Source organism: Kitasatospora sp. NPDC098663 (genome assembly GCF_044760075.1).
GTDB lineage: Bacteria > Actinomycetota > Actinomycetes > Streptomycetales > Streptomycetaceae > Kitasatospora.
In genome coordinates, this window is the sequence record NZ_JBIWAP010000017.1 from 114,396 (window position 1) to 172,066 (window position 57,671).

The window sequence follows — 57,671 nt, forward strand, 5'->3', positions numbered from 1 at the left end:
TGCGGTATCCCATGTTCTGCTCCCACACCTGCTCGATCAGGTCCTCGCCGCAGACGACGGCGCCCTCGGCCTGCATCAGCACCTCCAGTACGCCGAACTCCTTGCGGGACAGGGCGAGGTAGCGGCCCTCCCGGAAGGCCTGGCGGCGGGCGGTGTCGAGGGTGATGCCCGCACGTTCGATGACCGGCGGGAGGGCGGGGTGGGTGCGGCGGCCGAGCGCCAGGACCCGGGCCAGCAGTTCCTCGTAGGCGAACGGCTTGGTGAGGTAGTCGTCCGCGCCCAGGTCCAGGCCGTCGACGCGGTCGCGGACGGTACCGGAGGCGGTGAGCATCAGCACCCGGGTCAGCAGCCGCTGCTCGACGACGCTCTGGCACACCTCGTCGCCGTGCGCCCCGGGCAGATCGCGGTCGAGCACGAGCACGGCGTAGTCGGTGAGCCTCAGCCGCTCCAGCGCGTCGGCGCCGTTGTACACGACGTCGACGGCCAGGGCGTCGCGCCGCAATCCCTCGGCGATCATGTCCGCCAGGAATTCCTCGTCCTCCACGATCAGTACACGCATGACACCAGGTGTACCTGAAACCCACCTTTCGTCGCCGTAAAGGTCTCGGCTGACAGCGGCGAAATGCGGGTGCGTGCCAGCCTCTGCGTGGTCGAAGTGGTCGAAGTGCTCGGCCACTCGTCATCGGACACGGAGGAATTCCATGCGGAACCACATGCGGAACCACAGGTACGGCGCGGCGGCCGCGCTGGTGGCGGGGATCGCGCTGTTCGCCACGGCCTGTGGCGCGGGCGGCACGGGCTCCGGCGGGGGCGGCGGCTCGGACTCGTCGGGCAAGGGCGCGGCGGCGGACCAGGCCTACGAGCACCGTAAGTGCCTGCGCGAACACGGCGCCCAGGTGAAGGAGCCCGAGCCGGGCCAGGACCCGCGGGCCATGGTCCTGGAGGGCGGCCAGGACAAGATGGCGGAAGCCCTCAAGGCCTGCGGGGGAGCCGGTGGCTCGGGCGGCGCGAAGATGTCCCAGGCCGACAAGGACAAGGCCCTCGAATTCGCCCGGTGCATGCGCGGTAACGGTGTGGACATGCCGGATCCGAAGTTCGACGGCGACTCGGTGATGTCGGGATCGGCGATGAAGGTCCCGGAGGGCGCCGAGAAGGACAGGTTCGACCAGGCGAACAAGGCGTGCAGTGGTCAGAATGCGCAGTGAGCGCGGGCGCAGCCGCCGTACGTACCTGATCGCCGTGCTGGCCACCTCGGTCACGCTGGCGGGCGGGGTCACGGCCCTCTCGCAGGCCGGAGGCAGCGGCAACGCCGGCGTGGCACGCACGGACGGGCTGCCGCCGAGCACGGGCTCGGTGGAACGGCAGGACCTGAGCAGCCGGACCCGGGTGGACGGGGTCCTCGGCTACGCGGAGGAGCGCCGGATCAACGCCGGTGTACCGGGCACCCTCACCTGGCTCCCGGAGGCCGGCGCGGTGGTGAAACGCGACGGGGTCCTCTACGAGGTCGACGGCCGGAAGGTCCGGCTCATGTACGGCGAGCGCCCGATGTACCGGACGCTGAAGGCCGGAGACGAGGGTCCGGACGTCAGACAGCTGAAGGAGAACCTCCGCGACCTGGGCTACGGCAAGGGGCTGGCCGCGGACGAGAAGTTCACCGCCGGTACGGCGGACGCGGTCAAGCGCTGGCAGAAGGCCCACGGCCTGGCCCAGAGCGGGGAGATCGGCCCCGAGCAGATCGCCTTCTCGCCCGCTGCGGTGCGGATCAAGAAGAACGACGCGGCCGTCGGCGACCAGGCCGCTCCCGGCAAGCCGGTCCTCACCGCCACCGGCTCCGAACGGCAGGTTCAGATCAAGATCGAGGTCTCCCAGGCCGACCTCGCCAAGCCCGGCACCCGGGTCGAGGTCGACCTGCCCGGCGGCGGCAGGGCCAAGGGCAAGGTCGCCTCCGTCGACCGCACCATCGGTGAGGACGGCAAGGAGCAGGGCTCCCCGGACAAGCCCGCCAAGATCACCGCCCGGGTGGTCTTCGACGACCCGGGGCAGGCGGACGGCTTCGACCAGGCGCCCGTCACCGTCGAGCTCGAAGGAGAGGTCCACAAGGACGTGCTGACCGTACCGGTCAACGCACTGCTCGCGCTGTCCGGCGGCGGCTTCGGCATCCAGATCGTGGAGAACGGGAAGGTGCGCGAAGTCCCGGTCGAGCTCGGCATGTTCGGACAGGGCCGGGTCGAGGTCAGCGGGAGCGGCCTGTCCGAGGGAATGAAGGTCGGGGTGCCCAAGTCATGAGCGCGGTGGTCGAGCTGAACCAGGTCACCAAGGAGTACCCGGGAGGGGTCACGGCGCTGCACGGGGTGGACCTGCGCGTCGAACGCGGCGAACTGCTCGCCATCGTCGGCCCCTCGGGGTCGGGCAAGTCCACCCTGCTGCACATCGTCGGCACCCTGGACCGGCCCAGCGCCGGATCCGTCACCCTGGCGGGCCACGACGTCGCCGCCCTCTCCGACCGCCGGCTCTCCGCCCTGCGCGCCCGGCACATCGGCTTCGTCTTCCAGTCCTTCCACCTGGTGGCCGGGGTCAGCGCCCGGGACAACGTCGCCGAGGGCCTGCTCTACTCGGGCCTGCCGCGCGCCCAGCGCCGCAGGCGCGCGGCCCTGGCCCTGGAGCGGGTCGGGCTCGCGGACCGCATGCACCACCGGCCGCACGAGCTGTCGGGCGGCCAGCGCCAGCGGGTGGCCATCGCCCGGGCGGTGGTCGGCGAGCCGGACCTGCTGCTGGCCGACGAACCGACCGGTGCACTGGACTCCGCGTCGAGCGAAGCGGTGATGGAGCTGCTGTACGACCTCAACGCCGAGGGTGCCACCATCGCGGTGATCACCCACGACGGCGAGATCGCCGACAGCCTGCCACGCCAGGTCCGCATCCGCGACGGCCGCGTCGTGGCGGATCTGCGCACCGGCGCCGGCGCCCCGGCCGATCGGGGTGGGGAGCGATGAGCCGCACACGGCTGGCCCCGGCCCGGCTCGGCCCCCGGGACGTCCTCCACGTCGGCTCGGCCGGCCTGCGCACCCGGCCGCTGCGGGTGGTGCTGTCCGCGCTGGGCATCGCCATCGGCATCGCCACCATGATCGCGGTGGTCGGCATCTCCTCCTCCAGCAAGGCGCAACTCCTGAGGCAGCTCGACCAGCTGGGCACCAACCTGCTGGTGGCATCCCCCGGGCAGGGGCTGTTCGGAGAGAAGGTGAAGCTGCCCGAGGAGTCGACCGGCATGCTGAGCCGCGTCCCCGGGGTCGAGCAGGTCGGCGCGACCGGGGACCTGTCGCAGTCCGTCAGACGCAGTGAGAAGATCCCCAAGGAGGAAACCGGCGGCATCACCGCGAAGGCCGCCACCGAAGGACTGCTGGACGTCGTGCGCGGCGCGGTCGGCTCGGGCACCTGGCTCAGCGAGGCCAACGGGCGCTACCCGTCGACGGTGCTCGGACACGTCGCGGCCCAGCGCCTGGGCATCACCGCCCCCGGCCAGCAGGTCTACATCGGCGGCCAGTACTTCACCGTCATCGGCATCCTCGACCCGCTGCCGCTGGCTCCCGAGATCGAACGGGCCGCCCTGGTCGGCTGGGACGGCGCCGGCGCGCTGCTGGGCTTCGACGGCCACCCGACCCAGATCTACGAACGGTCGACGGACCAGACGGTCGGTGCGGTCCGCGCACTGATCCCCCGCACCGTCGACCCGCAGAACCCGCACAACGTGCAGGTCACCGACCCCTCCTCGGCACTCCAGGCCAAGGCCGCCACCGAGGGGGCGTTCACCGACCTCCTGCTCGGACTGGGCGGGGTGGCACTCCTGGTCGGCGGCGTCGGGGTCGCCAACACGATGATCATCTCAGTGCTGGAGAGACGCCACGAGATCGGACTGCGCCGCTCCCTGGGCGCCACCAGGGGCCAGATCCGCCTCCAGTTCGTGACGGAGTCCCTCCTGCTCTCCGGACTGGGCGGGCTGGCCGGCGTGGCCCTGGGCGCGGCCGCCACCTACGCCTTCGCCGCCTCGGGCGGCCTGCCCTGGGTGGTCCCCTTGTGGGCCGTCACCGGAGGCTTCGCCGCCACCCTGCTCATCGGCACGGTCGCAGGCCTCTACCCGGCCGTCCGGGCCTCCCGGCTCTCCCCGACCCTCGCCCTCCACGCGGGCTAGCAGTCGGCACGGCGTGGGGCGCTCCCTGGAGCGCCCCACCCGCCAGGCCGCAGCGGGCGCGAACGGGGTGGAAGACATCTCACGTGGCTGACGAGTCAAGCTGCGGCCACCAGTTCGGAGGAGGCGAAAGCACCGGGATGGCAACAGGACGCCTTCACCCGGCTGGCGGACCAGTTCGGGCTCGCCGACCACGTCCACCTCAGCCTGATTGTTGTGGGCCATCCTGATCAGCGGAGCCGGTGCGGAAACGGCTTTCGCGCGGGCGCCGTGGCCGGATGTCACGAAGCCCGGAGCCGAAAAGCCCGTACCGTTCGCCCCTTGGATAGAGCAGCATGGCCCCTGTGTCCGATACCTCAGTACTCACTCGCGCCGAGGCCGTCGAGCGCCACCGGCTGCTCGACGTCCACACCGTCCACGTCGACCTCGACCTGACCCACGGACAGGAGCTGTTCGGCTCCACCACGGTGATCCGCTTCGGCTGTGCCGCCCCGGGCGCCGGGACGTTCCTGGACGTCAAGCCGGCCGCCCTGCACCGGGTGGCGCTGAACGGCCGCGAACTGGACGTCGCCGCCCTGCGGGCCGGGCGCTTCCCGCTGACCGGCCTGGCGGCCGACAACGAGCTCACCGTCGAGGCCGACATGGCCTATTCGCACACCGGCGAGGGCATGCACCGCTTCACGGACCCCGCCGACGGCGAGGACTACGTCTACACCCAGTCCTTCCTCGACGACGGCCCGCGGGTGTTCGCGTCCTTCGACCAGCCCGACCTCAAGGCGCGGTACACGGTGTCCGTCACCGCGCCGCAGCAGTGGACCGTGGTCGGCAACAGCCTGGGCCGCCAGGTCTCGCCCGGCCGCTGGGAGTTCGCGCCCACCCCGGCGATCAGCAGCTACCTGGTCTCCGTGGTGGCCGGCCCGCTGCACTCGGTGCATGCCGAGCACGACGGGATCCCGCTCGGCCTGCACTGCCGCCGCTCGCTCGCCGCCCACCTGGACGCCGACGTCGACGAGCTGCTGGAGATCACCCGGCAGGGCTTCGACCACTACCACCGGGTCTTCCGGCACCGGTACCCCTTCGACAGCTACGACCAGTGCTTCGTACCGGAGTTCAACGCCGGCGCGATGGAGAACCCGGGCTGCGTCACCCTGCGCGACGAGTTCGTCTTCCGGTCCGCCGTGCCCGACACCAAGCGCGAGGAACGCGCCATGGTGGTCATCCACGAGATGGCGCACATGTGGTTCGGCGACCTGGTCACCATGAAGTGGTGGGACGACCTGTGGCTGAACGAGTCCTTCGCCGAGTACATGGCCTACAGCGTCACCGCCTCCTCCACCCGCTTCACCAGCGCCTGGACCGGCTTCGCCGCCGACCGCAAGACCTGGGGCTACGACGCCGACCAGCGCCCCTCCACCCACCCGGTGGCGCCCGGCACGGTGGACGACACCGCCCAGGCGCTGCAGAACTTCGACGGCATCTCCTACGCCAAGGGCGCCGCCGCACTGCGCCAGCTGGTCGCCTGGCTCGGCGAGGAGGCCTTCCTGGCCGGCGTCAACGACTACTTCGACGAGCACGCCTTCGGCAACGCCACCCTCGACGACCTGCTCCGGGCCCTGGCGGCGACGAGCGGCCGCGACGTCCACGGCTGGGCCGACCGCTGGCTGCGCACCACCGGCGTGGACACCCTGCGGCTGACCGACGGCCGGATCGAGCAGACCTCGGCCGACGGCACGCTGCGCCCGCACCGACTGACCGTGGCCCACTACCGGCGCACCGCCGAGGGAGCCCTGGAGCAGGCCGGCCGCGTGCCGGTCGACCTGGCGGCCGATGCCACGGTCACGCGGCCGGCCGGTGCCGAGCTGACCCTGCTCAACGACACCGACCTCACCTTCGCCAAGATCCGCCTCGACCCCGGATCCTGGCAGGCCGTGCGCTCCTCGCTCGGTGCCGTACCCGAGGAGTTGGCCCGCGCGGTGCTCTGGAGCGCCGGCCGCGACCAGGTGCGCGACGGGGAGTTGGCGCCCGGCGAGTACCTGCGGCTGGTCGCCGACCACCTGCCCGGCGAGACCTCGGTGCACCTGGTGGACGCGGTGCTCGCCTTCGCCCGCGAGTTCGTGGTGGACTGCGCGGTGCCGCCGTCCGGGCGCCCGGAGGCACTGGCCGGACTGGCGCAGGTCTGCCGCACCCTGCTGCGGCGCACCGAGGGCGAGCCGGGCCGCACCGGTCTGCGCCTGGTGGCCGTGCGCGGCGTGATCGCCACCGCCGACGGCGAGGAGCAGGCCGCCGAGCTGCGCGACTGGCTGGCGGCCGGCACGGTACCCGGCGGTCCGGTGCTCGACCCGGACCTGCGCTGGCAGTTGCTGCTGCGGCTGTGCGTGCTCGGCGCGGCGGGTGAGCCGGAGATCGCCGCCGAACTCGCCGCGGACCCCAGCAGCACCAGCCAGGAGGGCGCAGCCCGCTGCCGCGCCGCGCTGCCCGCCCCCGCGGCCAAGGAGACCGCCTGGCAGGCGCTGTTCCACGGCGAGCTCTCCAACTACCTGGCCATCGCCACCGCCCGGGGCCTGTGGCAGCCCGAGCAGGCCGAGCTGCTGGAGGAGCTGACCGCGCGCTACTTCAAGGAGCTGGGGCCGGCCGCCGGCCGCCGCGGCCCCGCACTGGCCCGGGTGCTCGCCACGGCGGGCTTCCCGGCCTTCGCCGCCACCGAGCAGACGGTGCGGGCGGCCGAGGCCTGCCTGGCCGACCCGGACCTCACCGCGGCGACCCGGCGCGGACTGGTGGACCAGCTGGACACACTGCGCCGCGCCGTCCGGGCGCGGGCGCTGACCGAGCGGTAGCAGCGGGGCGACGGCCGCCGTCGGAGTCGGAGTCGGAGTCGGAGCTGGAGTTGGAGTCGGAGCCGGGTCGGGAACCGAACCCGATCCGGCGCCGGCTCCGGCCCCTCCCGGCCACCGGAGGCCTCAGCAGCTCTCCTCGATGTAGAGGAGGGTCAGGAGGCCGTCCGCGGAGGCGAACTCGTAGGGGTGGTAGCTCGGCGCTTCGTCCCCGTGCAGCCTGTCCTTGATCTCGTGCCAGGCCGCGAGCCGGTCGGCCGGCGGGACGTGGCGGAAGTGTCCGCCGGCGCCCTCTCCCACGATCAGCTCGTCCGCCTGGGTCGCCAGACGCCTGGCCAGGTTGCGGTGGAGCGGACCGCGGACCTTCTGCCACAGCCGGCCGTCGTCGTCGGTGAACTCCGCACGGCCGGCCGGGGACGGGATGCCCTCGCCGTACCAGTACTCGACCGGCGGCAGCGCGGCCGTGATCTCGGCCAGGGTCGCGGCACGGTGGCGTTTCTTGGGCATGGCCCAACTCTCCCAAGTCTTCGAGATCCGGACAACGCGCTGAGTGAGAGGCCCCGGGCAGGCCGGCGGGACCCCAGCAGGAAGCCGTACGCCAGCGCGCCGATCAGTGCCCGTCCCGACAGGTGGATGTCCACCAGCGAGCTCGGGTTCCCGGCCCCGACCTCGATGCGCCGGTGGGCGGGGACGAACGCGTCGATGTCGTATCGGTCCGACGATCTTACTGGCGGCGACCTTCACCGGCCGAGGGCGGACGGTCAACGGTCATGGAGACGGCCGGGTCGGCGGTCGCAGACGGTGCCGACCCGGCCGAGGTGCGGGCGGTCGGCCGTCACGCGCTGTCGAAGACCCCGTAGGCGTCCTTCGCGCTCACTTTGCCCTTCTGGACCAGCAACGCGGCCAGTTTGACGGCGAGTTGCTCCACCGCGAACGGGCTCTGCTCCAGGAGCTGCCAGTCTCCCGTCACCGCGTAGCCGTCGTGCGCCTCGGCCCAGCCCAGGTCCAGCTTGACGTCCCCGAAGCGCGTCAGCGGGGGCGGGTCCTGGCTGGCGAAATCGCCGGTGCAGACCGCCATCATGCGGTAGCCGTCCCCGGGGAAGGCGCAGACGACGTCGGCCTTCCGGGCCGCGTCGAGCAGGGACTTCGCCGTCTGGTCGCTCACCGCCGCCCGGGTCAGACCCTCGGCGATGCCGAACAGCGAGGCGGCGGCCGGCGCCTCGCCGATGAACGCCCACCCGGAGGTCTGCGGCCGGCCCGTGCGATAGGCATCGGTGCGCCGCTCCATCGAGATCTGCTCGTGCACCGCCGCGAAGGGCACGCTCGCACCGTCGAGCGTGCAGCTTCCGCCGGGCGGAGCGCCCAGGCACGCGGCGGTGTACGGCCCGGAGCCGGCGCTGTCGGCGACGGTCTCGTCCTGGCCGATACTGCTGAAGACGGCCTGGAAGTCGGGTGCCAGGGTGGGGTCCTGGACCCGGAGCTGGTTCGCGAGCAGCGTGAACAGTGACAGCGCCCTGGCGAGGTCCGGCGGAACGAGGCCGACTGTCACGGTGTCGGACCACGCACCGGGGTGCGGGGTCCGGACCCGGACCCTGGCCTGGTAGGCGTCGCGGTAGGACTGGGCGAAGAAATCCTTCTGCTCGTACCCGTCGCTGTCGTCACTCTGCTCGGGCTCCCCGTTCTTGAGCAGCTGGACCTCGTACGTCTGGGCGTCCTCCACGCGGTCCCAGGACAGGCGGACCACACCGGGAATGACGGTGAACTTCACGGTGGGCGGCGGCACGGGCTGGGGCGGCACCGGCACGGCCGTCGTGGGTTCGGCCGCGATGCCGTCGACGAGGACGGCCACGGTCACCGTCCAGGGAGTGTGCGGGGCGAGCCCGTCCGTGCCGGCCACCGTGCTGGTGACCGGCCCCTGGGTGTCGGTGGCGGCCCGGTGGCCCGCCTGGTCGATGACGGTGACGCGGTAGCCGGCGCCGCCGCCGGTGCTGCCGCCGGCGGCCTGCCAGGCGACCTCCAGCCGTCCGTCGGCGTTCCAGGTCGGCGTCACGCCGGTCACCGGGTCGGCGGCGGCGATGCGCAGCGGCGGGCTGGACGGCCCCGAGGACGGGTCGATCACGACCGTGACCAGGAACCGCAGGACGACGCCGGCGGCCGGCGGCTGCACGGCGAAAGTCGTCGTGGTGGCCGCCGGCCGCTGCCCTTGGGGGCGGAGCGTGTCGCTGCTGGTGTTTCCGCTGTGCTCGTCCGTCATGTCGACCTGGTATCCGGCGTCCGCCAGGGGCGACGTGGCCCAGGTGACGGTGGCCCGCCCGTCGGCGTACCGGGCCTCGATGAGCGTCACGGCTCCGGGGTACCTGGTGGTGGCCTCCACCCACGCGCTGGTGTCACCGTCCCGCGTGCGCCGTACCCGCAGCGTGCACTCCTGGCCGTCGGGGAGCGGCTGGGCGGGTGTGAAGGTGTACGCCCGGTCGTCGACGGTGAGCGGTCCGGCCAGGTGGTCGGCACCGGCGCTGAGGGCCAACTCGTAGGAGCTCCTGCCGCCCTGCGGGTCTTCGGCGTCCTGCCAGGAGGCGTCGAGCCGCGCCCCGGAGAACGCCAGCTTCGGGGAGCCGGGGGCCGGGAGGGCCCGGAAGGTCCGCGTGACGGGCTGGGACCACGGCCCGGTGTCGCGGCCCACCCGGGCGCGCACCCGGATGCCGTACTCGGTGCCGTCCGCCAGGTGGCCGCCGCCGGACGGGACGAGCGTGACGGGCGGCGCCGCGACGGCGTCGGCGGTGGCGACCGGCTGGTCCGGGGTGGCCGTCGCGAAGAGGCGGATGTCGTAGCTGACGGCGCCCGTGGCGGTGTCGGAGGCGAGCGGCTCCCAGCGGACGACGATCCGGTCGGCGTCGACGGTCCAGGGCGGCACGGTCGGCGGCTGGATCGCCGGCACGGTGAAGTCCTGTCCGGCCCAGGCGCTGTCGCCGCCGTCCGTGTGGACGCGGACCTGGACCCGGTAGCGCGTGCCGGGCGCGAAGGTCCCGCGCTGGGGGCTGAGAGCCGCCTCCCGGGCCGATCCGTCGGTGTCGCAGGAGGCGACGACGGTGGAGTCCTTGAGCACCTGGGCCTGGTAGCGGGTGGCTCCCTCGCCGCCGTTCCACCGCACGTGGATGCGGTCGTCCTCGTACCAGACCTCCTGGATGACGGGCGTCGGCTTGTCGATGATGTCGCGGGTGCCCGGCTTGCCCGGGTCCGCGGGGATCGTACCGGCCCGTTCGACCCGGACGGTGGCGGCGTACCGGCCCGGGACGGGGGTGGTCACCGGCTGGACCGCGGTGTACGGCGCCGCCTTCACGGTCTGTTCCTGGCCGAGTTGCTTGCCGGCGGGGTCGGTGAAGCGCACGTGGTAGCTGTCCGGTGCCGTGCCGGTCCACTGCGCCCGGAGCTGCGCCTCGGTGTCCTCCCACGTCAGGTCCGGTACGGGGGAGACCGGTTTCTCGATGGTCAGCTGCGCCCAGTCGCTGGTCCTGCCGCCGCGCCGGGAGCGGACCCGGTAGCTGTACGTGCCGGGGGCGAGCGTGGCGGCATCGACGGCCACACTCTTGGTGATGACGTTGTCCACCGTGTCCGAGGCGAGCTTCTGGCCCGAGGGGCGGACGACCTCGAACTCGTAGCCGGTCGCGTAGGGGGCGGTGTCCCAGCAGGCGGTGAGCTGTCCTTTGGCGTAGGTGAGCGAGGTCATCGTGGGCCGTCCGGGGGTGGGGTCCGGACCGCCGTGGCTGCCGTCGTTGCCGTTGCCCTGCTTCTTCTTGTGGTCGTTCGAGTCCTGGCGTGACGTGGTGATCGCCGCCACGGCCGCCGCCACGGCCCCGGCGCCGCCGTAGCCGCCGGGTGCACTCCCCGCCGCACCGGCCCCGGCCTCGCCCGCGGCGGGTGCGTCACTGTTCGCCAGGCCCCGGCAGACCAGGCCCGCCAGGTAGGCGGCGGCCCGCTTCCCGAAGACGAAGGCCGCGATCAAGGCGATCTTGTCGGTGTCCTGGAGCAGCTTCTTCACGTAGTCCCGGGCGCCGTCGGCCAGGCCCTTGCCCAGCACGGCGGGCAGGTCCGGCCACGTGGTACCGGCCGGCACGTCGACGGTCAGCGCGGGCAGGTCCTGCGAGAAGAAGGGCTTTTCGGCGTCCTTGAGGGTCAGGGAGAAGGCGGGCGTCAGCGCGAAGCGCAGCGTCCCGGCGTCGGACAGCGACACCTTGGGGTGGAGCGAGAGGTTCTCGGTGTACGCGTTCTGGACGGCGATGTCGGCGAGCGTGCCGCAGCCCGAGCCGCTGCCGGAGGAGTCCGCGATCTGCTGGATCTGCTTGAGCAGGTCGATGACCTTCCCCGGCCAGTCGAACCCCGGCCAGTCGATGGTGAGTTCGGGCTTACGGGGGGAGGCGTGGGTGGTGTAGGTGAAGCCGCAGTCCAGGGCGCCGAAGGGGGGCAGTTCCTTGGCGGCCTTCAGGGTGCCGGTGAAGCACCGCCCGCCGTCCGCTCGCGCAGCGGCCGAGACCTCGACCGTGGTGAAGGCGGCCTGGAGGAAGTTGACGCCGGTGCTGAGGGCGAACTTCTTCGTCCCGCCGTCCCGGGTGAGGCTCAGCTCGGGGCCGCCGGTGTAGCGGCCGTTTTCCGCGGTGGTGCCGGCGAGCTCCACGACGGCGAGGTCGACGGGCTTCTCCAGTGCGAGGGTGCCGGTGATCCCGGTGGTCCGGCCGTTCTCGCGGCGGAAGGAGAGCAGCCCGCGGACGTCGACCTGGACGTCGAGGGTGAGCCGGATCCGGGCGTCGAGGTGGAACTGGTCGAGGTACGGGGTGGTGGCGCCGCCGAACTTCTCCAGGGTCTTGCCCGGGTCCTTCTTCGCGTCGTAGTAGTAGACCGTCGAGTCCTTGCGGACCGTCAGCTCGACGAAGTCCGAGGGCCAGGTGCTCGCGTCGCCGGTGACGCACTGCGCGAGGAAGGACCCGATGGCCACGTCGGCGTCCAGCGTCGCGAGCAGCAGCGCCGGGTGCCCGTCGACCAGGGCCAGCGCGGCGGTGGCCGCCAGCCGCTGGTCCGGTTTCCCGCTCCCCGGCGCCGGTCCGATCTTCGCCGAGCCCTTCACCGTGAACTGCGAGTGTCTCGGCTGCGCCGCCTGCCCGTCCTTGGCCGGGACGGCCCAGGTGCAGTCCACCGACAGCTCCAGCCCGGACACGACGAGGCCGGGCAGGCCGAACGGCTGGTCCAGCTCCTGGGCGGACGGCGTCGCCTTCGAGGTGAGTTTCAGCGTGTCGGCGTACAGCGTCAGGTCGAAGGCGTACTCGGTCTCGAAGAGCTTCAGCCGGGCCGGCCCGGCCAGGGTGAAGGCGCGGTGCTTGTTGGGCTGGAAGGTGAGCCGGACGCCGGAGGCGCCCGTGGCCTTGCCGAGGCTCAGGGTGTCCAGGACGGTGATGCACGGCAGGTCCGCGGTGAACGACGTCTGCGTCGGCGCCTTCCGGTCGACCACGGCGGTGACCGTGACGGCGGGCGCCTTTCCTCCGTCACCGGTGACGTCCACCAGGTGGGTGAGGACGGGGGAGGAGCCGAGGGCGGTCCGGGCGGCCAGGTACACGCCCTTGGCGAGTGGCAGGGCGGTGTCGGGGAGGTCCTTCAGCGGGGGAGCGGCCTCCGAGTCCAGCCGCTGCAGCAGGGAGTTGGTGGTCTCTGCGAGGCCCTTCAGGTCCCCGCTCCCCAGATCGCAGACCACCAGCCGGACGTCGTCGCACCGGAGCACGTCGTCGAGCCCGGACAGGGCCGGGCTCAGCGCGCTGAGGCGGAAGTCCTGACCGAGGCGGGCCGCCGCGGCGTAGACCCAGGCGCTGTCCTGCGCCGACCGCCGGGCGCAGTACAGCAGGGCGTCGGCGGTCAGGGCCGGGCCGAACGACGCCCGTCCGTACAGGAGAAACAGGGGGCGGCTCGGGTCGAGGTACAGCGAGGCTGCCGCGCTGAGCTCCAGCTTGTTCATCCCGCTCGGGACGACCTGTGCCCAGGTGCTGTCCTGGGCGGGCTTCGTCACCGCGTCCGCGGTCGTGTCCAGGGCCAGCGGCTGCTTCGGGCCGTACTGCGCGGTGCCGGTGAACTCCCAGGTGCCGGTGGCCTCCTCCGGCTTGTGCGCCGTCATCAGGACGGCCAGGCCGCCCAGGGTGAGACTCCCCCGGACCGTGCCGGTGATCCCGTCGGCCTTCACCGGGTACGGCATGCTCAGCTCGGCCCACACGTCGTTCAGGGACAGCGATCCGGGCACGATCGTCCACGGTTCGGGGGTGCCGACGGTGAGGCCGATCCGGTCGGCGGCGCCGTTTTCGCCGCCGAAGCGGACGGACACGTCCGCCACGTCGATCCCCTTGGACAGCGGCAGCTCGGCGGGCAGCGCGGACTTGGCCGCGTCCGGGGAGAGCCAGGAGTCGAGCTTCTCGAAGCCGGGCACGTGGACGGGCACGGCCTGCGCGGCGTGCAGCACCCACTGGTGGTGCTCGTCCCGCTCCACACGGACGTCGACCGACCGGCCCGCCAGGGTGAGCACGCCGGACAACTCGCCGGTGGCGCTGCTGGTGCCGTCATCGCGGCGCAGGTCGACCGCCCCGGTGAGGTCCTGGACCGTGACCGCCTTGTCGATGACGGTCCACTCCTTCTGCTGGGCGAACAGCAATCCGAGCCGTCGGACGGCCGGCGGCGACGGTGCGACCGCCACGAGGAGGTCGAGGACCTCCAGGCCGCCGACCGAGCCGACACCGGGTGGCAGCGCGGCCTGGGAGCCGGTGAGGAGGCCGAAGACGTCCTGGGCCGACGGGAGCGTGACCTGCGTGCCCGGTTGCAGCCGGAGCGTCCAGAGCGTGTCCTTGCCGACGGGGACCGCCATCGTCACCGCCAGCGTCGGCTGCTGCGTCGCGCCGAGGCCGAGCGCGCCGGACAGCAGGCCCATGGCCCGCCAGGTGCCCGCGGTCTTCTCCAGCCGGACGTCGGCGGTCCAGCCGGACAGGGTCAGCACCTTGTCGATCAGGGTCCACGGCGTGGTCTGGGCGAGGGTGAAGGAGACCGCGCACAGGGTCCGGTCGGCCGGGTCCAGATCCAGGCCCGCGCGGGACAGGGTGAGCGGCTGCTCGGTGTCGTACAGGGAGCCCGGCAACAGCGCGGTGACCGAGCTCGTGGCCAGGCCGGAAAGCCCGGCCAGCGTGTCCAGCGACGGCAGCTGCTGGGCGGGGTCCGTCGGTTCGACATGCCAGCATCCCCAGGGGCCGGCCGAGGCGCGCATGGCGAGATCGACCGATCCCAGGCGCACGGTGCCGAGCACCGACACCGTCCAGCTCGTGACGACGGTGGCATCGACGGTCGTGCGGGTGGCGGCGGCTTCCAGGGCCACCCGGGAGAAGGCGATGCCGTCGGCTGCCTGCCAGGCCGCGTCGGACCCGTATCCGATGCGCACGCCGGTCGCCGTGGGGCCCTTGCCGTCCGGGGCGAACGTGAGGGTGCAGGCGTCGATCCGGGACCCGGTCAGGGCGAGGAGTTTCGCGGGGACGCGGGGCTCGATCTGCTTGCCGCAGCCGGTCACCGCGAGCGCCTCCTCGACGGTGGCGGGCCAGCTCGACGCGGTGAGCGTCAGGGTCCGGGTGCTGGGGGTGCCCTGCGGCGGGGCGAGGCTCGCACGGCGTTGGCCGCCCTCGAAGTCCACCGTTCCCACGACCGCAGCGTCCGCTTCGCAGGTGCCCGCCTTTGTCGACGGCTGACACGTCAGGGTGAGGCGGCCGTCCTGCAAGGACAGGTCGCCCTGCCCGGGGCGAGGCACCGTGAAGGCACCGCAGGACTTGTCGGCCGGCCAGGTGAACGACGGGACCTGGTCGGCGACCGACAGCGGGCCGCCGACCCGGACCTCCGTGCTGCCGGCCGGCGGGGACTTCCGTGCCACGGGCACCAGATCGGGGCCGACGGTGACGCCCGCCTGGAAGTGCAGGCCGGCCTTGAGCGCGAAGAACACGCCGTCGGACGCCGGTTGGTCGTGGTCGGTGAGGACGAAGAGCGGATCGTACAGCGGCAGGGTCTCGTACAGGGTGCCGTGCAGGGCGGGATAGGTGTGGCTCAGCGTCCAGCGCTCGCCGGGGACGGTCCGCCAGTCCACCCGCAGCTTGCCGCCGGAGACGGTGAACGTCACCGTGGTGGCGCCGCTCTCACTCTCCAGGACGGCGGAGCGGCCCTTGAGGGTGAGCGTGCCCGCCTTGGTGTCGAGCACCGGGTCGGCGTCCGAGCCGACCACCGGGCTGTCGCCCAGGTGCTGGTCGAGGAACCGCGACACCACGTCCGGGCTGCCCGGCACCCCGGCCGGCAGGGTGGCGCTGTTCAGCGGGTACTGCCGGTCGGTGGTGCCGCCGCCCTCCTGGACCAGGCGGTCCCGCAGGGCCGTCAGGATCTCGGTGTCCGTCGTCCCGGACGGCTGCTGGTCCTGGTCGCTCACGGCGGAAGTCCTCTCGGTTGTGCGCGCTGATCGGTCAGGGGGAGGGACGGGGGAGGGAGAAGGGCCGGGGATGTCGTTTCGGACCTATGTTCTGGCCTTGTGGAGATCATTGAGGAATCTGCACGCGAGGCGCGTCTTGATGAAATCCCTGCGCTTGTACTTCTGGGTTTTGAGGGTTACCTTCAATGGGCCCCGTGCTACCTGTTGTTCGATTTCGTAGGCATCGTCCGCCACGGCTTTCTCGAACTCTTCCAGCATCTTCCGATCCTGTGTGCCGGTGACGTGCTCCTGGAAAAGTCCCCAGACCGTCTCCAGCTTGGGCGAAGTCTTCACCTTGTAGTACTCGGCGGCACTCGTTGGCAGCGTCCAGTCCGGATCGTCGTAAACGAGGCGCGCTTCTTCCCCGTTCTTGAACCTGACAGGGTTCTCATTCACTGCGATATTGTGATATTCCCACATCGATTGACTGCCGTGCATCGGGTCGAGGAGGTATCCCTGACAGACCTGCCGGATGTGCCCGATCTCATGGACGAGTACCTGCTTCCTGGTGAACCCCCCGGTCGGTTTCTCCGAGATGAGAATCAGGTCGTGTTCGGGAAAGTAGGCCCCGCCTCGACTCTGCTCGAGCTGGGAATCCGCGCGGGTGTCGTTCGAGCAGGGAGGCTGCGGGATCACGGTGCAGACGCTCTTGCCGCCGAAGTCCCCGTCGACCTGGTAGAGGTACTTGCCGCCGTAATCCCTGAAGAGCTTGTCGGCCGGGTAGTCCGCAGGTGCCAGGACCACCCGGATCTCCCGATCGATCTTGAAGAATTCTCTCGTCCCCTCGATCAGGGCGACATCCTCATCCGGAAAGCGGTCGTCACCCTGCTGTCCCGAACCGTTCGTCATGGGCTCTGCCTCATCCCGCAGTCTCGGCGTACACGCACGAAGCGATGTGCGTGCGGCTGCTCCGTACAGACGCCGACACTATGGCCCCCACGCGGCGGCCCCGTCTCGCGGACGGCCGAGCCGCGCCCGTGAATGCGGCCGGATGGATGCCGGGCTCATCGGCCCCTCGCTCCGGAGCGGCGGGAGCGACGCGGGCGGGCGGCAGGCGACCGTGAGTGCAACAGCTTTCAGCAGTAACGCTTTCGATAAGCCGTCATGGTCGCCGACCTTCCTCAACGGCGGCAGACCCGTAAGGCTTCGCGCTGTTTCCGCCGGAACGCGCGACCGCGCCGCCTGCGCCGTACGGGGAGGACCCACCATCGTGCCCACGAGGCAACACGGACGGCTGCTGCTGCCCGCCGTCACCCTGACCGTGCTCGGGCCGACCACCACCCAGGCCCTGTCACGGTGGCCGTTCTCAGTCCGAGGGCGTGACCGCTGGTGAACAGGCCGGACTGCGCGACGTCGAGCGTGTGAAGGTGCGGCGGTAGGCGGTGGGGGTGGTGTTCAGTGCGCGCCGGAAGTGCAGCCGCAGGTTGGCCGCCGTGCCCAGCCCGCAGTCCCGCGCCACCTGCTCCACCGAGCGGTCCGTGGATTCCAGCAGCTCCCGCGCCCTGCCCAGCCGGGCGTTGAGCATCCACTGCAACGGGGTCGTGCCCGTCTCCTCGGTGAACCGGCGCATGAAGGTGCGCTGCGAGAGGCCCGCGTGCCGGGCGAGCACGCGCAGCGAGAGCGGCTCGCCGAGCCGCTGCAGGGCCCAGCCACGGGTACCGGACAGCGACGCCTCGCCGGCCACCGCGACGGGAGCCGGCACGTACTGGGCCTGCCCACCGTCTCGGTGCGGGGCGGCGACCAGACCGCGGGCGATCTGGTTGGCCGTCTCCGCGCCCAGGTCGCGGCGCACGATATGCAGGCACAGGTCGATGCCGCAGCACACCCCGGCCGAGGTGAGCACGTCGCCCTCGTCGACGTAGAGCACGTCGCGGTCGACCGAGACGGCCGGGAAGTTCCGCTCGAACGAGTCGATGTGCTTCCAGTGGGTCGTGGCGTGCAGCCCGTCCAGGACGCCCGCCGCGGCCAGCGCGAAGGCGCCCGTGCAGATCGACACCACGCGCTTGCCTCGGTCGCGGGCTCCGGCCAGTGTCTCGAGCACGGCGTCCGGCAACGGGAGGATCAGGTCGAATCCCGGCACGATCACGGTGTCGGCGGTGCTCACCCGCTCCAGGCCCTCGTCGGCGACCAGGGCGAAACCCGCGCTGGTGGCCACCTTCGGCTGCAGCGCGCACAGGGTCATCTCGTAGGGGGTTTCCGGCCGGGTGGTGAAGATCTGCGTCGGGATCGCCAGGTCGAGGGGGGTGACCCCGTCCAGCGCCAGGACCGCGACTCGATGCACTGCCATGGCAAGATTCTAGCGAAGTGAGGAAATTTTGCCTCTCACCAGGTCAGGGCGGTCCGGGCCAGGCTGAAGACATGACCGGACCTACCTGTGAGGCGACCGCCGACCTGATCACGCTGCCAGGCACACCGCTTGCCGACGCCGTCATGAACCTCGTCCGACCGGTGGAAACGCCGTCCGTCTTCAACCACAGCATCCGCAGTTACCTGTTCGCCCGGCTGGTTGCCGGCCGCCTCGGCCTGGTCGTCGGCCACGACTACCAGGACGACCTGTTGTTCGCCGCGTGCGCGATGCACGACCTCGGCGTGGCGTCGGACGGCCCGCACAACCAACGGTTCGAGGTCGAAGGCGCCGACCGGGCCGCCGCATTCCTCATCGACCGCGGATTACCCGCGATCGATGCCGACCAGGTCTGGCAGGCCATCGCCCTCCACACCTCCCCGGGTATCGCAGAACGCCGTGGCACGCTGTGCGTGCTCGTCCGTGAGGGTGTCGCACTCGACTTCGGTGGCCCGATCGGCGCCGACCACGTCGACGCCGTCACCGACGAGCAGGCCGACGCCGTGCACACCGCCTATCCACGGCTGGACATGATCCGCTCACTCACCGACGCGATCGTCGCGCAGGCCGCGAAAGACCCGAAGAACGCACCCCGGTACACGATCCCCGGCGAATTCCTCCGTGAACGCGAGACCTTCGGCCGGACCCGGCTGGAGCACGCCTGCCGTTCGTCCCGCTGGGGCAACTGACTCCACGGACTCCACGACCGCGTCACCGAAGAACACGACCGCGTCACCGAAGAAAAGGAAGCACCGCAATGACCGTCCACACCGTCGCGATCCCCGAGGACAACACGGTCTTCGGGCAGACCACCAGCGCCTTCGCAAGCTTCGGCTATTCCGCCGCGGTCCGCGCGCACGGCCTCCTGTTCATCGCCGGAACGATCGGTCGCCGCGCCGACGGAACCATCCCGGACTCCATCGAGGAGCAGACCGAGATCGCCATCCGGAAGATCGAAGAGATCCTTCGACTGGAGAACCTCGACCCGTCCGCCCTCGTCGACGTCACCAGCTACCACGTCGACATCCGCCGGCACTTGCCCGGCTTCATCGAGGCCAAACAGCGCCTCGTCGAGGCGCCCTACCCGACCTGGACGATCATCGGGGTCAGCGGCCTCGCCAGCCCGGGACTCCTCGTCGAAATCCGCGCGACCGCCGCGTATCCCACCGCATCCCGGTAGACCGCCGCTCCTGGGCCGGCGCCCGGCCCAGGAGCCCGTCGCGACGGTTCTCAAGCGATCCCGGCACGGGCGCATCCGGTCGGTGCCGGTCCCGCGGGGAGGGCGCCGGTCTGCGCGCCCGGGTCGCCGCTTCAGGCGCGTCGTCGAACCGGAATCAGGGCCCCCGTCGCCGCCGATTTCCGTTCGATTCCCTCGAGGGCCGGGCCCGCTCCGTCGCCGAACGGGCCGATCTCGCCCAGTGGCTGACTGTGCGTGCCGACGGTGTTACGCTCCCGAGAGAAGAGAGAGCTGGCTCTCACTTGTTGGGCCGGGGCGCCGCTCGTCCGCCCTGGCCCGGACGTGCAGGAGAGGGCGGTTCTGCCGAACGTTCGCTGCTCTTGTGGCCTTTGGCCGGTGAGGAGACACCATGACCGCCCCCGCACCGCAGTTACCCTTCGAGCGCCCCGACGCCCTGGACCTGGCGCCGCTGTTCGCGCGTCTGCGCGAGGAAGGTCCGATCACGCGGGTGACGACACCCGCCGGTGACCCGGCCTGGCTGGTGACCCGCTACGAGGAGGCCCGGGAGGTTCTGAGCGACGCCCGGTTCTCCCGGCTGCGCCCCGATTCCGAGGGCGCGCCGAGGATCTCGGAGTCGGCCCTGCACACGCGCCCCGCCCCCTCGCCCGAGGAGGAGGACCGCGAGCACACGCGGATGCGGCGGATGCTGGCGCCCGCGTTCAGCGCGCCGCGGATGCGCCGGCTGGGCGAGCGGATCGGGGAGCTCGCCGCATCCTGCCTGGACGCGATGGAGGAGGAGCGTTCACGGCAGCCGGAACGTGCCGTCAACCTGCACGACCACCTGTCGTTCCCGTTGCCGGTGATGGTGATCTGCGAGCTGCTGGGTGTGCCGGTCGCGGACCGGGGCCTGCTGCGCGGCTGGTCGGAGCGGATCGCCGCGCTGTACGGCGGGGCCGACGGCGCCGTGGCCATGGCCGAGTTCGAGGCGTACGTGGCCGGCATCGCCGAGGAGAAGCGGAAGCAGCCGGGGCAGGACGTGATCAGCGACATCCTGGCCGTGCAGGCGGAGGACCCCTCGTTCACCGAGGGGGAGATGACCCGGCTGGCGGTGGGGCTGCTGTTCGCGGGCCACGAGACGACATCGGCCCGGATCGACCTGGGGGTGCTGTTCCTGCTGAGCGACACCGCCCGGCGGGACCGCTTCGCCGCCGACCCGGACGCGCTGGCCCGCGCCACCGTGGAGGAGGTCCTGCGGATGGCCTCGCCCGGTGGCCTGGGCCTGACCCGCTACGCCCGCGAGGACGTCACCGTCGCGGGGACCGCGATCGCGCGGGGCGAGGCGGTGCTGGTGGCGATCAACGCCGCGAACCGGGACGGGCGGGTCTTCGAGGAGCCGGACACCTTCGACCCGTCGCGTTCCCCCAACGCGCACCTGGCCTTCGGGCACGGCGGCCACTACTGCATCGGCAACGTGCTGGCACGCACCGAGATGCAGGTCGCGCTGACCGCGCTGTTCCGGCGCTTCCCCGACCTGCGGCTGGCGGTGGACGCGCGGAGCCTGCGCGACCACGCCGAGCGGCTGGCGGGCGGCCTCAGCGAGGTCCCGGTCCGGTGGTGAGCGAGGAGCAGCCGCGCGAGCGGCCGGTCGCGCGGGTGGAGGCGGACACCTCGCGGTGCGTGTCGTCGGGGCAGTGCGCGGTGACCGCGCCGCTGGTGTTCGACCAGGACGAGGCCGGGCAGGTCGTCGTGCTCGCCGCCGAGCCCGGCGCACGGGCGGCGGAACTGGCCCGCCAGGCGGCCGCCATGTGCCCGGCCTCGGCGATCCAGGTGCATCCGGCGCGCTGATCCGGCGCGCTGGCGGCAGGTGGCTGATCCGGTGCGCTGGCGGCAGGTGGTGCCGGCCGCCCCCGCGAGGGCGGCCGGCACCCGCCTCGGCGTCAGGGCGTGCGGGTGTGCAGCGCGGGGGCGGGGCAGGGCAGCGGGCGCGCCCCGGCGGGGGTGAGACCGTCGAGGACCAGCGCCAGGTACCGGCGCCAGCCGTCCTCGCGGGGTTCCATCGTCCACAGCACCGAGACCAGCATGACGACGACGCGGTGCAGGTCGTCGGGTACGAGGTCGGCGCGGATCACACCTGCGTGCTGGCCGCGCGCCAGGAGGGCGTCGAGGGCGGCGAAGAACTCCTGCCCGGTTGCCGGGGTCAGGACGCCGGCGGAGCGGGCGGCGGCCAGCACGTTGTAGTCGCCGGCCACCGATTCCAGCGCCGCTTCCAGCACGCGGGCCAGTCCGGAGGCGGGGTCGGGGTCGTGGGCGGCAGCCCGGATGACGGGGCGGACGTTCTCGCCGAAGCGCTCGTCCAGTACGGCCCGCAGCAGCGCGGCCTTGTCGGGGAAACGGCGGAAGAGCGTGGCGGCCCCGACGCCGGCCCGGCGTGCCACGTCGTCGAGGAGGGCGTCGGGGCCTTGTTCGGTGAAGACCTCCCGGGCAGCCCGGATGATCTTTTCCGCGTTGCGGGCGGCGTCGGCGCGCAGCAGCCGGGGGGAGTCGAGGGCCATTGCGGCAGCCTATCCAAGGGTCGGCGCAACGGCGTCGGACGGTCCGGGTGCGCGGTGGTGCGGGGCAGACGGGGGAGCGCGCCGGGCGGCGGAGACCGCAGGGCGGGGGCCCGGCCGTCGCGCTCCCTCCGTGGTTCAGGCGTCCAGGTGGGTGGGCGCGAACATCCGCAGCAGGGCGGGCAGGACGAGCACGTTGGGGCCGGGGGCGGCGAGTGCGGCGGCCAGGTCCCGTGCGAGGTCGTCGGGTGTGGTGTAGGCGGCTGGGACGCCGAAGGACTCGGCCAGGCGGACGAAGTCCGGGCGGGCCAGTTCGGTGGCGGTGGCCTCGCCGAAGGCGCCCGTCATGTACTCGCGCAGGATGCCGTAACCGCCGTCGTCGATGATCAACCAGGTGACGTCGAGGCCGAGTTGGCGGGCGGTGGCGAGTTCGGCGAGCGAGTACATCGCGCCGCCGTCGCCGGAGACGGCGAGGACCGGGCGGCCGTCCGCGGCCACGGCGGCGCCCAGTGCGGCGGGGTAGCCGTAGCCGAGGCCGCCGGCGCCCTGGGCGGAGTGCATCGCGCCGGGGCGGCGGGCGTCGAAGGCGGACCAGGCCCAGTAGCCGAGGATCGTCATGTCGAAGAAGACCGGCGAGTCGTCCGGCAACGCGTGGCGAACGGATGCCAGAACGTCCTGTTCGAGTTCCAGCCCCTGGCCGTCGATCCGTTCCTGGACGCGCTTGAGCAGTTCGGCGGCCACCGCCTCGGCCCGGCCGTCCGGTACGGCGGCCGGTACCGAGTCGCAGAGGGCGGCCAGGGCGAGGCGGGCGTCGGCGTGGATGCCGAAGGCCGGGTGGTTGGCCTCCAGCTTGCCCGCGTCGGCCTCGATCTGGATGATCCGGCCGCGCGGCGCCATGGTGTGGTAGTTGCTGGAGAGTTCTCCCAGGCCGGAGCCGACGACGAGCAGGACGTCGGCGTCCTCCAGCAGGTCGGTGGTGTGGCGGTCCTCCAGCCAGGACCGCAGCGACAGCGGGTGCTCCCAGGGGAAGGCCCCCTTGGCGCCGAAGGTGCAGGCCACCGGGGCCCGCAACAGCTCGGCCAGCCGCAGCAGTTCGTCACTGGCTCCGGCCCGGACCACGCCGCCCCCGGCCAGGATCACCGGGCGTTCGGCCTCGGCCAGCAGCACCGCGGCCTCGGCGATCAGCTCCGGGCGGGGGAGCGGCGGCCGGGGTTCGGCGCGCAGCCCGGTGACCGGCGGTACGGTCACCGGCGCGAGCAGGACGTCCTGCGGGATCTCCACCCACACCGGCCCGTACGGCGCGCTCAGCGCCGACTCCCAGGCGGCGGCCAGCGCGGAGGGGATCTGTGCGGGGGTCCGGGCGGTGTGCACGGACTTCACCACGTCGCGGAAGCTGGCCTGCTGGTCGACGAGTTCGTGCAGGTAGCCGCGCCGTCGCCCGCCCAGTCCGGCCGAGGGGATCTGGCTGGAGACGGCGAGCACCGGCACCGAGGCGGCGGCGGCCTCCTGGAGCGCGGCCAGCGAGGTGAGCGCGCCGGGCCCGGTGGACAGGAACAGCGGGGCCACCGTCCCGGCGGTGCGGGCGTAGCCGTCGGCGGCGAAGCCGGCGTTGTTCTCCACCCGCAGTCCCACGTACCGCAGGTCGGAGCGGCGCAGCGCGTCGAACAGGCCGAGGGCGTGCTGGCCGGGCAGGCCGAAGACGCACCGGGCGCCGAGCGTGGCGAGTGACTCGACCACCAGGTCGCCGCCGTTGCGGAGGTGCGTCATGCGCGCACCTCGCCGGTGGCGTCGTGGGACTCCGTGCGGGCGTCGGTGCGGGCGCCGGCGCGGCCGTCCGGGCGGCCGCCCGCGCCGGCTCGCGGACCCTGCTCCGTGCGTTCGCCCGCGATCTGGCGGGCCATCAGCGTCGTCAGCTCGTAGGCGGTGTGCGAGGCGGCCACGGCGGTGATCTCGGCGTGGTCGTACGCGGGTGCGACCTCGACCACGTCGGCGGAGACCAGGTGGCAGCCGCTCAGGCCGCGCAGGATCTCCAGCAGCTCGCGCGAGGTGAGTCCGCCGGCCTCGGGGGTGCCGGTGCCGGGGGCGTGCGCCGGGTCGAGCACGTCGATGTCGATGGAGATGTACAGGGGGCGGTCGCCGACCCGCTCGCGCAGTTGCTGGGCGACCTCGTCCACGCCGCGCCGCAGGACGTCGGCGGAGGTGACGATGCCGAAGCCGAGCTTCTCGTCGTCGGTGAGGTCCTGCTTGCCGTAGAGCGGCCCGCGGGTGCCGACGTGGGAGAGGGCGGAGGTGTCCAGGATTCCCTCCTCGACGGCCCGGCGGAACGGTGTGCCGTGGGTGTACTCGGCGCCGAAGTAGGTGTCCCAGGTGTCCAGGTGGGCGTCGAAGTGCAGCAGCGCGACCGGCCCGTGCCGGCGGGCCACGGCGCGCAGCAGCGGGAGCGCGATGGTGTGGTCGCCGCCGAGGGTCATCAGCCGGGCGCCGGTGTCCAGCAGTTCGCCGGCGGCTGCCTCGACGGTGTCGACCGCCTCGTGGATGTCGAACGGGTTGGCGGCGATGTCCCCGGCGTCGGCGACCTGGGCGAGCGCGAACGGCGAGGCGCCCTGGGCCGGGTTGTAGGGGCGCAGCAGCCGGCTGGCCTCGCGGATCGCGTTGCCGCCGAAGCGGGCGCCGGGCCGGTAGGAGACGCCGGTGTCGAAGGGCACGCCGACGACCGCGACGTCCGCGCGCGGGACCTGGTCGATCCGGGGCAGGCGGGCGAAGGTGGCGGGCCCGGCGTAGCGCGGTACGCGGGAGGAGTCGGTGGGGCCGAGGGGGCTGTGGGGGGCGTGGGGGTCGGGGGCGGTGCTCATGGCTGCTCCTGGAGTCGGGCGGGCAGGGCGTCGTCGGGGTGTTTCGGCGGGCGTTGCGTCGAGGTGCCGGCGGGCAGGCGTTGCGCCGGGTCGACGGGGTCAGTTCGCGTGGTCGGGGGCGATCCGGTCGGCGAGGCGCAGGAGGGCTGCCCAGGCCAGCTCGGCGGCCCGGTCGTCCTGGAGGTCGGAGCCGTGCTCCTGGCCGGTCAGCTGGCGGGCGGTGAGCTCGGCGGTCTCGCGGGACGGCAGGACGAGCGGGCCGCCGCCGGCCTGGGCGGCGATCTGGATCTCGCAGGCCTTGTCCAGGTAGTACATCCGTAGGAAGGCCTCGCCCGGTGTGCGGCCGACGGTCAGCAGGCCGTGGTTGCGCAGGATCAGCGCCGGGTGCCCGCCGAGGTCGGCGACCAGTCGCTCCTGTTCGGCCAGGTTGAGCGCGACGCCCTCGTAGTCGTGGTAGCCGACCCGGTCGTGGAATTCCATCGAGATCTGGTTGAGGGGCAGCAGCCCGTCCCGCTGGGCGGCGACCGCGCAGCCTGCCCGGGTGTGCGTGTGCAGCACGCAGTGGGCGTCCTGGCGGGCGGCGTGGACGGCGCTGTGGATCACGAAGCCGGCCGGGTTGACCGGATGGGGGGTCGGTTCCACCGGGTTCCCGGCCAGGTCGATCTTGACCAGGTCGGAGGCGGTGATCTCCTCGAACAGCAGGCCGTACGGGTTGATCAGGAAGTGCTGCTCGGGGCCGGGGAGGCGGACCGAGATGTGGGTGAAGATCAGGTCGGTCATCCGGAAGTGGGCGACCAGCCGGTACACGGCGGCGAGTTCGCGGCGTAGCCGGGCCTCGTCCGGTGCGGGCGGGGTGGTCGGTACGGACGCAGTGGTCGGGGCGGTCGGGGCGGCGGGCAGGTCCATGAGGCTTCCTCTCAGAGTGCGGCGGCCGGGGCGGTGGCGGCGGGAGCGGCCGGGGTCTCGGCCTGCCCGGCGAGCCGGCCGCGCCAGTGCTCCAGCACGGTGGCGTCGGTCGGGCGGGTGGCCAGGCTGACGGCCAGGTAGGCGACCAGGCTCACGGCGAGGCCGAAGTAGATCGGCTCGTTGGCGAGGACACCCTTGGCGGCCATCAACGCGATCACGGTGCCGCCGCCCGCGACCATCGCGGCGAGCGCGCCCGGCAGGTTGCCGCGCCGCCAGACCAGCCCGCCCAGGATCGGCACCAGCAGACCGCCGACCAGCAGGTTGTACGCGACGGTGAGCGCCGAGATCACGTCGTCCAGGACGCAGGCGACGCCGATCGACAGCACGCCGAGGGCCACGATCGCCAGCCGGTTGGACCGCACCTCGTCATGGTCCGTGGCCGCGGTGCCCGGCCCTCCCCGGCCGACGAGCGTGCGTACCCGGGCCCAGATGTCGTTGTTGGCCACGGTGGCGGAGGCGATCAGCGCGCCGCTCGCGGTCGACATCATCGCGGACAGCGCCGCCGCCAGGACCAGGCCGCGCACCCCGGCCGGCAGCGTGCTCTTCACGATGGTCGCGAACGCGGCGTCAGGGCTGGCCAGTTGGGGGTAGAGTGCCTTGGTGGCCATCCCGATCACCGCGCCGGCGACGGCGTACGCCAGGCAGTAGGCGCCGGCCACCGTGCCGCCGTACGTGGCCACCCGGTCGGTGCGGGCGGTGAACACCCGCTGCCAGATGTCCTGGCCGATCAGCATGCCGAAGGTGTAGATCAGCACGTAGGTGAAGATGGTGTCGCCGCCGATCGAGCCGAACGAGAAGTAGCCGGACGGCAGTTCGGCCTTCAGCTGGGCGAGGCCGCCGGCCTTCACGACGGCGACCGGCAGCAGCAGGAACAGCACCCCGATGCTCTTCACCACGAACTGCACCATGTCGGTGAGGGTGATCGACCACATGCCCCCGAGCGCCGAGTAGCCGACCACGATGGTGCCGCCGATCACCACGGCCGCCCAGCGGGGCACGTCGAACAGCACGTCGAAGACGCTGGCGTAGGCGATCGTCGAGGTCACCGCCAGCATCAGGGTGTAGACCCACATGACCACGCCGGAGATCACGCTCGCCGCTCCGCCGTAGCGCAGCGACAGCATCTCGGCCACGGTGTACACCCGCAGCCGGGCGATCCGGGCGGAGAAGAGGATGCTCAGCGCCAGCAGGCCGAGCCCGATCGCGAACACCATCCAGGCGCCCGACAGGCCGTAGGAGTAGCCGAGCCGCACGCCGCCGATGGTGGACGCGCCGCCGAGCACGACGGCGGCCATCGTCCCCGTGTACAGCACCGGGCCCAGACGGCGGCCCGCGACGAGGAAGTCCGCCTTGGAGGAGGCGCGCCGCTTGCCCCACCAGCCGACGCCGACGATGCCCAACAGATAGCCGATCATCACGACGTAGTCGAGGGTCATGGGGGTCCTCCGATCCGGCCGGACGCGCTGGGGGAGCGGGCCGGGCCAGGGCTGTGGGTGGGGGAGCAGGCGGGGCGACGGACGGGGCAACGGACGGGGCGGCGGGCGGGACTGGCAGGGCGCACAGGAAAGGCGGGGAACGGGGGGCGAACCGGGGGTGCCCGAAGGGAAACGCCGTGCGCTGAACCTAAACCGCCCCGCCTGGCCTGCAGAAGTATCGGTTTCATCCAATATCGTGGGGTCAGATGTGCAAAACCTCCGACGAAAGGCCGCCGGCGTGCCCGACCCAGCCCCCGCTCCCGCCTCCGGCAGCCCAGCCGTCCCGCTGACCGCCCTGCTCGCCGACCCCGTACTCGGACTGCGCCGGATCGCCGGACCGGCCGACGACCGGCTGATCGGCACCGTCGGCACCACCGAGGTCGAGAACCCCGGCCCCTACCTGCTCGGCGGCGAACTGCTGCTCACCGCCGGTGTCCGCCTCCCGCAGGACGCCGACGGCATCGACGCCTACGTACGCTGCGTCGTCGAAGCGGGCGCCGCCGCACTCGGCTTCGGCGTCGCGCCCGTCTACGACGAGGTGCCGGCCGACCTGGTCGCCGCCTGCGACCGGCACGGCCTGCCCCTGCTGCGGGTGCCCGACGGCACCCCCTTCGTCGCCGTCGGCCGGGCCGCCTACTCGGCGATGGCCGAAGCCGCCCACCGCGGCCTGCGGCAGATCTCCGAAGCCCAGTCCGCACTCGCCTCCGCGGCCGCCCGCCCCGACGCGCTGCGCGCGGTCGTCCAACAGCTCGCCGTGCACCTGGGCGGTTGGACGGCACTGCTGGACGGGCGCGGCGTCGAACTGTTCAGCGCCGGAGCGCGCCCGACCGTGCCGGTCCTGGCCGAACTGCGCGCCCTCGCGGAACGGACCACCGCGCGCGCCACGGGCCGCGCCCAGCCCCCGACCGCCGCCGCCCAGCACCACGCCGGGCGGCACCTGACCGTGCGGACCCTGCCCGGTTCGGACGGTTCCGGCGGCCCCCTCACGCTCGTCACCGCCGCCGAGGAACCGCCGACCGCCGTCCACCGGTCCGTGGCCGGGGTGGCCGTGGTGCTGCTCTCGCTGCTCACCAGCCCGCGGCACGCGCTCGGCACGGACGCCCGCAGCGCGGGAGCCCTGGTGCGGCTCCTGCTCGGCGCCGCACCGGAGGAGGCGGCGGCCGCCCTGCTGCCGCCCGACGGCGCCTGGGTGGTCGTGCACGGCCGGCTGACCGGCCGGGCGGGCGGCGGCGGGGAGGCCGTCCAACTCGCCGCCCTCGGCACCGCCCTCGGCACGCCGCACCTGGACCTGGACGGCACCCGGCTGCGGGCGCTGCTGCCCGGCTCGGCGACACCGGACCGGATCGTGGACACCGAATCCGCCGCCCGGCTCGGCTGGACGCTCGGCGTCAGTGCGCCCGCCCCCACGGCGGAGCTGAGGATCGCCGACGCCCAGGCCGACCGGGCCCTGCGCCACGCGCTGGCCACCGGCGCCGCCGCCGTCCGCCACCGCGAGGCCGTCGGGCCGAGCATCCACACCCTGGTCGCCCCCGAGGACGCCGCCGCCCTCGCCCGCAGCACCTTCGCCCCGCTGACCGCCGCGGGCACCCCCGGGCCGGCCGTGCTCCGGGAGACCCTGCGCACCTGGCTCGCCCTGCACGGCAGCTGGGACCGCACCGCGGCGGCGCTCCAGCTCCACCGCAACACCGTGCGCCAACGCATCGCCCGGGTCGGCGAATTGCTCGCCGTCGACCTCGGCGACGCGGAGGTCCGGATGGAACTCTGGTTCGCCCTGCACTGGCTCCCGCCCGACGCGCACTGACCACGGGCCGGCACCGCCGTCCGGCGGCGAGACGTTCGTGCGGGGCCCGGTCAGCGGCGGGCCAACACCGCGACCTCCCAGCCGACGCCCACCACCAACCGGCCATCCGGCGCCACGGCCACCGTGCGGACCGGCAGCGGGAACACCAGCTCCGGCCCGGCCTGGTCGTCGGTGGTCAGGTCCCAGGTCCGCACGGTGCCGTCGTCGCCGCCGGTGACCGCCAGGGGGCGGCCGTCCAGCACCGCCGTCGCCTGTCCGCGTGAGTGGCGACCAGGCGCCAGGTCCTCAGGCACCGCCGGCACGTGGCGAGCACGCGGCCGCCGGGAGCGGCGCGGCTCGCTCGCCGGGCGTCAGCCGAGGGTGGCGTCGAGGAAGGCGTGCCAGGCGGCGTGGACGCGGGCGGCGTGGTTCCCGCCACCGTCGTCGCCGTCCTCGTTCCCGTTCCCGCTCCCACCCCCGCTCCCGCCGCCGTCGGCGAGGAGGTCCAGCAGCAGGCCGCGGAGAACGGCCAGCACCACGGTGGGATTCGCGCCGGTGCTGTCCAGAGCGCGTTCCAGGGGCGGCAGCCACTCCTCCAGCGAGGCGGTGCCGAAGTCCAGCCAGGGCCCGGAGCCCCCGAAGGCGCGGACGTACCCCTCGAAGAACAGGCGTAGCGCGCCCCGGTGCTCGGGCTTCGTCAGCCACTCCCAGAGCAGTTCGAGGGTCTCGCGGGCGTCGCCGCCCTCGGCCTCGCAGCGCTCCAGCAACGCGAGCTGCTCGGCCCGTCCGACCGCCAGGACCTCCCGGACCAACTGCTCCTTCGACCCGAACAGGTACAGCAGCACCCGCGGGCTGGAGCCGATCTCGGCCGCCAGCGGGCGCAGCGAGAGGTCGGACACGTTGTGCTCGGCGACGTAGCGGACGGTCGCGGCGAGGATCTCCTCGCGGCGCCGCGACGGGCGGGAGCGCGCATCTGCGGGATCGGGGGTGGACACGTGGTCTATCGTTCCACTGAAACGACTGTTTCAGTGGAAGTTTCCTCCTGGAAGGGATGCCACCATGGCCGCCACCGCACCCGGATCCGCGACCGTCCGCGAGGCCGTCCGCCCCGGGGACCTCGGCACCGTCGCCGCCCTGCACGGTGTCCTCTACGCCCAGGAGTACGGCACGGACGAGACCATGGAGGCCTTTGTCGCCGCGGGGATGGCCGAGTTGGTCCTCGCCCGGGCCCGCGAGGGCGGTGCGGCGCCCGGTCGTCTGTGGGTCGCCGAGCTCGACGGCCGGGTGGTCGGCGCCACCGGCCTGGTCCGGGCGGACGAGCGCCCGGGCTGGGGCCAGCTGCGGTGGGTGCTCCTCGACCCGGTCGCCCGGGGGCGGGGCCTGGGCGGCCGGCTGCTGGAGACCGCCCTGGAGGAGGCCCGCGCCCGTGCGTACGAGGGCGTGCTGCTCTGGACCATCGCGGGCCTCGACGCCGCCCACCATCTGTACGCGAAGGCCGGTTTCGAACTCACCGTCTCCCGTCCCGCCCGCAGGTTCGGCCTGGACACGGTCGAGCAGCGGATGGACCTGCGGCTCTGAACGGGCCTCTGGCGTAGGCGACTTCCGCCCTTCCGCCCTTCCGCCCTTCCGCTCCTCAGGGCTTCGGGCCGGGGGATCCGCTCGCCCGACAGAGCTCCGCGTACCGTCCGGCGCGGGCGAGAAGGTCCGCGGGCGTGCCCGACTCGACGACCCGGCCGCCGTCCAGGACGATGATCCGGTCGGCATGCCGGACGGTGGACAGCCGGTGGGCGATCGTGATCGTGGTACGGCCCGCGGAGAGCGCGTCCAGCGCCCGCTGGACCGCCTTCTCGGTGATCGTGTCCAGCGCGCTGGTGGCCTCGTCCAGGACGAGGACCGGCGGATTCCTCAGCATGGTCCGGGCGATCGCCAGGCGCTGTTTCTCGCCGCCGGAGAACCGGTACCCGCGCTCGCCCACGATGGTGTCGTACCCCTGCGGCAGGCTTTCGATCAGTTCATGGATCTGAGCGGCTTCGGCGGCGGCCGCCAGCTCGCCCGCCGTCGCCCCGGGCTTGGCGAACCGTAGGTTGTCGGCCACGGTGGTGTGGAAGAGATGGGTGTCCTGCAGGACGATGCCGACCGTCTCGGCAAGGGTGGCGAAGCTGAGGTCACGGATGTCGACGCCGTCGATGGTGATCCGACCGTCCGTGACGTCGTAGAGGCGCGGGACCAGATGGCCGAGGGTGGTCTTGCCCGCGCCGGTGGCGCCGATGACCGCCAGCTTCTCACCAGCCGGCAGATCGAAGTCCACGCCCTGGAGGACGAGCCCCGAAGCCGGGTAGGAGAAGCTCACCTGCTCGAAGCGGACGTGTCCGTGGCGCCCGGTGAGCGGAACGGGATCCCTGGGCTCCGCGACGTCGACCTCGAGGTCCAGGTACTCGAAGACCCGGTCGAACAGGACCATGGAGCTCTGGATACCGATGCCGGTCTGCAACAGGGTCATGACCGGCCCGAAGAGGCCCTGTTGGAGAGCGGTGAACGCGACGACGGTGCCCACGGATATGGTCGGGCCACCGTGCCCACCGACGATTCCGGCCGTCCAGTAGAACGCTATCGGCATCGCGGCCACGATGATCGAGATGATGGACTGGCGCCATCGTCCGGCCATCGAGGACCGGACGGTCAGATCGGCGAGGTCCCGCGACCGCCCCGCGAACTCCTTGACCAGCGTGTCGGTGCGCCCCATCGTGCGGCCCAGCAGGAAGCCGCTGACCGACAGCGACTCCTCGATCAGGCTGAACATCACGGCCAGCAGGCTCTGTTGCTGCTCGACGATCCCGCGTCGCTCCGCGCCGACCCTGCGGCTGATCCCGACGAAGAACGGGAGCACCCCCAGGGACACGGCCGTCAACTGCCAGTTCAGGGAGAGCATCGCCAGCAACGTGGCCACCACCGTGGTGGCACCGGCGACGATCGTGGCGGCCGCGCCGGTGACCGTCGACTGCATGGCACCGATGTCATTGGCGATCCGGGACTGCACCTCGCCCGTACGGGTCGCCGTGAAGAAGGACAGGGACATCCGCTGCAGATGCGTGTAGACCGCGGTGCGCAGGTCGTCCATCACCCGCTGCCCCAGCGTGACCAACAGGTAGGCCTGGAGCACTCCGGCGGACGTGCTGGCCACCACCAGGGCGAGCATCCCGGCGGCCAGCCCGGTCAGCAGTCCGAGCCGGCCCTGGGGCAGCGCGACGTCGAAGATCTGCCGCAGCAGGAACGGCGGTGCGATCGCGGCCAGTGATCCGGCCGCGACCAGCAGCAGTACGGCGCCGAGCCGGAGCCGGTGCGGCACGAACAGGCCCATGGCCCTGACCAGTGGTGCGTGCCGCCTGTTCTTCCGTTCTTCGGACAAGGGCTCCTCCCTTCTCTCCGTCGGACGCGTCCGCCCGGTGCCCCGGCCCGCGGGCCGGGGCACCGGGCGGATCCGCGTGAGTCGGTCGGCTCGGCACGCACCCGGCCGTCTGCCCGTCCGTCTATCAGGACAGGGTGAGGAATCCTTCGCGGACCAGCGTGCGCACGAGCAGCAGGCAGCCCGGCTGGTCCAGGCCACCGGGGATCGAACTGGCGGTGAACCCCTGACCGTCGCTCTCCGTCACGAACCTGACCTCATCGGCCACGTGGACCGGCAGCTGGACGGTCTTGCTGTGGAACTCGAGCTCGACGACCTCCTCGCCGAGTGCCATGCTCCACCGCAGACCCGGACGACGCCGCACCCGGGTGTCGAGGTCCAGCCGCGGCAGGCTCTCCAGGTCGCCCAGGTGACCGCGGAGCGTCACCGGAGCGAGCGAGGTCGTCTGCTTCACGGCCCTGGCCGTCATCCCCTGGGGCGAGAGCCGGGCGGCGAGCGCATCGATCAGCTCGGCGAAGACGTCCTCGGCCTGCTCCTGGAGGTGCTTGTCGTCGGCGAATCCTAGGGGCATGCTCCTGCGGAACCGCTCGTCCCCCTCGAAGACCTCCCGGACCGCCTCGCTGATCAGCGCGGGTATCAGGACCGGGTGGACACCGAAGGTGAGGTGCATCGACGCGGCGTCGTTGGACGTCGCGGCGTGGACGGTGCCACGGGGCAGGTAGAGGAGGCTGCCCGGCTGGAGGTCGAACTCCTCCTCGACCTCCGGCACTTCGCCGGAGTGGTCGTACCTCTGACCCTCCAACGGCAGCGCGTACGGTGCCCCGTACAGCCGCCAGCGCTTGCTGCCGTACGCCTGCATCACGATCACGTCGTGGCTGTCGTAGTGCGGGTCGAATCCGCGGGCCTGCCCGCCGGGGGTGAGGTACACGTTCACCTGGAACCTGGCGTTGACCTCGGCGCTCAGCATCGCGGTGAAACGCGCCAACGGCTCCCAGCGGCGTTCGAGGGCGTTCAGGATGACGGTCGAACCGGACCGGTACCGCTCGTACAGCGCCTCCAGCCGGCTGGCGGTCATGTTGCGGCCGGGGGCGCCCAGTTCGGACACCGGGGTCTCCTTGCCCTCGCGGATGACCCGGACGTTCCCGAAGTCCGGACCGGACTGGCCCAGCACCCGGTCCACGTCGTCGAGCGTCAGGAGATCCGCGAAGTACTCGGGGTCGTTCCTGGGGATGTGCAGCGGTCGCCGCTCCCAGTACTCGTCGCGGAACGTCGGAAGGGGCACCGGGTGGAGAAGGCGGGAGAGGCCGGAGGAAGGCCGTTCCTCGGACTCGGCCCCCACCTGGTCCGTCAGAGAGGTCATCGAGATCTCGTGTCTCCTCACAGAGGTCGGCCGGCCCCGCTGACGCGGTGACCGGCAGCCATGTCGTCCTTGCCGTTCTTGTGGTCCTTGGCGTTCTTGCCGTTCTTGCCGTTCTTCGGGGAGGGGTCGCGCCGGGAACGCGGCCCCTCCCCGGCCCGTGAGACTTCTCGGACGGGCTCTGCTCAGGCGAGGTCAGTCGGTGTCGTCGATGAAAAAGTCCTTATGACCGGAGTCGTTGTTGTTGTTGTCGTCCGCGGGCCCGAAGCTGATGTCATCGGGCGTGATGGCCGTTTCCACGTCCGGAGCGCGCACGACGACGATGTCGGCCGGGTCGAGGCTGTGTGTCACATGAACTCCCTTCTGAGAGCCGGTGGAAGCTCCAGCGTGGGATCCGCGGTGATTGTCCGTCTACAGGAGGGCGTGAAGGCCCAGGTAAGTGGCGGACAACCCGAGGCGGCCGCGGACAGCGGAGGGTGGAGAGCGGGATCCGAGGTTGTCCGCGCCGATCCCGGCCGGACTCCGGGCAATCCTCCGAGCACGCCGGTTGTCGTCCGCCCGGCTGTGCGCGGCGGAGCATCAGCGCGGTACGGGCGGGTCCGGATGCGGAACCTCTACCGCGAACCCTGTCGGCACACGGCGCTCGTCCGGGGAGCCGTCCTCGCCCCGTGTCGGTGATCACCATCGTGCTGGTCCTGCCCGCCCCTGCGGTGGACGCCCCCCGGCCGCCCTCGGCGGCCGGGACCACCGCCTCCCGCTCGATCCGCTCCAGCGGCAGCGCGTTCAGCGCCCGGCACGCCAGGTCCAGGAACTCGACCACCTGCACTGTGCGGCTCCGCGACGGTGGTCCGCCAGGTGCGCGACAACGTGGCGATGGACACCCGGACGACGGCCACCGTCACCAGCTGCAACGAACTGAGCAGGAACCCGCACTGCGGGGGCCACTGGACGGTCGACGGCCGCACCTACTCGGGGAACCGGCTGGCAGGAACGGTGGCGCTCGGCTCGGCGGTCGAGGTCCGGTACGCGCCTGGGGACCCGACCCGGGCGGTGCCCGCCGACGAGTCGGTCACCCCGGTGTCCATCGCGGGTGGCATCGTGGTCCTCTGCTGCCTGATCGGCCTGGTGCCGACGGGGCTGTGCGAGTGGCGGGCCGGACGCGCGATGCTGACCGAGGCCCGTCAGCCGGCCCTGTGAAGCGACCGCACCACGACCTGCTGGCACGGCGGGGCCGGAACCGATCACCCGGACGGGGGCGCCGTGGCCGAGTCAGGATGGCGAGTCGGTCAGGCCGGTGGGGACCTGCCAATCGCGGCGGCGGCCCTTGTTCGTCAGCAGCAGTCCCTCCTTGAAGACCAGCAGCCCCAACTGGCTCGCCACCTTCGCGGCCAACGGCACCGTGTCGCCCGCCTTGCCGTACCCGAAGTCGGGCAGCGCGGCGAGCTGCAGTCCGAGCTTGGTGAAGTCCGCCGGAGGCACCCCGACGAGGTCGGCGGACTTGTCCCCGATCAGGTGCCGGATCAGGGTCGGTCCCGCTCCCGGCGGCACGGGCAGCACCTCCCGGATGAAGTCCAGCACGCCCTTGGTCAGCACGGTGCCCGCTTCCGACGAGCGCTGCTGCCGACCGAGGATCACGTCGAACAGGGCGGAACCGTCACCGAACTTGACGGCGTTGAGCTGCTCCTGCACACCGAGGACATGGCCGACCACCCGCCAGATGTGGAAGTAGGCGTCCCGGTCCTCCGGCAGCAGCTCGACGCCCAGCTTGGCGAGTCCGTGCGGGATGACCACGGAGAAGCTCATCAACGTGCCGGCCAGGTCCTCCTGGTTGACCGGCACCCCCAGCCTGGCGCTGTCCCAGTCGTCCAGGCGGGAGATGTGATAGCGCATGGTGGCGTGCAGCAGCCGGATCTTCTGTGCGGAACGCAACCCGCGACCGCCGGGCCCCAGGCCGTCGTCGTCGAGGACGTCGACGACGAACTGGGAGGTCTCCATCAGCCGCCGGTACACCCCGGAGGTGAGGCGCTGCGACCGGACCAGCACCTCGGCGCCGTTGCCGCAGGAGTAGTCGAACGGGAGCGAGCCGCACAGCAGGACTGCGGCAATGAGCGGCTGGTAGCGGCCGAGGAGCTGGTGTCCGCGTTCCATCCGCGCCCGATCGGCCCAGGGCGGCAGATCGGCGGACTCCGCGAAGTACTGCTGTAGCGCGGGCGGCAGACCTGCCGGCACGGTGTCGCTGTCGCGCCCGAAGCCGAGCAGCGTCTGCCGTACCTGTTCCTGCTGCCCCAGCCGGTAGGTCTCGGCGATGGCGTCGTCCGCGAGGGGATCGCCGGTGCCGCGCATCCGGTCGAGCAACTCGTCGGTCCAGCCGTTGGCGGTCATGCGGTCCTCCGTTGCAGCCGACAAGGGATGCATATGCCTATCACCCTGTTGCGGGGGCCATCGGCACCTTGACCCGAACGAGCGCGCGTCGGCCCTGCTCTGCTTCCACATCGCCGTCGGGGGCATCCTGGTCGCCGAACGCTACGGCCCGGTGCTGGCCCGGCTCGCCGCCGACCACTGCGGACGCGGTTTCCTGTACCACCTGGACGTCGGCTTCGGCTTCGACGAGACGGTGCGCCAGCACGCCGACCGCCCGCCGGCCGCCGAGTTCTCCCCCGAGCGGATGGTCGGCCCACGGGCCGCACGGGTTTCGGACTGCACGTGCGGGGCTGATCCGCGAGGTCCCGCCTCATCGTCCGATACAGCAGTGCAGCCCCAGGTACGACGACCTGGGGCTTTCCCGCGATCCTCCGTCGCCCCGGCGACGCGGTGCGTGGGGGTCGGCCCGCGCCGGCGAGCCCTGCCGCCCGGCCGCGCTTCAGCCGCAGTGCTCGAAGCTGTAGCCGCCGTCACCGAATCCCGAGAACTCGTTGTACCTCAGCTCCCCGATGAAGTCGATGCAGGCTCCCTTGGCGTACGCGTAGACCGGGCCCGCGTACCGCGTGTAGTTCTGGTCGACGCCGTCCCGGACCCAGCTGCCGTCCCCGGACCGCCGGATGAAGACAGCGATCCGGTTCTGGCCGGTGACTGTCGCGTCGTTCCCGCGGGCGATGGCGCAGTTGTATCCGTTCCCGCTGTTGTAGTAGATGTCGATGAATCCGACCACCACGCCGACGTTGTGACGGTCGTTGATGTCCCAGCTCTTCTTGAAGGCGTACGCGCTCCCGCACTTGTTGACCCGGTCGGTGGCGTGGGCCGCGCCGGCGGAGAGGCCCACGAAGCCTCCGGCGAGGACCGTGGCCGCGAGTACGGCCGCAAGGTGCTTCTTGATCACGGAGAGCTCCTTCGTCGTGTCCTGGTTGCTGAGGGCCGGAACGGCGGGCGACCGTCGCCGTGGGACGGCTCGAACCCGGCTCCGGGGCGTGCCTGGTCGCAGTGGGCGGCCGACCGCCCCCGTCGTCGGCGGTCGGCCGCCCGGCCATGGTTCAGCCGCAGTGCTGGGAGTTGTAGCCGGAGGCCCCTTGGCCCGAGGGCTCGTTGTACTTCAGCCCTCCGACGAAGTCGATGCAGGCGCCCTTGGCGTACGCGTAGACCGGGCCCGCGTACTGGGTGTAGTTACTGCCGGCACCGTCGTCGATCCAGTCGTTCGTTCCGGAGCGTCGGATGGCGATGAAGATCTCGTGGTGATTGGTGACTGTCGCGTCGTTCCCGCGGGCGATGGCGCAGTTGTATCCGTTCGCGCTGTTGTAGTAGATGTCGATGAATCCGACCACGCGTGCGTCGCCGTTGTCCTTGATGCTCCAGCTCTTCTTGAAGGCGTACGCGCTCCCGCACTTGTTGACCCGGTCGGTGGCGTGGGCCGCGCCGGCGGAGAGGACCACGAAGCCTCCGGCGAGGACGGTGGCCGCGAGTACGGCCGCAAGGTGCTTCTTGATCACGGAGAGCTCCTTCGTCGTGTCCTGGCGCGGGCTTCGGCGAGTTGCCCGAAGACCCGGTGGAGTTCCCACAGTGCGAGCACATTTGATTGTCCGTCAAAAAAATTCAGTCGCGGACCAGGTGAACAGCGGACAACCCGGATTGGCCACGGACACGGCAGGGGGCAGGGGGCAGGGGGCAGGGAGCGGGGGCGCCGGACGCCCGCAGGGTCGATTCAAGGGGGAGACCGAGCAGGCGGACGACCTGGCCGGGTTGGTGCGGGAGGTGACCTCCGGGCTCACCGTCCGCGCACCGGTGCCGCTGGCACCCGAGGCCGACCGGCAGCGGATCAACTGGATCACCGTCCTGCCCGACCTGCTGTTCGGCTTCACCGCCGACCACGGTGCCGAACAGCGCGGGCCCGCCCCCGGGGAGACCCGGGGGCGGGCCCGCGCCGCCTCGACACCGTGCCCGACGAGCCGGGCGACGGCCGTGTGCCGGTCTCCCGGCCGCGATCGTCGCGGTGCCGCGTCAGGCGGGCAGCGCCCACTTCTGGTTGGCGCCGCCGGTGCAGTCCCAGATCTGCACCTGGGTGCCCGGAGTGGTGGACCAGCCGGGGTCGTCCAGGCACCGGCCGGACTGCGGGTTGTACAGCGAACCGTCGGGGCGCGGGATCCAGACCTGGGAGCCGGTGTTGTTGCAGGTGTAGAGGTCCACCGCCGTGCCGTTGGCGGTGCCGGCCGCGTACACGTCCAGGCACTTGCCCAGCACGTGCAGCGTGCTGCCGGCCCGGACGACCGTCCACTGCTGGGCGGGCGTCCTGTTGCAGGTGTAGATCTGCACCGGGTTGTAGTCGGCGGTGGAGGCGGCGCGGTCGTCGAGGCAGAGGCCGCCGTAGCCGGTGATCGCCGAACCGCCGCCGCTGCCGCCGCCGGTGGTGGTGTACGCCGCGACGGATCCGACGCTCATCGTCGCCCCGGAGGTGGTGGCGGCGGTCGGGGTGTTGCACCCGCAGACGCCGTTGGGGAAGCCGCCGCCGATGGCCAGGTCGAAGATGACGGACAGCCCGTGGTCGAAGGCCTGCTGCCAGACGGCTGCGCCGACCTGGTTCTCCGTCACGGTGAAGTACGCGGTGCCGTCGAGGTACCAGGTGATCGACTCGGCGGCGGTGTCGGTGCGGTCCAGGACCATCGCGTAGTCGTGGTAGCCGCTCTGGCAGCCCGGGCAGGCGCGCAGACCGCTGCCGATCCCGTTGCCCTCGTTGCACACGCCGCCGGGGGAGGTGCCGCAGTGGACTGTGCCGGCCACCTGCGAGCGGGCGTTGACGTCCTCCATGATGTCGATCTCGCCGTTCTGGGGCCACTGCCCCGGGCCCAGCATCCAGAACGCGGGCCAGTACCCCAGACCGCCGGCGGGGTCGGGCTGCATGATCGAGGCCGTGACCTCCAGCTTGCCGCCGGCCGGCGCGCCGGCGATCGCGCCCGGCGTCCGGATCCGGCCCGAGGTCCAGGCGCCGCCGTTGTTCAGGGCGGTGATGTTCAGGTGGCCGTTGCCGTCGAGGTGGACGTTGGCGGTCGAGTTGGTCATGGTCTCGATCTCACCGGTCCCGAAGTTCGAGCCCGGGCCGGTGTCGTACGTCCAGTTCGCCCCGGAGGGCGGTGAGCCGGCGGGGCCCGAGAAGTCGTCGCTGAACACGGTCGTCCAGCCCGGCGGCGGCCCGGGAACGGCCACCGGGGCAGTCGCTGGGGTCGCCGCGGTGGCCGAGGGTGCGTGGCCGATCAGCGCGACCAGCATGCCCAGGGTGGCCAAGGTGGCCAGGACGGCGAGTCGGCGGCCAAGCCGGGTGAAGAGGCGGACGCGTCGGCCGGTGCGTCGGCGCGCGAGGTCACGGGTCATCTGCGGCTCCCAACGGAAGGGGCGCGGACCGGGCCGGCGAGGTGGGGTCCGGTTCCGCGGGGCGGAGCGGGGGCCGGGCCGGCGGATCCTGCCGGACGGGCCCGGAGTCGTCCCATCGTGTGCTGAGCTGAGCCGCATTCAACTCCTGGGCATGTCAAAGCGTCAAGGGTCTGGACGGCCGCTCCGCGGCGTCAACTCATGAAGCCCCCGCCCCGGCGCCGGAAGGCAGGCGCGCACCACGCCGCAAGGGTGCGCTGTCGGGCGACGGCGCCCCGCCCGCTCACTCGTCGTGGACGGGTGACCTCGGGCGGCTCCACGGCACCCCGGGCAGCTCAGGTGTGGTGCCCGTCGTGCCGCCGTACCCACGCGAGGAGGCCGGGGTTCCGGCCTCCTCGCGCATGTTCGCCGCGGTGCGCCCGGTAGAGGTCGAGGGCGGCTTTCGCGCACTCCTCGCTCACGAGCGGGTCCACGACCACGATGTCCCGGGAGGAACCGGTGGGGTCCTCCAGGAAGCTGATGTTGGACAGGTCCATGCCGCGGACCTGGTAGACGGCGTTCTCGACGACCTCGAACAGGCCGGTGTTCATGTTCAGCAGCGCGTTGCGCCACAGGCTGGGGTTGACGGTGTCCGGCGCCGCCCCGGTCAGGAACGCGTACGGGCCCAGGCGCCAGGCGGGGAAGTCGCTGCCCTCCTTGCCCACGGTGAAGTCCGCGGGCAGTGCCTGGACGAGCCCGCGGGCGGCCAGCGCCGCCTCCGGGTCCTGGTCCGGCGACGGGACGTCGACAGCGGCGTTCAGATCCGCCGTCAGCGACGTCGCCGGCTGGGGCTCGCGAGGAACGGAACCGGTCAAGGTGTTTCCCTTCGTTCTGCCGGGTGTGCCCGGCACGGACTGGGTCCCCCGTGGCTGCGGACCGGACCGGCGACAGAGAGAAATCGAACAACTGCTCTCCGTAGTCGATCCGCGCCTGCAGATCGTGACACCCGGCGGCGGTGGCCACCAGAGTGAAAACCGGCCACGTCGTACCGTCCGGCGGGCGCGGCCGGGGCGGCGGCGCGGGACGGCCGCCCTGCGTGTCGTGGCGATGCGGCGGCCGTGCCTGGACGCGGCGACGATCAACCACGTCCTGGACTTCCTTGAGTACGTTTTCGATCCACCGGGCGGCATTGGCCAAGGTCCGGAGTCGAACGGAGAGCCTGGCCGCCGGGGCTGCCCGGGTACTTGCGAAGATCCTCGGTATGACTCCATCTCCAGCTGACCGCGGCGGTTCCGACGATCCCTTCGCCGAGATCGGCGACCCTGTCCTGGCCGTCGCGGACAAGCGGCGGCGCCTGGTCGCCGTGGCAGGCGCGCACGAGGATGACGAGGCCAAGACGGTAGGGGTCTTCCACGTCACCGACCGTGCCCGCCGCCGATGGCTCCTGAGCTCGCAGTATCCCGTGAACGCGATGGCCTTCCACCCGAACCTCCCCCTGCTCGCGGTGGGATCCGGAGAGTACGACGGCGGCTACGCGTTCGAAGGGGAGCTCCTGCTCGTCCACCTGGAGACCGGCACCGTGCTGTCGCTCATCGAGCACCATCTCGGCCGCCAGGTCCTCGCACTGGAGTGGCTGAACCATCAGGACCTTCGCGCCCTGATGGCACCACCCGACGACTACAAGGACGGCAAGGCCCACGTGGAAGGGCACCTCGCCATGGTGCGCCGAGCCGACTGGACCGCGGTCGGCGCCGAATCGCTCACCGGCCGCGACCTGGCCGGGCCACGGGTGGCGGCGCCCCGCCCGGACCACCGCGAGGCCGCCCGGCAGGCCGTCGCCCGACTGTCGTCGCCGCCGACGGGCCGACACCGCACCGGCTGAGTACCGGCGAGCCGGGCGCGGCAGGGCTTGATCCGATGAGGAGCGGCGCCGTGCTGCTGACTCCGCGCAGGTCACGGGCGATCTCGAACAGCGGTGGCCGCCTCGGCTCGTGTCCCGCCGGTGGCGTCACGGGACGGGCGATCAGCCGGTGTGGCGGGCCGTGGTGGCGAGTCGCTCGACAAGGGAGTGCAGCTGGTCCAGGTGGAGCTCCGACTCGGGCTTCATCAGAACACTGCGCAGGATGCGCGTGTGGCCGAGGTCGGTGACGGCTCCGGGCCAACGGGCGGCGAAGGAGTGGGCGTCGATCCGGGCGGTGCTGAGATAGACGGGATCGGCGCGGTCGGACATGCCCCGGCGCATCACCGTCCGGCTCGCGGCCTCGACCTCGCTGAGGAGCAGCGGATCGGTCCGGGGGAAGTAGGTGACGATGTCGAGATCCGGCGGTTGGTAGAGATCCAGGACCGAGGACTGCTCGATCAGTGCCGCCCACCGCAGCGCTGCCCGCCGTCCGGCCGCGAGGACCTGTCCGAGCCCACCAGAGGTGAGGGGGAGGAGTTTCTGGGTCAGCCAGAGTGCCGCTGCGGCGGCGCCGGAGCGGGAGCACTCCAGACTGATCTCGCCCAGGTGCGGCCGGTCGGTGGCGTAGGAGGCGTAGGAGGCGCAGGGGGAGTCGTGGCGGTAGAAGCGTCCGACGCCCGGGTCGCCGAACAGCACCGCGCCGCAGCCGTACGGCTGGAGGCCGTGTTTGTGCGGGTCGACCACGACGGAGTCGCAGTGCGCGATGGCGCGCCAGGGCCGGGGGTCGGGCAGCAGGTCGGCGTCCTCCTGGTCGAGCAGTACGTGGAATCCGCCGTACGCGGCGTCCACATGGACCCGCACGCCGCGCGCGCGGGCTGCGGCGAGGATGGTGTGGACGGGGTCGACCGCCCCGAGACCGGTGGTGCCGACGGTGGCGACGACCGTGCCCACGGTGCCCCGGGCGAGTTGCCGTTCCAGCGCCTCGGGGTCCATCCGGCCCAGGCTGTCCACCTCGATCGGGTACCCGCGCATTCCGAGCAGATGACACATGCGGGCGTGTGTGTAGTGGCCCTCGCGGCTGTAGGCGATGCCCTTGCCCGGATGTGTCTCCCGGGCCACGAACAGCGCCTCCAGGTTCGCCACGGTGCTGCCGCCGGTGAGGTGGCCCAGGTGGCTCGGCATACCGAACATCGAGGCGATGGCCGCCACCGCCTCCTCCTCCAGTGCGGAGGTCGCCGACCCGCCGTCCAGCGCGCGGTTGTTCGGGTTGATGAGCATCGCCGCCACGTAGCCGGCCACGGCGGCCGGGTGCGGGGGTTTGAGCATCTGCCCGGCGTAGCGGGGGTGGAAGAACGGGTAGCTGCTCGAAAGCCTCCGTACGAGCTCGCCGAAGCCGTCGGCCATCTCGTGGTCGGTGACCGATGCCGACGCGTGCGGCGAGAAGCCGTCGTGGTCGGCCGCCCACGCGCCGATCTCGTCCACCGCTCGGCCGAGCCAGTACCTCAGGTCCATGTTCCGTTCCGCCTCTCGGCGCAGTCACCGGATCGCCGGACTCCGCTTCCAGCATGATGCTGGGGAAAGCCGCTCGCATGCGGCATCCCCACCCCAGGAGACACCTCATGGAGCATCAGCCCGCTCCTGCCCGGCGTTGGCGCCGGACAGCCCTCCCCTTGCTCCTCACCGCCGTCGCCGTCGCAGGCGCCGTCGTCCAGCAGGCCGTACCGTCGAACGCGTCCGCCGCGGCACCCGCCCGCCACCGGGACACCCCTACGAGCAGACTCATCTGCAGCGGGCACGGCACCCTGACCACCGACAAGCCGATCACGAACACCACCACGACGATCAACGGGACCGGAACCGGCACCATCGACAAGTGCTTCCCCAAGAACGGCGGTCCCACGAACCTGGTGTCGGGCACCATCGTCGGCATCGGGACCGGCACCGGCAGCTGCAACGCAGTCGGCAGCTACACCGGAACCGCCACCATCGTCTGGTACGACGGGCCGAACCGGACCGGCACCGTCGTCGGCACGTCCCGCATCACCACGAACGGGACGCAGGGCGTCGAAGGAGATCCCGTCGACCACGAAGTCGTGACCGAGCCCGACGCCACGGCGTCGCTCGACAGCAGCGTGTTCCCCGGGGCCGCCGTCACCGGCTCCGGCTTCCCCACCAGCGACATCAGCAACTGCGCCGCCGGTCTGAGCAGCGTGTCCGGCACGTTCACGCTTCGCTTCAACGAACTGCTCTGACCCCGGCCCTGCCACCAGGGCGCCATGCGCGCCCCGGCATCCTCCACCGCTCATCGGACGCCGCGCCCGGCGGCGTCCGACTCCAGCCCGCGCAGTTCGTCGCGCCAGCCGGCCAGCAGGGCCTCCGCGGGCAGCCCGGGAAGTGCGACGACTCCCAGCGAGGCCGAACCGGCGTACTCGGCCAGGCACACGGCGAGGCGGTGCCCGGCCGGCAGGAACATCAGCGGGCGCACGGCCTCGACCGTGCGCCCGGCGAGACGGAACCGCTGCGCCGAGCTGGGGACGTACGAGGCGATGAGGGTGACGCGCCGGGGACTCAGCTGCCGGCCGGTCATACGGCCCTGCCAGGCGGTGGGAAGCGCGCCGAGCAGCGCGCCCGTGTCGGGGGCCTGCTGCTCCCTCCTGATGCGACGTGTCTGCTCCATCACCGCCTCCAGGCGCGAGCGGGCCGTGGGGAGATGGCAGGGCAGGGTGACGACGCGTCCGTAGAGGTGGTTGCCGAGTTCGTCCGTGTCCGCCGCGGAGCGAGTGCTGATGGGGACGAGTGCCCGTACCGGCCGGTCGTCCTGCCGCCACGGAGCCAGCGCCCCGGCCAGGGCCGCCAGGTACACGTCGTTGGGGCTCGCGGCGTGCGCGTGCGCGATCGCGGTCAGTCGGCCCAGTGACACCGAGGTCCACCGGTGCCGGGGTACGGCGCCCGGTGCCGTGACGGAGACGGCGGGCTGGGCCGCGCCCGGGCGCGGGGCGAGTACCGCCGCCGCCTCGCGCGTCACGGCCCGCACCCGGCCCGCCGTCCAGCCGACCGGATCCGCGCCGTTCGGGCGGTTTCGAGCACGCACGGGGTATCCGGAAGGCCCGCCCTGGAAGGAGGACCCGCGCTGGAAGGAAGACCCGCTCTGGAAGAGCGCGACGAGGGACATACCGTCGGCCAGTCCGTGGTGGGCCAGCATCAGGACCGCGAATTCACCGTCCTGGTGCCCGTGGAACAGCCGGACCCGCCAGGTGAGGTCGCCCAGCGGCCGCGCGCAGGCGTTCTCGACCGCGGGTACGAGGGCGCTCTCGCCGGTCGGATCGAGGCGGGCGAGCGTCAGATGGTCCTCCAGGGAGGGATCGGGCAGCAGCGCGTGGCCGGGCGGCCGGGCGTGCGAGCGCAGCCGTGGATGGCGTGCGCAGGCGGTCTCCAGGAGCAGGAGCAGCTCGCCGCGGGTGGGAACCGGCCCGCGCACCATGGCCAGGGCCCCGATCGCGGTGTTCGACCGGTTTCTGGACTCGTACTCGAACCACCGGAGTCCGGGGTCCTTCTCGTACCCTGCCGTGTTCACGCCGGGCTCCGTTCGGTCCGGTCGGCCGGCGGAGCCTCGGCCTCCTGGTGGAACGCGGGGGCGGGGATCTGCAGGCCGAGCCGCAACTGCACGATCTGGGCGATCTCCGCGATCGTTCCGCTGCTCCGCAGCAGCTCCGTGCCCGGGATCTCGATGCCGTAGTTCTGGTTCAGGGAGACGAGGAGCTGGGTTCCCATGAGGGAGTCCAGGCCGTAGGCGTCGAGCCTGACATGGGGGTCGATCTTCTCGGGGTCGGAGTGCAGGACCTCGGCGATGAGCTCGGTGAGCTGCGCGGTCAGGAACGAGCCGACCTCCTCGGCGCTCATCGTGGCGATGGTCCGTAGGAGTTCCGCGAGGGCGTCGTAGTTCTTCGCGTCCGTCGGGACGAGGTGCCGCATCCGGGGTGCACCGAGCAGGGGCAGGAGGCCGGCCAGGCGGCCCCAGTTGGAGCGCGAGAGGGCGAGTGCCGCTGGGGCCGTGTGCCGGTCGGCGAGGGCGGGTGCGGCCAGCTCGAACGCCGCGTCCGGTTCGATCGGCTCGGCGCCGAGCTCGGTCAGGCCGTCGAGCAGCTGGTTGCGGGCGGCGTAGCCGGTGCCGGCGATCGGGCCCCAGGCGACGGCGGAGGCCTGCTCCCCCCGTTGGCGCCGACAGCGGGCGAGGCTTTCGAGGTAGAGGTTCGCGGCCACGTAGGCCGACTGCTTGGGAGGGCCGAACACGGTCGAGGCCGAGGAGTAGAGCAGGAACAGGTCCAGGTCCCGCCCGCGGGCCAGGCGGTCCAGCGTGTCCGCACCGCCCATCTTCGCCCTCAGGACGGCGGTGAACCGGTCCGGGGTGAGGTCGGTGAACATGACGTCGTCGAGCTGCATGGCGCAGTGCACGATCCCGCGCAGCGGGTGTTCACCGGCGTCGATCTCCTCGACGACCGCTCGCATCGCGTCGCGGTCGCAGACGTCCGCGGCGCGGGCGGTGGCGTGCACGCCGCGTTCGGACAGTTCCTGGAGGAGAGCGGCAGCCTCCGGCGCGGCCTCGCCCCGGCGGCTGACGAGGACGAGCCGACGGGCACCGAGATCGGCCAGCCACCGGGTGGTGGCGGCACCGAAGCCGCTGGTGCCGCCGGTGACCAGGTAGGTACCGCGCGGATCGAGGCGGAGGGGGGCGGGAAGGGGCTCGACCGCCATGGGCTCGTCCTGGGGGTCGAAGCCGACCACCACCTTGCCGATGTGGCGGGAGTGCTGCATGTACCGGAAGGCGTCACCCACCCGGGCCGCGGGGAAGACCGTGTGCGGCAGGGGGTGGAACCCGGGGTGCGCGACGAGTTCGCCGACGTCGTGGATCAGGGGTCCCGCCAGGCGTGGCTCGGGGAGGACGGTGGCGAGGTCGAGTCCGTGGAAGGTGATGTTCCGGTTGAACGGGCGCAGCGGAAGCGCGTTGCCCTCGTACATGTCGCGTTTGCCCAGCTCGACGAACCGGCCGCCCGCTCGGAGGACTTCGAGCCCGCGGGTGAGGGCCTCGCCGGAGAGCGAGTTGAGCACGACGTCCACGCCTTGGCCGTCCGTGATCCGCCTGATCTGGAACGTGAAGTCCAGGGACCGGGAGTCCAGGACGTGGGTGACTCCCAGGCTGCGCAGGAAGTCCCGTTTGATCTCGCTACCGGCGGTCGCGATGACGTTCGCGCCGTGGGCGTGGGCGTACTGGATGGCGGCGAGCCCGACGCCTCCGGCGGCTCCGTGGACGAGGACGGTCTCACCGGGCTGGAGTCCGGCCAGTCGCCGCAGGCCGTAGTGCACGGTGCAGAAGGCCACCGGGACGGTGGCGGCCTCGGCGAAGGTGAGCTCGTCGGGAATCGGCCACAGGGCCTCGGCCCGGGTGAGCGTGTGCGTGGCGAGGGAGACGGGCGAGACTCCGGCCACCCGGTCGCCGGGTGCGAGGGCGGTCACCTCTGATCCGCAGGCGACGACGACGCCCGAGCACTCCAGGCCGACGCCGGCCCGCCCCGCCGTTCCGTCGAGCGTGTCGAACGGCAGGTATCCGAGTGTCTGCACGATGTCGCGGTAGTTCAGCGCGGCGGCCCTCACCTCCACGACGACCTCGTCCGGGCCCGGCACCGGCATTTCCGTCTGTTGCCAGGCGAGTTGGTAGTCGAGACCGGGATTGCGCACCCGCAGCACGGCCGGGGCCGACGATCCGCCGGGGACGGGCGTCGCGGTGAACGCAATCTCGCGGGGGACGAAGCGTCCGGCGGGGGTCAGGACGACCTCGTCCTCGCCGTCTTCGAGCAGGAGTTCCCGGGCGAGGCGCAGACCGTCCTCGGCGCTGTCGTGGCCGCGCTGGAACGCGATGCGGCGGCCGTGGACCTGGGGGTGTTCGTTCGCCAGGCAACGGGCGGTGCCCCAGGCGGCGGCGTCCTCCGGGTTGGTGGTCTCACCGGGGGCGGGGGTGGCTCCACTGACGCGGGTGACCAGGCAGAATCGCGTCTCGCTGCCTCGTGGCAGGGCCTGGAGGGTGGTGAAGAGCGCCCGCAGCACCTGCGCGGTTCGTCCGGCGCGGTCGACGAGGTCCGAAGGACTGGACGGTACGGCGCCGTTGAGGGAGAGGACGATGCACGGTGGAGCGCTGCTGATCGCGCGGTCCGCGAGGACCTCCGCCCAGGCCCGGGCGTCGGTGCCGTCCCGCACGACCCGGACCGTGGCTTCCGAGGACCGCGCCAGCCAGTGCGCGGTGGCGCCGATGAGAGCGTCGGGTTCGTCGGTGTCGGTCGCGAGGACGAAGTCTCCGCGGGCGTCGGCAGGGATCTGTGGCGTTCGGTCCGCGTTCCCCGGGGCCGGGGCCGCGGTGAGGAAGACGGAGTGGTCGCCGAGTGCCGGTTCGGTGTCGTCGCCGGTGAACGTCGGAGCGCGGTAGCCGCATTGCGCGAGCAGCGTGGTCCACTGCTCGCGGGAGAGCAGGGGAGAGACGGGTCGCAGACCGGTGTCCGTTCGGTGGTGGAGGCTCTGCGACGTGCCGAAGATCGGGGCGGTCAGCTCGGCCCGGTGGGCTTCCACGCCCAGCAGTTGCCCGCCCGGGGCCAGCAGGGTCGAGACGTGGCCCAGGGCCGTGGCCAGGTTCTCCGCGGTGTGCAGGGCGCCGGCGGCGACCACCAGGTCGAAGCTGTGGGGGGTGTAGCCCTGTTGCTCCGGGTCCAGGTTCAGGTCGAGTGCCCGGTATTCGACGAAGTCGTGGCGGGCGAATCGTTCCTGGGCCCGGTCCAGGAACGCGGGCGAGACGTCGGTGAAGGTGTAGCGGGTGCGTTCGGGCGGGAGCACCGGAAGGAGCGCGGCGGTGGCACCGCCTGTTCCGGCGCCGACTTCCAGGATCCGCAGGGGGCGGTCGAGGGGCCAGTGCCGCAGCATCTGCTCCACCAGGCTGCGGGCGATCCGGTGGTGGAAGCGGCAGACGGGTGAGGTGTCATGGAACCGTTCGAGCAGTCGGGTGCTCGGCTCGGCCGTCAACAGTCCCGAGGGGTCCTGCTCGCCGCGGAGCACGGAGAGCAGGTGCCTGCCCTGGTGGGCGCTGAGCGCGATGTCACTGATGTACGCGGGAACGGTCGCGACCATCTCGCGGATCGTCTCGTCGGCCTCGGGGATGTCCTCGGCGAGCTGCCACCGGGTCTCGCCGGTGCGGGTGAGCGTGCCGTGCCGTTCCATGACGGGCGCGAGGAGGGTGACGAGCGGCCTGAAGCCCTCCAGCAGGCCTGCCGCGCACAGGTCGTCCACCGTGAACGGCCGGGACGGGTCGGGCAACAGCTCGGCGAGTGCGGTCGCGGTCGAGCGCGCCACGAACCGGCTGCCCAGCTCCGTGAACCGGTCGTACCGCAACTTCCGCCAGGCGGTGCGGTGTTCGGCGATCTGCGGGCCGGCGTCCGCGACGAGTGAGGCCGGCGACGGCAGCGGCGACGGGCGACAGGGCTCGTCGGGATGCGGTGCCGCACGCAGGACGGTACGGGAGAGCGAGACAGGAGTGCGGCGGGCCACGGGGAACCGGCGCAGACGGCAACCGCCGAGCTCGGCGGTGACGGTGCCGTCGTCGGCGGTGACGGTGACGTCCCAGCACACTTCGCCGTCGGTGCGGCTCACCTCGCGCAGGTGGTGGAACCCGGTCGGGGTGGGGGCTTCCCAGACCCGGACCGAGGCGATGGAGGCCGGCAGGTAGACGTGACCGTCCCGGACCAGGTCGAGGAGCAGCGCTCCACCGGCCTGGAGCGCGCCGTCGAGCAGGGCGGGATGGGCTGTGTAGGGGCCGTCGGGCGCGTTCTGCCGGTAGGCGGCCAGTACGGCGCCCGGTGCCGTCCGGATCTCTCGCAGGACCTGGAAGGCGGGCCCGTAGGTGAGGCCGATGGTCCGGCAGGTTCGGTAGAACTCCTCGGTCTCGACGCAGACGGCGCCGAATTCCTCGGTCAGAGCCGCGATGTCGAGGGACGCGGGACGGGGGAGCAGCAGGCTCCGCACCGTGGCGCGGGCGTGCGGACGGGGCGTGCGGGCGTGCTCGTCGGTGCTGGTGACGGTGAGCGTGCCGAGTTCAGGGGTGAGCGAGACCTGGGTGCGGACCGCGCAGGCGTCCTCCCAGGGGACGACCAGGGCGCTGCTGATGTCGAGGTCGAGCACTTCGACGGGGCCGGGATGCACGGCACGACCCGCCGCCAGGGCCATCTCCGTATAAGCGGTGGCGGGCATCACGACGGAGCCGCCGACACGGTGGTCGCCGAGCCACGGTACGAGCGCGGGCTCGACGGGTCCCTCCCAGACGGGCACCGGAGCGCGCAGTCGTTCGCCCAGCAGCGGGTGTTGGAGCAGGCCGTCGCCGCTGGAACGGATCCAGTCCTGCGGGGTGCCGTTCCAGTGGCGTTCGCGCTGCCACGGGTACGCGGGCAGGTCGGTGACGTTGCCCGGCACGGGGAAGTAGCGCTTCCAGTCGAGGTCGGAGCCCGCGGCGACAGCCGCCGCGACGGTGGCGGCCACGGCCGGCGGACCGTCGCCCGCGCGGTGCAGGGTCGGGACGACGACGGTGCTCAGGTCGGGGCGGTCGGCGGCGATGCGGCGCAGGTAGGTGCGCAGGACGGGATGCGGTCCGATCTCCAGCAGCAGTCCCGCTCCGTCGTCGATCGCCCGCTGCACGGCGGCGTCGAGCCGCACCGGGCGGCGTACGTTGCGCCACCAGTAGTCGGCGTCCAGGTCGGTCCCGCTGATCCGGTGGCCGGTGACGGTGGAGTAGAGGGGGACGGTGACCGGCCCCGGAGCGAGACCGGTCAGCGCGTCGGCCAGAGGCCGGCGCAGGTCGTCCATCGCGGCGCTGTGGAAGGCGTAGTCGAGCCCGAGGTCGCGGTAGAACACGCCGCGGCCCTCCAGGCGCTCGCGCAGTTCGGCCAGGGATTCGGCGGGCCCGGCCACCGTCACGTCCTGTGGGCTGTTGACACCCGCGATCTCCAGCGCCCCGCCGAAGCGGGCGAGTTCGTCGGCCGCCCGCTCGGTCGGCAGGCCGAGCGCCGCCATCCGCCCCCGACCGGCCGTGGCGCCCTGCGCCCGGCTGCGCGCCGCGAGGACGCGGGCGGCCTGGGGGAGCGTGAGGGCGCCGCAGACGTACGCCGCCGCGACCTCCCCGACGCTGTGTCCGACCACCATCGACGGCTCGATGCCGTGCTCGCGCAGCACCGCGGCCAGGGCCACCTGGAGGGCGAAGAGAAGCGGCTGGGCGACCTCGGTCCGTTCGAGCCGCCAGTGCGCGGGATCGGCCGCCATCGCCTCGGCCACGGACCAGCCGAGCCAAGGGGACAACGCGGTGTCCACCTCCGCCAGCGCGTGCCGGAAGCCGGTGTGACCGGCCAGGAGGTCCGCTCCCATCCCGGCCCACTGTGAACCGTTGCCGGAGAAGACGAACGCGATCCGCCCTCCGGTCGCGGCCTTGGCGATGGCGCCGCGACCACGCTCCCCGCAGGAGAGCGTGCCGAACTCCACAGCGGCCTCGTGCGCGCTGTGGGCGAGGACGGCGGCCCGGTACTCGTGGTGGCCCCGGCGCAGGCAGGAGGTGTGCGCGAGGTCGTAGAAGTCCTCGGGGGCGGTGTCGGCGAGGTGCACCGCCATCCTCGCGGTGGCTTCGCTCAGGGCCCGCTCCGAGCGGGCGGAGACCAGGACCGGCAGTCCCCCGGGTGGCCGGCCGCTCGGCGCGGAGCGCGTCGACGGCGGCGGACTGGTCAGGATGGCGTGGGCGTTCGAGCCGCCGAAGCCGAAGGAGTTGACCCCGACGACCGGACGTTCGACCTGCCGTAGCGGGAGGTTGCGGGTGACGAGTCTCAGGCCGAGCCCGGCGAAGTCGATGTCCGGATGCGGCGGATCGGCGTGCAGCGAGGCCGGCGCCGTCCGGTGTCTGAGCGCGAGTACGGCCTTGAGGAGACCGGCGATGCCGGAGGCGGGTTCCAGGTGGCCGAAGTTGGTCTTCACCGAGCCGATCGGCAGGCTGCCCGTGATCCGGCGGATGCCCAGGGCCCGGCCGATCGCCAGGGCTTCCAGGGGGTCGCCGACGGGCGTCCCGGTGCCGTGCGCCTCGAAGTACACCAACTGGTCGGGGTGGACCTTGGCTTGGGCATAGGCCTGGCGCAGCAGGTCCTCCTGCGCCCGGGGATTGGGCAGGGACAGCCCCACCGTCCGCCCGTCGCTGTTGGTGGCGGTGCCGAGGATCACCGCGTGCACGCGGTCGCCGTCGGCCAGCGCGTCGGTGAGCCGCTTCAACAGGACCACACCGCCGCCCTCGGCGCGCACGAAGCCGTCGGCGTTCGCGGAGAACGACGCGCATCTGCCGCGGGCGGAGAGCATCGACGCCTGGGAGAACCCGACGTAGGTGAACGGGCTCAGCAGCACGTTGACGCCGCCGCACACCGCGATGCCGCTGGTCCCCTCCCGCAAGGTGCGGCAGGCCCGGTCCAGAGCCACCAGGGAAGAGGAGCAGGCGGTGTCGACGGCCATGCTGGGCCCGTGCAGGTCGAAGGCGTGCGACACCCGGTTCGCCGCGATCGACGAGGCCACGCCGCCCATGGTGTAAGGGCCGACCGTCAGGAGGGAGGCCAGTTGGAGGGCGCCGTAGGAGACGTCGGAGATGCCGACGTACACGGCGGTGTCCGAACCCGCCAGCCGCGCCGGGTCGATGGCCGCGTCGTCCACGGCCTCGGCGGTGAGCTCCAGCAGCAGCCGGTGCTGCGGATCCATGTGCGCGGCCTCCTTCGGGGAGATCCCGAAGTAGTCGGCGTCGAATCCCGCGATGTCGTCGAGGAAACCGCCCGCGGCGGTGTAGCTCTTTCCCCGACGGGGCATCGAGGAATCGACGAAGCGGTGCGCCTCGAACCGGTCCGCCGGCACCTCGCCCACCAGGTCACGGCCCCGCTCCAACGCTTCCCACAGCGAACTGAGGCTGTCGACGCCGCCCGGCAGGCGCACGGCCGCTCCGACGACGGCGACGGCCTCTTCCTCGGTGTCGGCTCGGTTCATGGCTCCGGCCCTTCCTGGCGTACCGACGAGCCGGGTGGGAGCCGGTCCGTTCCACTGTCTCGGGGGAACGAACGCTAGCCATGCCGGTCCTGCCCGGGGCGCTCGCAGCGCGCCGAAGTCCCTTGTCCGTGACGGTGATTCACCCGCATGGTGGACAGGAGCCCATGGCCGGGGCCGAGGTCCGCGATCACGGTGCCCCGATGTGGTCTGCTCGGCGGAACACCCCGCGGGAGGAACCACATGGCTGTGCTGATCACGGGCGCGACGGGCTTCTTCGGGAGTCGGGTCCTGCGCGAACTGCTCACCGAGGAGCCGCCGGAGCCGATCACGGTGCTCGGCCGGGGCACGCCCGAGAGCCTGCGCGGACGGGTCGAAGCCGCGCTCGCGTGGCTCAACCCGGCTGTGGACCAAGGAAGTACGCTCAAGCGCCTGCGGTACGCGACCGCGGATCTCACCACTCCTCGGCTGGGCCTGGACAGGTGTGAACGCGCGCGTCTGGCCGGTGAGTGCACCACGCTCTGGCACTGTGCGGCCTCAAGGGCCCTGCGAGGGAGCCCCGTTCCCCTCTTCAAGACGAACGTCCTCGGCACCGAGCGGGTTCTTCGGCTGGTCGGCGACTGTCCGCAGGCCCAGGTGGTGACCGTGAGCACCGCCTTCGTCGCGGGCCGCCGCAGCAGCGGACACGTCCTGGAAACGGACCTGAGCGAGGAACAGGGCTTCCACACCTACTACGAGGAGACCAAGTACACGGCCGAGCGGTTGGTCCATGCCTGGGCCGCGGAGTCCGGCCGAACGGCCACGATCCTCCGTCCCGGGCTCCTGGTCGTGGACCGGCCCATCCCCGAGGGGATTCCCCAACAGTCCCTCGGGGAGCTGACCGGGTTGCTGGACGCGGCGTTGCGCGGCCGGGCGCGCACGGACCGGGCGATGGCCCGCATGCTGGCGGGGGAGGACACCCGCGGCAGCGGCCTGCAGTTCCGGATCCCGGCCGACCCGGAAGGCCGTCTCAACGTGATCCAGGCCGACTACGCGGCCGCGGCCGCCGTACGTGCCGTCCGTCGCCGCGGCGGCGGGGGCGTACGGACCGTCCACCTCACTCACCCCTGCGACATCGGCTTCGAAGTGGCCAAGCAGGCCTTCGAGTCGCGCTACCAGGGACTGGAAATCACCCGGGTGCCGAAGATCGCGAACCCGAGCCCGTACGAACGCCTCTTCGCCCGCTTCATGGGCGACCTGCTGAACCACGCGTCCGGGCGGCGCACCTACGACCGGACCAACCTGCTCCAGGACATCGGGGGACTGCCCGACCCGCCACCCGTCGACAGCTCCTACCTCGGCCGCGCGCTGGACCGGACGGTCGCCGTCGATGAGTAGCCACCGGCGGGTGCTGTGGGCGGCGGTCCTGATCCTGACGGCCGCGGTGGTGGCCGGAGCGGACCTTCCCGCGCACCTGTCCCACGGAGGCTTCACATCGCCGCACTTCGAGTCCGACCGCGCACTCGAACTCATCGGAAAGCACTTCGTGCCGGGGGGGAACAGCACGCTGGCGATCGTCCGCAGCGACGACCTCACGGTGGACGATCCCCGCTTCGCCGCCGCGCTCACCGACGCGCTGTCCGACCTGCCCGACCCGCCGCTCGTCAGTTCGGTGCACTACTGGAACACCGGCCGGAGGGAACTGCTCTCGACCGACCGGCACGCCGCCAGCGTGGTGGTCGGGCTCGCGGGGGAGAGCGAGAACGAGCGGGTGGCCTCGTACGAGCAGCTCCGGCAGGCCTTCCACCCCCCGGGGTTCGAGGTCGGCTTCACCGGTCTGGCACCGCTGCTCTCCGACTTCGACCACGCGGTGGACCATGACCTGACGCGCGCCGAGCTGGTGGCCGCGCCCCTGCTCTTCCTGCTGCTGGTGCTGTTCTTCGGGAGCCTGGTGGCCGCTCTGGTGCCCCTGGTGGTCGCCGCGCTCACCCTCACCGTCTCCTTCGCCGCCCTGCGCGCGCTGACGCTGCTGCTCCCGGTCGGCTACGTCACGCGCAATGTCGTGGTGATGGTGGCACTGGGGCTGACCGTCGACTACTCGATCTTCGTCGTGGCACGGTTTCGACGCGAACTCGCCCGCAACGGCGAGGTCTCCGCGGCCGTGGCGAGGACCGTCGCCACGGCCGGCCGCACGGTCCTGTTCTCGGCCGCGGTCATCTCGCTCGCCTCGCTCGGCCTGGCGCTGCTGCCCCTGCCGGTCACCCGGGCCCTCGGCCTGGGCACCGCCGTCAGCGTCGCCCTCTGCGGCATCACCAGCCGCACCGTGCTGCCGGCCGTGCTCGCCCTGCTCGGCCACCGGATCGACGCGGGCCGCCTGCGCGCGCCCCGCTCCGCCGGCGTGCGCGAGAGCGGCGACGGCTTCTGGTACCGGCTCGGCCGCGCCACGGTCCGTCACCCGGCACCGTGGCTCGTCACAGCCGTCCTGGCGATCGCCGTCCTGAGCGTCCCGGCCGCCCGGTTCCACCCCGGTTCGAGCGACCAGCGCGTCCTGCCGGCCGCCTCGGCGAGCCGGCAGGCCGCCGACGCTCTGCCGGCGGGCTTCCCGGACGCCGCCCTCGACCAGCTCCAGGTGTTCATCCGTCTGCGTACCGACCTTCGCGCCGAGGAGGGAGGGAAGGCGCTGGAAGACTGGCGCGGCCGGGTCGGCCGGCTCCCCGGAGCACAGAGTGTCCGGCTGTGGGCCGGGACCCCGCACACCGCCTATCTGACGGTCAAGTTCGCCGGCACTCCCGACTCGCCCGCCGCCGGACGCCTGGTCAGGCAGATCCGGTCGCTCGGGCCGCCCGACGGCGGCCAACTGCTGGTCGGTGGCCTGGCGGCACGCAACACGGACGTGCTGGACGCTCTCGGCGGGCGGCTGCCACTGCTGATCGGCTACCTGCTGGCAACCGTCTGCGCACTGCTGTGCATCGCCTTCCGGTCCGTCGTCGTGCCGGTCAAAGCCGTTCTCACCACGACGATGTCGCTGGGCGTCTCCTTCGCGGCGGTCACCTGGGTGGTCCAGGAGGGGCACGGTTCCCGCTTCCTGGGATTCGCCCCCACCGGGTACGTGGGGGCGATCGAAGCCGTGAGCACGCTGATTCTCGTGTTCGCCCTCTCGGTCGACTACGAGGTGTTCCTGATCGCCCGCATCCGGGAGAGGTACGACCAGGGGGCGGCCAACAGCGCGGCGATCGTCGAAGGCCTCGGGCGCACCGGAGGGCTGATCACGGCTGCCGCGGCTCTCGTCATGGTCGTCGCCGCCGCCTTCACCACGAGCCCGGTCATCACCGTGAAGGAGATCGCACTCGGCGTCCTGGTGGCTGTCGGGGTCGATGCCACGCTGGTGCGAATGATCCTCGTGCCGGCCGCACTCCAGCTCATCGGCGAACGGAACTGGTGGACACCCGCCTTCCCGTCCCGTCGGCCGTCGACGCGCTCTTCACCCCGGTGCGGATGATCCGGTGGAACGTGCCGCGGGCGGTCAAGGGCATCATGCCGGTGGTGGTGATCCCGCTGCTGTCGGTGGCGGCTGTCGGCTTCCTGATGTTCGTGCTGGTCGGCTCGCCCATCGCCTCGGCGATGAACGGCCTGACCGACTGGCTGAACGGCCTCTCCGGCTCCAACGCGATCCTGCTCGGCGTGCTGCTCGGCGCGATGATGGCCTCCGACCTGGGCGGTCCGCTCAACAAGGTCGCCTACACCTTCGCGGCCGGCGCGCTCACCGCGGCGGGTACCGCCCCGGACGCCGGCAGTCTCAAGGTGATGGCCGTCGTGATGGCCGCCGGCATGACCCCGCCGCTCGGCATGGCCTTGGCGACCGTCGTCCGGCGCCGGCTGTTCACCCCCGAGGAGCGTGAGAACGGCAAGGCCGCCTGGGTGCTCGGCGCGTCGTTCATCACCGAAGGCGCGATCCCGTTCGCGGGCGCGGACCCGCTGCGTGTCATCCCGGCGTGCATCGCCGGCAGCATGACCGCCGGGGGCCTGGTGATGGCGTTCGGTTCCACCCTGCGGGCCCCGCACGGTGGGATCTGGGTGCTCCCGCTGATCGGCAGCCCGTTCCTGTACCTGATCGCGGTCGTGGCGGGCGCGGCGGTCACCACGATGCTGGTCGTCCTGCTCAAGGGGATGCGCAGGCCTTCCGCCCCGGCGACTCGGGATGCCGTCGTCGCCGGGACGGAGCCGGTCGTGTGACGGCTGCCCGCTCCCGCCGCGTTCGTCCGCTCTGCCTCCGGGCGAGTCGCGAACGGCGCCCGCCGTTGCGTCGGCCTTCGCCGTATCCGACGTCATGGTCCGTCCCGGCCGGCGGAAGAAGGAAGCTCCGGAAGGTCGGACCGCCGTTGTCGGCCGTGAGCCGCAGACGCGGAAGGCCGGGCATGAGCCGCAGCCGAGGAGGGCTGGTTCGGGCGGGTCGACCTTGAGGAGCCGGACGATCAGGTCGTGCTGTCCTCGGTCCTTGACACCGGACGTGCGCCGCGTCTTGGCGCTGGCCTTGAGCCGCGCGCCCTGAGGGCGCCCCCGCACGCCTCTACCGTCCGGGGCCGGGGTGGGCGACGATGGGCGGCCGATCGTGTCCACACTCCCGAAGGGGGAAGCGCCATGGGTGAGCACTCGAAGCCGGCCGAGGACGTGGGTACGGGTACCCCTCCGCCGAACAATGCCGACGGCAAGGTGGAGAAGCCGGCCGAAGGCACCGGCAAGCACAAGAAGGACTGAGCGGGGGTGAGCATGGACGGTGGTCTGGCCGGGCAACGGGCGCGCCTGGACGCGGAGATGGAACGGTGCGGGCAGTGGCCGGCCGACTCCCCGTGGCTGCGCGAGGCCTGCGCCGCGCTGCCCCGCGACCGGTTCGCGCCGGATCGGCTGTGGCGCTGGGACGGTTGGGCCTACGTGCCCCTCGACCGCGCGGCCGACCCCGAGGGCTGGACCGGCGAGGTGTACGGCGGCGTCAGCTCGGCGGCCATCACCCAGCTCACCGATGGCATCCCGTCGTCGTCGCTGTCCGCGCCCGGGGTGGTGGCGGACATGCTGGACAGCCTGCGGCTGGAGCCCGGGCACCGGGTGTGGGACGTGGGCACCGGCCAGGGCTGGACGGCGGCGCTGTCCGCCTGGCGGGCCGGCCCGGGCCGGGTGGTCTCCAGCGAGGTGGACGAAGGCCTCGCCGCGTTCGCCCGTGACCGCCTCGCGGCCGCCGGCCTGGACGCCGAGGTGGTGACCGGCGACGCCACCCACGGCGGCGTGCCCGGCGGCGGGCAGGTCGACCGCCTGCACGCCACCTACGCGATCGAGGCCGTCCCGTGGAACTGGGTGGAGGCCGTGCGGCCGGGCGGACGGATCGTCTACCCGTGGGGCCGGCTCGGATACGTGGCCCTCACCGTCGCCGAGGACGGCGCCGGCGCGCGCGGCTGGGTGCACGGCCTGGCCCAGTTCATGGGCGACCGGCACGCTCCCGCGCAAGCGAGCAGCGGAC

General features: G+C 72.3%; 41 protein-coding genes and 1 pseudogene (2 of these 42 cut by a window edge). 18 read left to right on the forward strand and 24 right to left on the reverse strand.

Going from position 1 to position 57,671, the window contains the following annotated elements:
* On the reverse strand, positions 1-559 hold the 5' portion of the coding sequence (locus tag ACIQVZ_RS20265) for a response regulator transcription factor (RefSeq protein WP_402451702.1). Its footprint begins 107 nt before the window's first position; 559 of the gene's 666 nt are visible here — the first part of the coding sequence; the start codon lies at positions 557-559; its stop codon lies beyond the left edge, outside the window.
* A gap of 142 nt (positions 560-701) precedes the next feature.
* Between ACIQVZ_RS20265 and ACIQVZ_RS20270 the strand changes: the two genes are divergently transcribed.
* The 5 genes from ACIQVZ_RS20270 to pepN all read left to right on the forward strand — a co-directional run bounded on the left by ACIQVZ_RS20270 (position 702) and on the right by pepN (position 7,017).
* The gene (locus ACIQVZ_RS20270; protein ID WP_402451704.1) at positions 702-1,205 is read left to right on the forward strand and encodes a hypothetical protein; all 504 of its coding nucleotides are present in this window, start codon (positions 702-704) and stop codon (positions 1,203-1,205) included.
* The gene (locus tag ACIQVZ_RS20275) at positions 1,195-2,286 is read left to right on the forward strand and encodes an efflux RND transporter periplasmic adaptor subunit (RefSeq protein WP_402451706.1); all 1,092 of its coding nucleotides are present in this window, start codon (positions 1,195-1,197) and stop codon (positions 2,284-2,286) included. The genes ACIQVZ_RS20270 and ACIQVZ_RS20275 overlap by 11 nt, the downstream gene beginning before the upstream one ends.
* Positions 2,283-2,993, forward strand: coding sequence for an ABC transporter ATP-binding protein (locus ACIQVZ_RS20280; protein ID WP_350879255.1), 711 nt, complete (start codon positions 2,283-2,285; stop codon positions 2,991-2,993). Before ACIQVZ_RS20275 ends, ACIQVZ_RS20280 begins: the two co-directional genes overlap by 4 nt.
* Positions 2,990-4,186: an ABC transporter permease gene (locus ACIQVZ_RS20285; RefSeq protein ID WP_402451709.1), complete on the forward strand. Its 1,197-nt coding sequence runs from the start codon at positions 2,990-2,992 to the stop codon at positions 4,184-4,186. The genes ACIQVZ_RS20280 and ACIQVZ_RS20285 overlap by 4 nt, the downstream gene beginning before the upstream one ends.
* A 341-nt stretch (positions 4,187-4,527) precedes the next feature.
* Positions 4,528-7,017 (forward strand): aminopeptidase N, encoded by a 2,490-nt coding sequence (pepN, locus tag ACIQVZ_RS20290; protein ID WP_402451710.1) that lies wholly within the window; start codon positions 4,528-4,530, stop codon positions 7,015-7,017.
* Positions 7,018-7,140: 123 nt separating this feature from the next.
* Here pepN and ACIQVZ_RS20295 read toward each other — a convergent pair whose 3' ends face one another.
* The 4 genes from ACIQVZ_RS20295 to ACIQVZ_RS20310 form a co-directional block, all read right to left on the reverse strand.
* The gene (locus tag ACIQVZ_RS20295; RefSeq protein ID WP_402451712.1) at positions 7,141-7,521 is read right to left on the reverse strand and encodes a hypothetical protein; all 381 of its coding nucleotides are present in this window, start codon (positions 7,519-7,521) and stop codon (positions 7,141-7,143) included.
* A gap of 328 nt (positions 7,522-7,849) precedes the next feature.
* Positions 7,850-15,490, reverse strand: coding sequence for a hypothetical protein (locus ACIQVZ_RS20300; RefSeq protein ID WP_402451713.1), 7,641 nt, complete (start codon positions 15,488-15,490; stop codon positions 7,850-7,852).
* An 84-nt stretch (positions 15,491-15,574) separates the two neighbouring features.
* Positions 15,575-16,378, reverse strand: coding sequence for a hypothetical protein (locus tag ACIQVZ_RS20305; protein ID WP_402451715.1), 804 nt, complete (start codon positions 16,376-16,378; stop codon positions 15,575-15,577).
* Between the two features lie 457 nt (positions 16,379-16,835).
* Complete coding sequence (locus ACIQVZ_RS20310) at positions 16,836-17,816, reverse strand: GlxA family transcriptional regulator (RefSeq protein WP_402451717.1); 981 nt, start codon at positions 17,814-17,816, stop codon at positions 16,836-16,838.
* Positions 17,817-17,887: 71 nt separating this feature from the next.
* Here ACIQVZ_RS20310 and ACIQVZ_RS20315 point away from each other — a divergent pair, with 71 nt between their 5' ends.
* The 4 genes from ACIQVZ_RS20315 to ACIQVZ_RS20330 all read left to right on the forward strand — a co-directional run bounded on the left by ACIQVZ_RS20315 (position 17,888) and on the right by ACIQVZ_RS20330 (position 20,895).
* The gene (locus tag ACIQVZ_RS20315) at positions 17,888-18,562 is read left to right on the forward strand and encodes an HD domain-containing protein (protein ID WP_402451719.1); all 675 of its coding nucleotides are present in this window, start codon (positions 17,888-17,890) and stop codon (positions 18,560-18,562) included.
* Positions 18,563-18,630: 68 nt separating this feature from the next.
* A complete protein-coding gene (locus tag ACIQVZ_RS20320) occupies positions 18,631-19,053 on the forward strand; it encodes a Rid family hydrolase (protein WP_350879247.1) in 423 nt (140 codons plus the stop codon).
* Positions 19,054-19,459: 406 nt separating this feature from the next.
* Positions 19,460-20,668 (forward strand): cytochrome P450, encoded by a 1,209-nt coding sequence (locus tag ACIQVZ_RS20325; protein WP_350879246.1) that lies wholly within the window; start codon positions 19,460-19,462, stop codon positions 20,666-20,668.
* Complete coding sequence (locus tag ACIQVZ_RS20330; protein WP_402451723.1) at positions 20,665-20,895, forward strand: ferredoxin; 231 nt, start codon at positions 20,665-20,667, stop codon at positions 20,893-20,895. Before ACIQVZ_RS20325 ends, ACIQVZ_RS20330 begins: the two co-directional genes overlap by 4 nt.
* Positions 20,896-20,987: 92 nt before the next feature.
* Here ACIQVZ_RS20330 and ACIQVZ_RS20335 read toward each other — a convergent pair whose 3' ends face one another.
* The 5 genes from ACIQVZ_RS20335 to ACIQVZ_RS20355 all read right to left on the reverse strand — a co-directional run bounded on the left by ACIQVZ_RS20335 (position 20,988) and on the right by ACIQVZ_RS20355 (position 26,853).
* Positions 20,988-21,602 (reverse strand): TetR/AcrR family transcriptional regulator, encoded by a 615-nt coding sequence (locus tag ACIQVZ_RS20335; protein WP_402451726.1) that lies wholly within the window; start codon positions 21,600-21,602, stop codon positions 20,988-20,990.
* Between the two features lie 135 nt (positions 21,603-21,737).
* Positions 21,738-23,366: a thiamine pyrophosphate-binding protein gene (locus ACIQVZ_RS20340; RefSeq protein ID WP_350879243.1), complete on the reverse strand. Its 1,629-nt coding sequence runs from the start codon at positions 23,364-23,366 to the stop codon at positions 21,738-21,740.
* Positions 23,363-24,451 (reverse strand): agmatinase, encoded by a 1,089-nt coding sequence (gene speB, locus ACIQVZ_RS20345; protein WP_402451729.1) that lies wholly within the window; start codon positions 24,449-24,451, stop codon positions 23,363-23,365. Before speB ends, ACIQVZ_RS20340 begins: the two co-directional genes overlap by 4 nt.
* A 99-nt stretch (positions 24,452-24,550) precedes the next feature.
* The gene (locus ACIQVZ_RS20350) at positions 24,551-25,357 is read right to left on the reverse strand and encodes a class II aldolase/adducin family protein (protein ID WP_350879241.1); all 807 of its coding nucleotides are present in this window, start codon (positions 25,355-25,357) and stop codon (positions 24,551-24,553) included.
* 11 nt (positions 25,358-25,368) lie between these two features.
* A complete protein-coding gene (locus ACIQVZ_RS20355; RefSeq protein ID WP_350879240.1) occupies positions 25,369-26,853 on the reverse strand; it encodes a sodium:solute symporter in 1,485 nt (494 codons plus the stop codon).
* A 277-nt stretch (positions 26,854-27,130) separates the two neighbouring features.
* Here ACIQVZ_RS20355 and ACIQVZ_RS20360 point away from each other — a divergent pair, with 277 nt between their 5' ends.
* A complete protein-coding gene (locus tag ACIQVZ_RS20360; protein WP_402451731.1) occupies positions 27,131-28,693 on the forward strand; it encodes a PucR family transcriptional regulator in 1,563 nt (520 codons plus the stop codon).
* 50 nt (positions 28,694-28,743) lie between these two features.
* Here ACIQVZ_RS20360 and ACIQVZ_RS20365 read toward each other — a convergent pair whose 3' ends face one another.
* Both ACIQVZ_RS20365 and ACIQVZ_RS20370 read right to left on the reverse strand, forming a co-directional pair.
* Positions 28,744-28,986, reverse strand: coding sequence for a hypothetical protein (locus ACIQVZ_RS20365; protein WP_402451733.1), 243 nt, complete (start codon positions 28,984-28,986; stop codon positions 28,744-28,746).
* 57 nt (positions 28,987-29,043) lie between these two features.
* Complete coding sequence (locus ACIQVZ_RS20370; protein ID WP_402451735.1) at positions 29,044-29,667, reverse strand: TetR/AcrR family transcriptional regulator; 624 nt, start codon at positions 29,665-29,667, stop codon at positions 29,044-29,046.
* Positions 29,668-29,731: 64 nt separating this feature from the next.
* Here ACIQVZ_RS20370 and ACIQVZ_RS20375 point away from each other — a divergent pair, with 64 nt between their 5' ends.
* Positions 29,732-30,250 (forward strand): GNAT family N-acetyltransferase, encoded by a 519-nt coding sequence (locus ACIQVZ_RS20375; RefSeq protein ID WP_350879236.1) that lies wholly within the window; start codon positions 29,732-29,734, stop codon positions 30,248-30,250.
* A gap of 55 nt (positions 30,251-30,305) precedes the next feature.
* Here ACIQVZ_RS20375 and ACIQVZ_RS20380 read toward each other — a convergent pair whose 3' ends face one another.
* From ACIQVZ_RS20380 to ACIQVZ_RS20390, 3 genes are all read right to left on the reverse strand, one after another.
* On the reverse strand, positions 30,306-32,030 hold the full coding sequence (locus tag ACIQVZ_RS20380; RefSeq protein ID WP_402451788.1) for an ABC transporter ATP-binding protein: 1,725 nt from the start codon (positions 32,028-32,030) through the stop codon (positions 30,306-30,308).
* A 172-nt stretch (positions 32,031-32,202) separates the two neighbouring features.
* The gene (locus tag ACIQVZ_RS20385; protein WP_402451738.1) at positions 32,203-33,435 is read right to left on the reverse strand and encodes a cupin domain-containing protein; all 1,233 of its coding nucleotides are present in this window, start codon (positions 33,433-33,435) and stop codon (positions 32,203-32,205) included.
* Positions 33,436-33,627: 192 nt separating this feature from the next.
* The gene (locus tag ACIQVZ_RS20390) at positions 33,628-33,783 is read right to left on the reverse strand and encodes a hypothetical protein (protein ID WP_331742852.1); all 156 of its coding nucleotides are present in this window, start codon (positions 33,781-33,783) and stop codon (positions 33,628-33,630) included.
* 504 nt (positions 33,784-34,287) lie between these two features.
* On the opposite strand from ACIQVZ_RS20390, the gene ACIQVZ_RS20395 reads away from it, so the two are divergent.
* Positions 34,288-34,629, forward strand: a complete 342-nt coding sequence (locus ACIQVZ_RS20395) for a hypothetical protein (RefSeq protein WP_350879233.1) — start codon at positions 34,288-34,290, stop codon at positions 34,627-34,629.
* A gap of 72 nt (positions 34,630-34,701) precedes the next feature.
* On the opposite strand, the gene ACIQVZ_RS20400 is transcribed toward ACIQVZ_RS20395, so the two are convergent.
* From ACIQVZ_RS20400 to ACIQVZ_RS20425, 6 genes are all read right to left on the reverse strand, one after another.
* Positions 34,702-35,814 (reverse strand): oxygenase MpaB family protein, encoded by a 1,113-nt coding sequence (locus tag ACIQVZ_RS20400; RefSeq protein ID WP_350879232.1) that lies wholly within the window; start codon positions 35,812-35,814, stop codon positions 34,702-34,704.
* A gap of 40 nt (positions 35,815-35,854) precedes the next feature.
* Positions 35,855-36,058 (reverse strand): hypothetical protein, encoded by a 204-nt coding sequence (locus tag ACIQVZ_RS20405; protein ID WP_402451741.1) that lies wholly within the window; start codon positions 36,056-36,058, stop codon positions 35,855-35,857.
* A gap of 234 nt (positions 36,059-36,292) precedes the next feature.
* Positions 36,293-36,748, reverse strand: a complete 456-nt coding sequence (locus ACIQVZ_RS20410; RefSeq protein ID WP_402451744.1) for a hypothetical protein — start codon at positions 36,746-36,748, stop codon at positions 36,293-36,295.
* Between the two features lie 151 nt (positions 36,749-36,899).
* Positions 36,900-37,352, reverse strand: coding sequence for a hypothetical protein (locus tag ACIQVZ_RS20415; RefSeq protein WP_402451747.1), 453 nt, complete (start codon positions 37,350-37,352; stop codon positions 36,900-36,902).
* 508 nt (positions 37,353-37,860) lie between these two features.
* On the reverse strand, positions 37,861-39,225 hold the full coding sequence (locus ACIQVZ_RS20420) for a ricin-type beta-trefoil lectin domain protein (protein WP_402451750.1): 1,365 nt from the start codon (positions 39,223-39,225) through the stop codon (positions 37,861-37,863).
* Between the two features lie 332 nt (positions 39,226-39,557).
* On the reverse strand, positions 39,558-40,076 hold the full coding sequence (locus ACIQVZ_RS20425) for a hypothetical protein (protein WP_402451753.1): 519 nt from the start codon (positions 40,074-40,076) through the stop codon (positions 39,558-39,560).
* Between the two features lie 386 nt (positions 40,077-40,462).
* On the opposite strand from ACIQVZ_RS20425, the gene ACIQVZ_RS20430 reads away from it, so the two are divergent.
* A complete protein-coding gene (locus ACIQVZ_RS20430) occupies positions 40,463-41,083 on the forward strand; it encodes a hypothetical protein (protein WP_402451756.1) in 621 nt (206 codons plus the stop codon).
* Between the two features lie 141 nt (positions 41,084-41,224).
* Here the strand turns inward: ACIQVZ_RS20430 and ACIQVZ_RS20435 are convergent, their stop codons facing one another.
* The gene (locus ACIQVZ_RS20435; RefSeq protein ID WP_402451758.1) at positions 41,225-42,613 is read right to left on the reverse strand and encodes a pyridoxal phosphate-dependent decarboxylase family protein; all 1,389 of its coding nucleotides are present in this window, start codon (positions 42,611-42,613) and stop codon (positions 41,225-41,227) included.
* A gap of 107 nt (positions 42,614-42,720) precedes the next feature.
* On the opposite strand from ACIQVZ_RS20435, the gene ACIQVZ_RS20440 reads away from it, so the two are divergent.
* A complete protein-coding gene (locus ACIQVZ_RS20440) occupies positions 42,721-43,353 on the forward strand; it encodes a hypothetical protein (protein ID WP_402451760.1) in 633 nt (210 codons plus the stop codon).
* Positions 43,354-43,403: 50 nt separating this feature from the next.
* Here ACIQVZ_RS20440 and ACIQVZ_RS20445 read toward each other — a convergent pair whose 3' ends face one another.
* The gene (locus ACIQVZ_RS20445) at positions 43,404-44,675 is read right to left on the reverse strand and encodes a WS/DGAT domain-containing protein (RefSeq protein WP_402451762.1); all 1,272 of its coding nucleotides are present in this window, start codon (positions 44,673-44,675) and stop codon (positions 43,404-43,406) included.
* Positions 44,672-52,186, reverse strand: a complete 7,515-nt coding sequence (locus tag ACIQVZ_RS20450) for an SDR family NAD(P)-dependent oxidoreductase (protein WP_402451765.1) — start codon at positions 52,184-52,186, stop codon at positions 44,672-44,674. Before ACIQVZ_RS20450 ends, ACIQVZ_RS20445 begins: the two co-directional genes overlap by 4 nt.
* 240 nt (positions 52,187-52,426) lie before the next feature.
* Here ACIQVZ_RS20450 and ACIQVZ_RS20455 point away from each other — a divergent pair, with 240 nt between their 5' ends.
* The 4 genes and pseudogenes from ACIQVZ_RS20455 to ACIQVZ_RS20470 all read left to right on the forward strand — a co-directional run.
* Positions 52,427-53,560 carry an SDR family oxidoreductase gene (locus ACIQVZ_RS20455; protein WP_350879221.1) on the forward strand — a complete coding sequence of 378 codons (1,134 nt, stop codon included), beginning with the start codon at positions 52,427-52,429 and terminating at the stop codon, positions 53,558-53,560.
* Positions 53,553-55,661: an MMPL family transporter gene (locus ACIQVZ_RS20460; protein ID WP_402451768.1), complete on the forward strand. Its 2,109-nt coding sequence runs from the start codon at positions 53,553-53,555 to the stop codon at positions 55,659-55,661. Before ACIQVZ_RS20455 ends, ACIQVZ_RS20460 begins: the two co-directional genes overlap by 8 nt.
* A 2-nt stretch (positions 55,662-55,663) precedes the next feature.
* Positions 55,664-56,395 (forward strand): annotated as a pseudogene (locus ACIQVZ_RS20465) (PTS fructose transporter subunit IIC); the annotation flags it as partial.
* 534 nt (positions 56,396-56,929) lie between these two features.
* Positions 56,930-57,671, forward strand: partial view of a methyltransferase domain-containing protein gene (locus ACIQVZ_RS20470; RefSeq protein ID WP_402451790.1) — the 5' portion only. 410 nt of this gene lie beyond the right edge of the window; 742 of the gene's 1,152 nt are visible here — the first part of the coding sequence; the start codon lies at positions 56,930-56,932; its stop codon lies beyond the right edge, outside the window.

Bases quoted from the DNA above. Each gene is read 5' to 3' on its own strand.
- ACIQVZ_RS20440 (WP_402451760.1), top strand. From the start codon at position 42,721: ATGGAGCATCAGCCCGCTCCTGCCCGGCGTTGGCGCCGGACAGCCCTC.
- ACIQVZ_RS20435 (WP_402451758.1), bottom strand. From the start codon at position 42,613: ATGGACCTGAGGTACTGGCTCGGCCGAGCGGTGGACGAGATCGGCGCG.
- ACIQVZ_RS20285 (WP_402451709.1), top strand. From the start codon at position 2,990: ATGAGCCGCACACGGCTGGCCCCGGCCCGGCTCGGCCCCCGGGACGTC.
- ACIQVZ_RS20450 (WP_402451765.1), bottom strand. From the start codon at position 52,186: ATGAACCGAGCCGACACCGAGGAAGAGGCCGTCGCCGTCGTCGGAGCG.
- ACIQVZ_RS20430 (WP_402451756.1), top strand. From the start codon at position 40,463: ATGACTCCATCTCCAGCTGACCGCGGCGGTTCCGACGATCCCTTCGCC.
- ACIQVZ_RS20455 (WP_350879221.1), top strand. From the start codon at position 52,427: ATGGCTGTGCTGATCACGGGCGCGACGGGCTTCTTCGGGAGTCGGGTC.
- ACIQVZ_RS20460 (WP_402451768.1), top strand. From the start codon at position 53,553: ATGAGTAGCCACCGGCGGGTGCTGTGGGCGGCGGTCCTGATCCTGACG.
- ACIQVZ_RS20275 (WP_402451706.1), top strand. From the start codon at position 1,195: ATGCGCAGTGAGCGCGGGCGCAGCCGCCGTACGTACCTGATCGCCGTG.
- ACIQVZ_RS20295 (WP_402451712.1), bottom strand. From the start codon at position 7,521: ATGCCCAAGAAACGCCACCGTGCCGCGACCCTGGCCGAGATCACGGCC.
- ACIQVZ_RS20270 (WP_402451704.1), top strand. From the start codon at position 702: ATGCGGAACCACATGCGGAACCACAGGTACGGCGCGGCGGCCGCGCTG.
- ACIQVZ_RS20420 (WP_402451750.1), bottom strand. From the start codon at position 39,225: ATGACCCGTGACCTCGCGCGCCGACGCACCGGCCGACGCGTCCGCCTC.
- ACIQVZ_RS20340 (WP_350879243.1), bottom strand. From the start codon at position 23,366: ATGACGCACCTCCGCAACGGCGGCGACCTGGTGGTCGAGTCACTCGCC.
- ACIQVZ_RS20335 (WP_402451726.1), bottom strand. From the start codon at position 21,602: ATGGCCCTCGACTCCCCCCGGCTGCTGCGCGCCGACGCCGCCCGCAAC.
- ACIQVZ_RS20280 (WP_350879255.1), top strand. From the start codon at position 2,283: ATGAGCGCGGTGGTCGAGCTGAACCAGGTCACCAAGGAGTACCCGGGA.
- ACIQVZ_RS20400 (WP_350879232.1), bottom strand. From the start codon at position 35,814: ATGACCGCCAACGGCTGGACCGACGAGTTGCTCGACCGGATGCGCGGC.
- ACIQVZ_RS20355 (WP_350879240.1), bottom strand. From the start codon at position 26,853: ATGACCCTCGACTACGTCGTGATGATCGGCTATCTGTTGGGCATCGTC.
- ACIQVZ_RS20315 (WP_402451719.1), top strand. From the start codon at position 17,888: ATGACCGGACCTACCTGTGAGGCGACCGCCGACCTGATCACGCTGCCA.
- speB (WP_402451729.1), bottom strand. From the start codon at position 24,451: ATGAGCACCGCCCCCGACCCCCACGCCCCCCACAGCCCCCTCGGCCCC.
- ACIQVZ_RS20380 (WP_402451788.1), bottom strand. From the start codon at position 32,030: ATGGGCCTGTTCGTGCCGCACCGGCTCCGGCTCGGCGCCGTACTGCTG.
- ACIQVZ_RS20375 (WP_350879236.1), top strand. From the start codon at position 29,732: ATGGCCGCCACCGCACCCGGATCCGCGACCGTCCGCGAGGCCGTCCGC.
- ACIQVZ_RS20325 (WP_350879246.1), top strand. From the start codon at position 19,460: ATGACCGCCCCCGCACCGCAGTTACCCTTCGAGCGCCCCGACGCCCTG.
- ACIQVZ_RS20310 (WP_402451717.1), bottom strand. From the start codon at position 17,816: ATGGCAGTGCATCGAGTCGCGGTCCTGGCGCTGGACGGGGTCACCCCC.
- ACIQVZ_RS20385 (WP_402451738.1), bottom strand. From the start codon at position 33,435: ATGACCTCTCTGACGGACCAGGTGGGGGCCGAGTCCGAGGAACGGCCT.
- ACIQVZ_RS20350 (WP_350879241.1), bottom strand. From the start codon at position 25,357: ATGGACCTGCCCGCCGCCCCGACCGCCCCGACCACTGCGTCCGTACCG.
- ACIQVZ_RS20305 (WP_402451715.1), bottom strand. From the start codon at position 16,378: ATGACGAACGGTTCGGGACAGCAGGGTGACGACCGCTTTCCGGATGAG.
- ACIQVZ_RS20320 (WP_350879247.1), top strand. From the start codon at position 18,631: ATGACCGTCCACACCGTCGCGATCCCCGAGGACAACACGGTCTTCGGG.